General features: G+C 68.4%; 58 protein-coding genes, 1 tRNA gene and 3 pseudogenes (2 of these 62 only partly in view). 35 read left to right on the top strand and 27 right to left on the bottom strand.

The genetic code is table 11. The features are described 5' to 3' along the window. Positions 1–828, bottom strand: partial view of a PQQ-dependent sugar dehydrogenase gene (locus NC4_RS33235; RefSeq protein ID WP_067546674.1) — the 5' portion only. 261 nt of this gene lie to the left of the window's left edge; the window shows 828 of its 1,089 coding nt (coding positions 1–828); its start codon is at positions 826–828; the stop codon falls past the left edge of the window. Positions 829–931: 103 nt separating this feature from the next. On the opposite strand from NC4_RS33235, the gene NC4_RS33230 reads away from it, so the two are divergent. Continuing rightward, the gene (locus NC4_RS33230; protein ID WP_157555378.1) at positions 932–1,675 is read left to right on the top strand and encodes an LppU/SCO3897 family protein; all 744 of its coding nucleotides are present in this window, start codon (positions 932–934) and stop codon (positions 1,673–1,675) included. A 46-nt stretch (positions 1,676–1,721) separates the two neighbouring features. Here NC4_RS33230 and NC4_RS33225 read toward each other — a convergent pair whose 3' ends face one another. Further along, a complete protein-coding gene (locus NC4_RS33225; RefSeq protein ID WP_067546553.1) occupies positions 1,722–2,378 on the bottom strand; it encodes a class I SAM-dependent methyltransferase in 657 nt (218 codons plus the stop codon). A gap of 74 nt (positions 2,379–2,452) precedes the next feature. Here NC4_RS33225 and NC4_RS33220 point away from each other — a divergent pair, with 74 nt between their 5' ends. Continuing rightward, positions 2,453–3,568, top strand: a complete 1,116-nt coding sequence (locus tag NC4_RS33220) for an alcohol dehydrogenase catalytic domain-containing protein (protein ID WP_067546550.1) — start codon at positions 2,453–2,455, stop codon at positions 3,566–3,568. Positions 3,569–3,572: 4 nt separating this feature from the next. Here NC4_RS33220 and NC4_RS33215 read toward each other — a convergent pair whose 3' ends face one another. Then, positions 3,573–5,141, bottom strand: coding sequence for an esterase-like activity of phytase family protein (locus NC4_RS33215; RefSeq protein ID WP_084530007.1), 1,569 nt, complete (start codon positions 5,139–5,141; stop codon positions 3,573–3,575). Positions 5,142–5,390: 249 nt separating this feature from the next. On the opposite strand from NC4_RS33215, the gene NC4_RS33210 reads away from it, so the two are divergent. The 3 genes from NC4_RS33210 (at position 5,391) to NC4_RS33200 (ending at position 7,623) form a co-directional block, all read left to right on the top strand. Continuing rightward, complete coding sequence (locus NC4_RS33210) at positions 5,391–6,323, top strand: NAD(P)-dependent oxidoreductase (RefSeq protein WP_157555377.1); 933 nt, start codon at positions 5,391–5,393, stop codon at positions 6,321–6,323. Positions 6,324–6,391: 68 nt separating this feature from the next. After that, the gene (dapB, locus tag NC4_RS33205; protein WP_067546669.1) at positions 6,392–7,132 is read left to right on the top strand and encodes a 4-hydroxy-tetrahydrodipicolinate reductase; all 741 of its coding nucleotides are present in this window, start codon (positions 6,392–6,394) and stop codon (positions 7,130–7,132) included. Continuing rightward, a complete protein-coding gene (locus tag NC4_RS33200; protein ID WP_067546544.1) occupies positions 7,129–7,623 on the top strand; it encodes a hypothetical protein in 495 nt (164 codons plus the stop codon). The genes dapB and NC4_RS33200 overlap by 4 nt, the downstream gene beginning before the upstream one ends. Positions 7,624–7,752: 129 nt before the next feature. Here the strand turns inward: NC4_RS33200 and puuE are convergent, their stop codons facing one another. The 6 genes and pseudogenes from puuE to NC4_RS44245 form a co-directional block, all read right to left on the bottom strand. Then, entirely contained in the window at positions 7,753–8,673 is a 921-nt protein-coding gene (puuE, locus tag NC4_RS33195; RefSeq protein ID WP_067546542.1) for an allantoinase PuuE, read from the bottom strand. Continuing rightward, a complete protein-coding gene (gene alc, locus NC4_RS33190; protein WP_067546540.1) occupies positions 8,670–9,698 on the bottom strand; it encodes an allantoicase in 1,029 nt (342 codons plus the stop codon). The genes puuE and alc overlap by 4 nt, the downstream gene beginning before the upstream one ends. Then, a complete protein-coding gene (locus NC4_RS33185) occupies positions 9,695–10,909 on the bottom strand; it encodes a DUF6986 family protein (protein WP_067546537.1) in 1,215 nt (404 codons plus the stop codon). The genes alc and NC4_RS33185 overlap by 4 nt, the downstream gene beginning before the upstream one ends. Further along, a complete protein-coding gene (locus NC4_RS33180) occupies positions 10,906–11,652 on the bottom strand; it encodes an aspartate/glutamate racemase family protein (RefSeq protein ID WP_067546535.1) in 747 nt (248 codons plus the stop codon). The genes NC4_RS33185 and NC4_RS33180 overlap by 4 nt, the downstream gene beginning before the upstream one ends. A gap of 147 nt (positions 11,653–11,799) precedes the next feature. Beyond that, positions 11,800–12,534, bottom strand: coding sequence for a GntR family transcriptional regulator (locus NC4_RS41235; protein WP_067546666.1), 735 nt, complete (start codon positions 12,532–12,534; stop codon positions 11,800–11,802). 171 nt (positions 12,535–12,705) lie between these two features. Further along, a pseudogene (locus tag NC4_RS44245) lies at positions 12,706–12,921 on the bottom strand (MarR family transcriptional regulator); the annotation flags it as partial. 175 nt (positions 12,922–13,096) lie between these two features. Here NC4_RS44245 and NC4_RS33170 point away from each other — a divergent pair. Then, entirely contained in the window at positions 13,097–14,524 is a 1,428-nt protein-coding gene (locus NC4_RS33170) for a DHA2 family efflux MFS transporter permease subunit (RefSeq protein ID WP_084530006.1), read from the top strand. A 60-nt stretch (positions 14,525–14,584) separates the two neighbouring features. Here the strand turns inward: NC4_RS33170 and NC4_RS33165 are convergent, their stop codons facing one another. Next, positions 14,585–15,103 carry a hypothetical protein gene (locus tag NC4_RS33165; RefSeq protein ID WP_157555375.1) on the bottom strand — a complete coding sequence of 173 codons (519 nt, stop codon included), beginning with the start codon at positions 15,101–15,103 and terminating at the stop codon, positions 14,585–14,587. A 71-nt stretch (positions 15,104–15,174) separates the two neighbouring features. Here NC4_RS33165 and NC4_RS39590 point away from each other — a divergent pair. The 3 genes and pseudogenes from NC4_RS39590 to NC4_RS33155 all read left to right on the top strand — a co-directional run. Beyond that, a pseudogene (locus NC4_RS39590) lies at positions 15,175–15,288 on the top strand (flavodoxin family protein); the annotation flags it as partial. A gap of 32 nt (positions 15,289–15,320) precedes the next feature. Continuing rightward, positions 15,321–15,590, top strand: coding sequence for an ATP-binding protein (locus tag NC4_RS33160; protein ID WP_067546528.1), 270 nt, complete (start codon positions 15,321–15,323; stop codon positions 15,588–15,590). Next, positions 15,577–16,620, top strand: coding sequence for a DUF8320 family protein (locus NC4_RS33155; RefSeq protein WP_067546525.1), 1,044 nt, complete (start codon positions 15,577–15,579; stop codon positions 16,618–16,620). Before NC4_RS33160 ends, NC4_RS33155 begins: the two co-directional genes overlap by 14 nt. Before the next feature lie 48 nt (positions 16,621–16,668). Here NC4_RS33155 and NC4_RS33150 read toward each other — a convergent pair whose 3' ends face one another. Continuing rightward, positions 16,669–17,118: a hypothetical protein gene (locus tag NC4_RS33150; RefSeq protein ID WP_067546522.1), complete on the bottom strand. Its 450-nt coding sequence runs from the start codon at positions 17,116–17,118 to the stop codon at positions 16,669–16,671. A gap of 147 nt (positions 17,119–17,265) precedes the next feature. On the opposite strand from NC4_RS33150, the gene dapA reads away from it, so the two are divergent. Both dapA and NC4_RS33140 read left to right on the top strand, forming a co-directional pair. Further along, positions 17,266–18,174 carry a 4-hydroxy-tetrahydrodipicolinate synthase gene (dapA, locus tag NC4_RS33145; RefSeq protein WP_067546519.1) on the top strand — a complete coding sequence of 303 codons (909 nt, stop codon included), beginning with the start codon at positions 17,266–17,268 and terminating at the stop codon, positions 18,172–18,174. After that, positions 18,171–20,255: a ribonuclease J gene (locus tag NC4_RS33140; protein ID WP_067546516.1), complete on the top strand. Its 2,085-nt coding sequence runs from the start codon at positions 18,171–18,173 to the stop codon at positions 20,253–20,255. Before dapA ends, NC4_RS33140 begins: the two co-directional genes overlap by 4 nt. 152 nt (positions 20,256–20,407) lie before the next feature. On the opposite strand, the gene NC4_RS33135 is transcribed toward NC4_RS33140, so the two are convergent. Next, a complete protein-coding gene (locus tag NC4_RS33135; protein ID WP_067546513.1) occupies positions 20,408–20,965 on the bottom strand; it encodes a WKL family lipoprotein in 558 nt (185 codons plus the stop codon). A 36-nt stretch (positions 20,966–21,001) separates the two neighbouring features. Next, complete coding sequence (locus NC4_RS33130) at positions 21,002–21,388, bottom strand: DUF4189 domain-containing protein (protein ID WP_084530005.1); 387 nt, start codon at positions 21,386–21,388, stop codon at positions 21,002–21,004. Between the two features lie 120 nt (positions 21,389–21,508). On the opposite strand from NC4_RS33130, the gene NC4_RS33125 reads away from it, so the two are divergent. From NC4_RS33125 to NC4_RS39585, 4 genes are all read left to right on the top strand, one after another. Beyond that, complete coding sequence (locus NC4_RS33125; RefSeq protein ID WP_157555374.1) at positions 21,509–22,999, top strand: hypothetical protein; 1,491 nt, start codon at positions 21,509–21,511, stop codon at positions 22,997–22,999. A gap of 195 nt (positions 23,000–23,194) precedes the next feature. Continuing rightward, positions 23,195–25,783: a DNA translocase FtsK gene (locus NC4_RS33120; protein ID WP_067546507.1), complete on the top strand. Its 2,589-nt coding sequence runs from the start codon at positions 23,195–23,197 to the stop codon at positions 25,781–25,783. A gap of 108 nt (positions 25,784–25,891) precedes the next feature. Further along, positions 25,892–26,746 (top strand): helix-turn-helix domain-containing protein, encoded by an 855-nt coding sequence (locus NC4_RS33115; protein WP_157555373.1) that lies wholly within the window; start codon positions 25,892–25,894, stop codon positions 26,744–26,746. Between the two features lie 9 nt (positions 26,747–26,755). Further along, positions 26,756–27,148 carry a hypothetical protein gene (locus tag NC4_RS39585; protein ID WP_084530004.1) on the top strand — a complete coding sequence of 131 codons (393 nt, stop codon included), beginning with the start codon at positions 26,756–26,758 and terminating at the stop codon, positions 27,146–27,148. Here NC4_RS39585 and NC4_RS33110 read toward each other — a convergent pair. The 3 genes from NC4_RS33110 to NC4_RS33100 form a co-directional block, all read right to left on the bottom strand. Then, positions 27,127–27,203 (bottom strand) — tRNA-Arg (locus tag NC4_RS33110). The two genes, NC4_RS39585 and NC4_RS33110, sit on opposite strands and share 22 nt — an antisense overlap. Before the next feature lie 440 nt (positions 27,204–27,643). Continuing rightward, positions 27,644–28,042: a hypothetical protein gene (locus NC4_RS33105; protein ID WP_067546501.1), complete on the bottom strand. Its 399-nt coding sequence runs from the start codon at positions 28,040–28,042 to the stop codon at positions 27,644–27,646. A gap of 118 nt (positions 28,043–28,160) precedes the next feature. Then, the gene (locus NC4_RS33100; protein ID WP_067546655.1) at positions 28,161–28,901 is read right to left on the bottom strand and encodes a GbsR/MarR family transcriptional regulator; all 741 of its coding nucleotides are present in this window, start codon (positions 28,899–28,901) and stop codon (positions 28,161–28,163) included. 192 nt (positions 28,902–29,093) lie between these two features. On the opposite strand from NC4_RS33100, the gene NC4_RS33095 reads away from it, so the two are divergent. Next, a complete protein-coding gene (locus tag NC4_RS33095; protein WP_218021365.1) occupies positions 29,094–29,906 on the top strand; it encodes a serine hydrolase domain-containing protein in 813 nt (270 codons plus the stop codon). After that, positions 29,903–30,229 (top strand): hypothetical protein, encoded by a 327-nt coding sequence (locus NC4_RS44240; RefSeq protein ID WP_369690812.1) that lies wholly within the window; start codon positions 29,903–29,905, stop codon positions 30,227–30,229. The genes NC4_RS33095 and NC4_RS44240 overlap by 4 nt, the downstream gene beginning before the upstream one ends. Here NC4_RS44240 and NC4_RS33090 read toward each other — a convergent pair. Continuing rightward, a complete protein-coding gene (locus NC4_RS33090) occupies positions 30,219–31,730 on the bottom strand; it encodes an amidase (protein WP_067546498.1) in 1,512 nt (503 codons plus the stop codon). The two genes, NC4_RS44240 and NC4_RS33090, sit on opposite strands and share 11 nt — an antisense overlap. Before the next feature lie 82 nt (positions 31,731–31,812). Between NC4_RS33090 and NC4_RS33085 the strand changes: the two genes are divergently transcribed. The 11 genes and pseudogenes from NC4_RS33085 to NC4_RS33045 all read left to right on the top strand — a co-directional run bounded on the left by NC4_RS33085 (position 31,813) and on the right by NC4_RS33045 (position 41,532). Then, positions 31,813–32,439, top strand: coding sequence for a TetR/AcrR family transcriptional regulator (locus NC4_RS33085; protein WP_067546495.1), 627 nt, complete (start codon positions 31,813–31,815; stop codon positions 32,437–32,439). 50 nt (positions 32,440–32,489) lie between these two features. Beyond that, positions 32,490–32,744 carry an MOSC N-terminal beta barrel domain-containing protein gene (locus tag NC4_RS41945; RefSeq protein ID WP_218021364.1) on the top strand — a complete coding sequence of 85 codons (255 nt, stop codon included), beginning with the start codon at positions 32,490–32,492 and terminating at the stop codon, positions 32,742–32,744. A gap of 15 nt (positions 32,745–32,759) precedes the next feature. Continuing rightward, on the top strand, positions 32,760–33,296 hold the full coding sequence (locus tag NC4_RS33080) for an MOSC domain-containing protein (protein ID WP_218021363.1): 537 nt from the start codon (positions 32,760–32,762) through the stop codon (positions 33,294–33,296). 165 nt (positions 33,297–33,461) lie between these two features. Then, positions 33,462–34,916, top strand: coding sequence for a flavin-containing monooxygenase (locus NC4_RS33075; RefSeq protein ID WP_067546492.1), 1,455 nt, complete (start codon positions 33,462–33,464; stop codon positions 34,914–34,916). A 72-nt stretch (positions 34,917–34,988) separates the two neighbouring features. Next, positions 34,989–35,447, top strand: coding sequence for a hypothetical protein (locus NC4_RS40705; protein WP_157555372.1), 459 nt, complete (start codon positions 34,989–34,991; stop codon positions 35,445–35,447). Between the two features lie 96 nt (positions 35,448–35,543). Continuing rightward, complete coding sequence (gene efeU, locus NC4_RS33070) at positions 35,544–36,437, top strand: iron uptake transporter permease EfeU (RefSeq protein WP_067546489.1); 894 nt, start codon at positions 35,544–35,546, stop codon at positions 36,435–36,437. Positions 36,438–36,522: 85 nt separating this feature from the next. Next, positions 36,523–37,680: pseudogene (gene efeO, locus NC4_RS33065) on the top strand (iron uptake system protein EfeO). Positions 37,681–37,706: 26 nt separating this feature from the next. Beyond that, positions 37,707–38,996 (top strand): iron uptake transporter deferrochelatase/peroxidase subunit, encoded by a 1,290-nt coding sequence (gene efeB, locus NC4_RS33060; RefSeq protein WP_067546486.1) that lies wholly within the window; start codon positions 37,707–37,709, stop codon positions 38,994–38,996. A gap of 141 nt (positions 38,997–39,137) precedes the next feature. Continuing rightward, positions 39,138–39,803 carry a hemerythrin domain-containing protein gene (locus NC4_RS33055; RefSeq protein WP_084530003.1) on the top strand — a complete coding sequence of 222 codons (666 nt, stop codon included), beginning with the start codon at positions 39,138–39,140 and terminating at the stop codon, positions 39,801–39,803. Between the two features lie 82 nt (positions 39,804–39,885). Then, positions 39,886–40,668, top strand: coding sequence for a helix-turn-helix domain-containing protein (locus tag NC4_RS33050; RefSeq protein WP_084530002.1), 783 nt, complete (start codon positions 39,886–39,888; stop codon positions 40,666–40,668). Positions 40,669–40,734: 66 nt separating this feature from the next. Continuing rightward, the gene (locus tag NC4_RS33045) at positions 40,735–41,532 is read left to right on the top strand and encodes a class I SAM-dependent methyltransferase (RefSeq protein ID WP_067546481.1); all 798 of its coding nucleotides are present in this window, start codon (positions 40,735–40,737) and stop codon (positions 41,530–41,532) included. On the opposite strand, the gene NC4_RS33040 is transcribed toward NC4_RS33045, so the two are convergent. After that, a complete protein-coding gene (locus tag NC4_RS33040; RefSeq protein ID WP_067546478.1) occupies positions 41,526–42,179 on the bottom strand; it encodes a response regulator in 654 nt (217 codons plus the stop codon). The genes NC4_RS33045 and NC4_RS33040 overlap by 7 nt on opposite strands. Before the next feature lie 50 nt (positions 42,180–42,229). Then, positions 42,230–43,969 (bottom strand): sensor histidine kinase, encoded by a 1,740-nt coding sequence (locus NC4_RS33035; protein WP_067546475.1) that lies wholly within the window; start codon positions 43,967–43,969, stop codon positions 42,230–42,232. A 403-nt stretch (positions 43,970–44,372) separates the two neighbouring features. On the opposite strand from NC4_RS33035, the gene NC4_RS33030 reads away from it, so the two are divergent. Further along, entirely contained in the window at positions 44,373–45,425 is a 1,053-nt protein-coding gene (locus NC4_RS33030; protein ID WP_067546472.1) for an MASE1 domain-containing protein, read from the top strand. On the opposite strand, the gene NC4_RS33025 is transcribed toward NC4_RS33030, so the two are convergent. The 6 genes from NC4_RS33025 to NC4_RS33000 form a co-directional block, all read right to left on the bottom strand. Continuing rightward, complete coding sequence (locus NC4_RS33025; protein ID WP_067546469.1) at positions 45,422–46,276, bottom strand: GAF and ANTAR domain-containing protein; 855 nt, start codon at positions 46,274–46,276, stop codon at positions 45,422–45,424. The genes NC4_RS33030 and NC4_RS33025 overlap by 4 nt on opposite strands. 15 nt (positions 46,277–46,291) lie before the next feature. Continuing rightward, positions 46,292–46,996, bottom strand: a complete 705-nt coding sequence (locus tag NC4_RS33020) for a GAF and ANTAR domain-containing protein (RefSeq protein WP_157555371.1) — start codon at positions 46,994–46,996, stop codon at positions 46,292–46,294. Positions 46,997–47,170: 174 nt separating this feature from the next. Continuing rightward, a complete protein-coding gene (locus NC4_RS33015) occupies positions 47,171–48,052 on the bottom strand; it encodes a GAF domain-containing protein (RefSeq protein ID WP_067546463.1) in 882 nt (293 codons plus the stop codon). Between the two features lie 32 nt (positions 48,053–48,084). Further along, positions 48,085–49,914 carry a CheR family methyltransferase gene (locus NC4_RS33010; protein WP_245722101.1) on the bottom strand — a complete coding sequence of 610 codons (1,830 nt, stop codon included), beginning with the start codon at positions 49,912–49,914 and terminating at the stop codon, positions 48,085–48,087. Beyond that, positions 49,911–50,516 (bottom strand): chemotaxis protein CheB, encoded by a 606-nt coding sequence (locus NC4_RS33005; RefSeq protein WP_067546460.1) that lies wholly within the window; start codon positions 50,514–50,516, stop codon positions 49,911–49,913. The genes NC4_RS33010 and NC4_RS33005 overlap by 4 nt, the downstream gene beginning before the upstream one ends. A gap of 412 nt (positions 50,517–50,928) precedes the next feature. Next, a complete protein-coding gene (locus tag NC4_RS33000) occupies positions 50,929–51,123 on the bottom strand; it encodes a hypothetical protein (RefSeq protein ID WP_067546457.1) in 195 nt (64 codons plus the stop codon). A gap of 205 nt (positions 51,124–51,328) precedes the next feature. Here NC4_RS33000 and NC4_RS32995 point away from each other — a divergent pair, with 205 nt between their 5' ends. Then, positions 51,329–51,604, top strand: coding sequence for a hypothetical protein (locus NC4_RS32995; protein WP_157555370.1), 276 nt, complete (start codon positions 51,329–51,331; stop codon positions 51,602–51,604). A 33-nt stretch (positions 51,605–51,637) separates the two neighbouring features. On the opposite strand, the gene NC4_RS32990 is transcribed toward NC4_RS32995, so the two are convergent. Together NC4_RS32990 and NC4_RS32985 are read right to left on the bottom strand one after the other, a co-directional pair. Beyond that, on the bottom strand, positions 51,638–51,922 hold the full coding sequence (locus NC4_RS32990; RefSeq protein ID WP_067546452.1) for a YciI family protein: 285 nt from the start codon (positions 51,920–51,922) through the stop codon (positions 51,638–51,640). A gap of 37 nt (positions 51,923–51,959) precedes the next feature. Next, a complete protein-coding gene (locus tag NC4_RS32985) occupies positions 51,960–52,502 on the bottom strand; it encodes an amino-acid N-acetyltransferase (RefSeq protein WP_067546449.1) in 543 nt (180 codons plus the stop codon). Positions 52,503–52,621: 119 nt separating this feature from the next. On the opposite strand from NC4_RS32985, the gene pgsA reads away from it, so the two are divergent. From pgsA to pspM, 5 genes are all read left to right on the top strand, one after another. After that, positions 52,622–53,296, top strand: coding sequence for a CDP-diacylglycerol--glycerol-3-phosphate 3-phosphatidyltransferase (gene pgsA / locus NC4_RS32980; RefSeq protein ID WP_067546646.1), 675 nt, complete (start codon positions 52,622–52,624; stop codon positions 53,294–53,296). After that, positions 53,286–53,810, top strand: a complete 525-nt coding sequence (locus NC4_RS32975; protein ID WP_439957578.1) for a CinA family protein — start codon at positions 53,286–53,288, stop codon at positions 53,808–53,810. Before pgsA ends, NC4_RS32975 begins: the two co-directional genes overlap by 11 nt. 82 nt (positions 53,811–53,892) lie before the next feature. Next, a complete protein-coding gene (locus NC4_RS32970; protein WP_067546443.1) occupies positions 53,893–54,315 on the top strand; it encodes a helix-turn-helix domain-containing protein in 423 nt (140 codons plus the stop codon). 187 nt (positions 54,316–54,502) lie between these two features. After that, complete coding sequence (locus NC4_RS32965) at positions 54,503–55,321, top strand: PspA/IM30 family protein (protein ID WP_067546440.1); 819 nt, start codon at positions 54,503–54,505, stop codon at positions 55,319–55,321. Between the two features lie 28 nt (positions 55,322–55,349). Next, positions 55,350–56,046: the 5' portion of a phage shock envelope stress response protein PspM gene (pspM, locus tag NC4_RS43540; protein WP_245722100.1), read on the top strand. It continues 674 nt past the right edge of the window; the window shows 697 of its 1,371 coding nt (coding positions 1–697); the start codon lies at positions 55,350–55,352; the stop codon falls past the right edge of the window.

The raw sequence follows: 56,046 nt of genomic DNA, 5'->3' as shown, positions 1-56,046 counted from the left end.
GGTCGTCCATGTGACCAATGGATTCACGAAGCGCCCGCTGCGGGTGTCGCCGGTGCCCTCCACATCCGGCCAGCCGTAGTTGCGGCCCGGCTCGATGAGGTTGAGCTCGTCGAAGGCATTGCGCCCGAACTCGGCGGCGAACAACCGGCCCGCCGAATCCCACGCCAGCCCTTGCACATTGCGGTGCCCCAAGCTGTAGACCGGCGAGCCCGGGGTCGGATTGCCCGGAGCCGGTTCGCCTTCGGCGGTCAGGCGCATGATCTTGCCGTTCGGGCTGGCCGGATCCTGTGAGCGGGAGGTCTGCCCGGCATCACCCGTGCCGACGTAGAGCAGTCCGTCCGGCCCGAAGGCGATGCGCCCGCCGTCGTGGATTCCGGCCTTGGCAATGCCGTCGAAGATCACCTCGGGTGTGCTGTCGAGCCGGAATCGAACGATGCGATTGTCGGTTGGCGAGGTGAAATACGCGTAGACGTACCGGTCTTCGGCATACCGCGGGGAGACGGCCAAGCCGAGCAGGCCGCCCTCGCTCTGGGCGTCCACATCCGGCACCTGGTACACCTGCTCGGGTTCCGCGCCCGCCCGCACGCGCAGAATCGCGCCGGTATCGCGTTCGGCGACCAGCGCGCCGCCATCGGGCAGGAACGCCAAACCCCACGGCACATCGATCCCCTGCGCCACCTCCTCGCCCGCGTCCAGATCCGGTTCGCCGCTGGGCGAACTGGGTGCGGTGCTGGTGGCGGTCGGCGCGGACGGCTCCGCACCGCAGGACGCCACCGCGCCCAGGAGCAGCAGGACGGCGGCCGAGCGGCGAAGCGAGGCGAGGCGCATACCTCCATCCTGCGCGGAGATCGTCCGCGCGGGCACCACATTGCCCGTCTCTCCCGGGCTGCGCTAGCGTCGAAGGTGGGATCGGAAGTGGCAGGAGATTGTGGTGGGGTCTCACGACGTGTGGTGGCTGGCAGTGGGAACGGCGCTGCTGGTGCTGGCGGCGGTGGCCGGAGGCACGGCTGTCGCCAAGGAACGCCGCGTCCGATTCGACCCGAGCGGCCGGGCGGCGCGCGCCAGCCGGGTTCTGGCGGTGCTGGCCGTCGCGCTGGCGATTCCGGGCTGGGCGGGTGTGGCGGCGACAGTGGTGCCCGCCGTGCAGACGATGGCGGGCGATACCGTCGCGGGCTCCGCGGGCCCGACCTCACCCGGATTGGTGCAGGCCGGAATTCCGACCACCGCCCCCACGACGAAATCCGCTGCCCCCGACCCCATGTCGCTGCTGGTCCCCGGCGACTGCGTCGAAGTGCCGATGGACCCGACCGTCGACGCTTCGGGCGCGCCGACCTGGGAGCCCGGCGATCCGGCTCCGGCCGACTGCAACTCCCTGGACGCGAACTACCGTGTGCTGCAAACCGGCCCGCAAGCCTGCTCGGGAAACCTCTACAAACTCGAGACCAGCCGCCATGACAGATCCGGCAATCTCGTCTACCACCTGTGCCTGGCCTTCGACTGGCGCGTCGACTTCTGCTACGACACAAGCCAGATGGCCGAGCCGTTCAAAGTCGACTGCGCCACCCCGGGCCGCCACATCGTGCGCGTCACCGCGGTGCTGGAGAATACGGTCGACGGTGCGAAATGCCCGCGCGACGGCCAGGGGGCGGTCTGGGTCGTCTGGAACAAAGCGTGACCTGACGGTCTGCTTCCGCGGCACCGACGACCCGGGCGAATAGCGGCTACTTGCGGCGGCCGATGGTGATCATGTCCGGGACCAGCCAGGGCGGAATCGGTTGGCGGCGGATGGAGCGCTGGTCGACGACTTCGAAACCGGCGTCCTGCAACAGTTTCCGGGTCGCGCGGCCGGAAGGGGCGTGGGCGGGGAACAGGGGGCTGCTGGTCACCCGCTGGATGGCGGCGGCGGAGGCGGACGGGCGCATGGTCGCGATGGCCACCAGGCCCCCGGGCGTCAGGACGCGCTGGAATTCGCGTAGTGCCACCGGATGGTCGAAGAAGTGGAAGGCGGTGGTGCTCACGACCGCGTCCAGTTCGCCGTCCCCGATCGGCAGGTGCTCGGCGGCGGCGTGACGCCATTCGACGGTCTCGGATCGGCGGCGGGCCTGGGCCAGCATGCCGGGGGAGGCATCGATGCCGTAGATGATCTCCGGGCGCAGTTCGCGTTCGATGCGGGAGGTGAGAATGCCGGTGCCGCAGCCGATATCGGCGATCCGGCGGGATCCGGCGGCGCGCAGTTCGGCCACGACCTCGTTCTGCGGCGGGCGGTAGACCACCTGTTGCAGCGGGGCGGTGTCGTAGGCGCGGGCGACGCCGCTGAAGAACTGGGTGATGGTGTGGTTGAGGGCTCTGTTTCCGATGACGGCGGATGTGCTGTGCATGCGTGCTCCTATCCGTTACTCATCGAAGCAGAAACCCCGCTGTCTGGGAAGGCGCATCCGGTAGCGTCGGGCGCATGAGGATTCGTGGAGCTGTCCTGGAACGAATCGGGGCCCCGGCGCCCTACGTCGAGTCGCGCCCGATCGTGGTGGCCGACCTCGACCTGGGCCAACCCGGTCCCGGCGAGCTGCTGGTCCGCATCGAGGCGGCCGGGCTGTGCCATTCGGATCTGTCCGTGGTGGACGGCAATCGGGTCCGGCCGGTGCCCATGCTGCTCGGGCACGAGGCCGCCGGTCGGGTCGAGGCCGTCGGCGCGGGGGACAGCGATATCGCGGTCGGGCAGCGGGTGATCATGACCTTCCTGCCGCGCTGCGGGGAATGCGCGGGTTGCGCCACCGAGGGCCGCACCCCGTGCCTGCCCGGCAGTATGGCCAACAATGCGGGCGAACTGCTCGGCGGCGGCCGTCGCCTGCTGCGCGACGGCGCACCCGTGCACCACCATCTGGGCGTCTCCGGTTTCGCCACCCACGCCGTCGTCGACCGGCACTCGGTGGTCCCCGTCGATGACGACGTCCCGCCGGACGTAGCCGCCGTCCTCGGCTGCGCGGTCCTGACCGGCGGTGGCGCCCTGCTCAATTCGGCCAAACCGGCACCCGCCGACCGCATCATGGTCGTCGGCCTCGGCGGGGTCGGCATGGCCGCCGTCCTGGTGGCCGCCTCCCTGCGCGGGGGCACCGGCCGTGAGGTCATCGCCGTCGACACCGTCCCCGAAAAGCTCAAGCTGGCCATGGAACTCGGCGCGACCGCCGCCTACATGCCCAGCGATATCACCGACCAGAACATCCAGGCCGAGGTCGTGATCGAAGCCGCGGGCAATGTCCGCGCCTTCGAAACCGCGGTCTCGGCAACCGCTCCCGGCGGCACCACGGTCACCGTCGGCCTCCCGGCTCCCGACGCCCGCGCCAGCATTTCGCCTCTCGCCCTGGTGGCCCAGGGCCGCACCATTGTCGGCAGCTACCTCGGCTCCGCCGTCCCCGCCCGCGACATCCCCGAATTCGTCCGCCTCTGGCGCGCGGGCAAACTCCCCGTCGAACGCCTGGTCTCCGCCCGAATCCGCTTGGAGGACATCAACAAAGGCATGGACGAACTCGCCGCAGGCCACGCCCTCCGCCAAATCATCGTCTTCGACTGAGCGGTCAGCGCACGTCGATGCGGATGGTCTTCGTCTCGGTCTCGGCGGGGAGTTTGGCGGTGTCGACCAGGAGGATTTCGCCGGAGTCCTGGACGCCGTTGGGCAGGGTCTTGGGCTTCAGGCCGTACGGGGGCTGGTCGCCGGTGATTCCTTCGAGACCGAAGTCGCTGTCGTTGGCGATGTAGAGGGTCTTGCCGCCGTCGGTGGTGGCCACGCCTTCGATCTTGTCGTGGCCGAAGAACTTGCCGTCGGCGTTCAGGGCGGCGGCGAGACCGGCGAGGTCGAGGTTGGATTTCTTGGCGACGGGGGTGATTCCGGCCTTCTGGAGCGCCGCGACGCCGTCGGCGGTGGGGACCGGGCCCACATAGGTTTCCAGGGGCTTGCCGTCGACCTGCAGGCCGTTCTTCGGATCGTATTGGGCGCCGGGGACCTTCGCGTCGGGGCCGATATCGGTGGCGCCGGTGATGTCGATGGTCCACAGCTTCTTGTCGGCCTTGGGGGCCTTGCTGCCGTCACGCTCGTCGACCACGAAGGTGGTGTTGGTCAACGCGGTGATCTCCGATGCGCCGAGCTTGCTCTTCGGATTCTCGAGCGGGTAGGCGAATTCCTTGACGGCCTTGGTCTTCAGATCCACGGTGACGATGTGGGTCATCGGCACCTCACGCGCGGAGGACAGGCCCGGCGTGGTGAGACCGGACTGCATGATGCCCACCAGGGTGCTGCCGTCAGGGGTGACGGTGAGCCCTTCCATACCTTGGTTGGGGGTGCGCAGGGCGAGTTCGGCGGGTAGGCCGCGCCCGGGGGCCAGGCGCTCGAGTTCGGTGCCCTTGGCGTCGAAATGCACCAGGAACGGCCCGTATTCGTCGGAGACCCAGAAGGTGCCGTCGGCCAGCGCCACCAGGCCCTCGCTGTCAATACCGTGATCGGTGGGCGCGAGCTCCTTGCCGTCGAGACCGCGCATGGTCTCACCGGTCAGCGCCGAGGTGTCGACCAGGCCGTTGAACGGCTGCCCGGCCGGATTCTTCAGCGCGAGGGTGGATTCCACGACCGCCTTGTTGCCGACCAGCTTGATCTTGGCGATCTGCGGGGTGAAATCCGCTATCGGGGAGATCTTCTCGTTCTTGGCCTTGCCGTCCACATTCGGCCCGCGGTCGGTGAGCCCGTAGAACTCATCGGCCGAGCCGGGCACCGGCACGAACGCCGACCCGAACGCGCTGCCCTGCACCGTGACCCCGCCGAACTGGCCCAGCGGCGCGACATCGGTGGCGAACAGTCGCACCGCATCGGTCGTGGTGACGGTAATGCTGTCCGCGCCCGTGTACCCGGCCGCCGGGGTGTACACCAGCGACCCGTCGGTTCCGCGGCTCACCGCGCCGTGCCGCGGATCGGTGATCGCCACCACCGCGCTGCCACCGGCCTTGGCAACCAGGTCGTCCAGCGAGACGACCAGCGGCTGATCCTTGGTCGCGGCGAAATCGGCCCCCGCCTCGGAGGACGAACAGGCGGCGGTCGCGGCGGCGGCGCACACGGCTACGGCGACGAGCGCGCTTCGGGTACTACGGCGAATTCTCACCAGCGATGCCTACCGCCCTCTGTCGACGTCCAGTTGACCGGCAACTGAACAGTTTCCGTCGTCTGTGACCTCGCTCACCCGTGTGCGGTCGTGCGGGCGTGCCAGCTGATTGCTTACCTCGACGTTGGTATTTCCCAGAAAAGTGCGTACTTGCCGCTGGACGGCAGCGGTTCGACAGTAGTCGCCACGACGGCGACGCGATTCCGGCTCGCCGATCGCCTCACCGAATCCTCGTGAAACGGAGCAATTGTGCGCGATACCGAGTCCACGCCGGTCACCGTTCTGGGCCTCGGCTCGATGGGCCGCGCCCTGGCCGAGGCATTCCTGGCCGCCGGTCACCCCACCACCGTGTGGAATCGCACCCCGGCGAAGGCGGCCCCGCTGGTGGCCGCCGGTGCGAGACAGGCAGCCGACATCGAGCAGGCGGTGGCCGCGAGCCCCGTGGTGGTCTCGGTGCTGACGACCTTCTCCGCGACCCTGCAAGCCCTCGGTCCGGCCTCGGATGCGCTGGCGGGGCGCACCCTCATCACCCTCAACAGCGGCAACCCGACCGGGGCGCGCGCCATGGCCGACTGGGCCGCGGCCCGGGGAGCCCGGTTCCTCGGCGGTGCCATCAAGGATGTGCCGTCCGCCGTCGGCAAGCCCGGCACCCTGCTCTACTTCGGCGGCGACCGCACGGTCTTCGACGAGTACGAGCCGGTCCTGCGAATCCTCGGCGGCCACACCCTGCACCTGGGCCCGGAACCCGATCTTGCCGCCCTCTACGAATCCGCCGTCGGCGCAACCCTGCTGCCCGCCCTGCTCGGGTTCTTCGAAGGCGCGGCCATGCTGACCGCGCGCGGCATCAAGGCCGCTGAGATGGTCCCGTACTCAGTGAAGTGGCTGCAGATGATCGAATCCCTCCTCCCGCTCCTCGCCGAGGAGATCGACACCGCCGACTACACCCGCCTCGGCTCCTCGGTCGGCGTCTTCTACGAGGGCATCGCCAACGAGACGGCCGGTGGCGCCGACGCGGGCGTCGACCTGTCCTGGCACGAGCCGATGAACGACCTGCTACGACGCGCCATGGACGCGGGCTACGGCGACCACAGCATCACGGCGCTCATTGAACTGCTGCGTCGCCCGGTCCCGGCCCGCACCGGAGGTAGCGGGGCTCGATCGGCGGATTCGCCGACCCGATAGGCTCTGGGCGTATCCCTGCGGGGTGTCGAGTCGATCGCATGTGAGGAGACCAGGTGACCACGAACCGGATCAAGGTAGGTGTGCTCGGGGCGCGCGGCAAGGTCGGCCAGGCCATCTGCGCGGGCGTCGAGGCGGCCGCCGATCTGGAACTGGTGGCCCAGGTCGACAAGGACGACGCACTGGAGTTGTTCACCGAGACCGGCACCGAGGTGGTCGTCGATTTCACCCATCCCGATGTGGTGATGCCGAATCTGAAGTGGCTGGTGGAGAACGGCATTCACGCCGTGGTCGGCACCACCGGCTTCGACGCCGAACGGCTCGACCAGGTGCGCGGCTGGCTGGCGCAGAGCCCGGAGACCGGCGTGCTCATCGCCCCCAACTTCGCCATCGGTGCGGTGCTGTCCATGCGCTTCGCCGAACAGGCTGCGCGCTGGTTCGAATCGGTCGAGGTCATCGAGCTGCATCACCCCAACAAGGCCGACGCTCCGTCCGGCACCGCCTACCGCACCGCCGGTCTCATTGCCGCCGCCCGCGAGAAGGCGGGGGTGGGCCGCAGCCCCGATGCCACCTCCACCGAACTCGAGGGCGCGCGCGGCGCGGACGTCGACGGCGTGCGCGTGCACTCGGTCCGCCTGGCCGGTCTGGTCGCTCATCAGGAAGTCCTGTTCGGCACCCAGGGCGAGACCCTGACCATCCGCCACGACTCCATGGACCGCACCTCCTTCGTGCCCGGCGTCCTCCTCGGCGTCCGCAAGACCCCGCTGCGCCCCGGCCTGACCGTGGGCATCGACCCGCTGCTCGACCTGTGAGTACTCCCGCCGACGACACCGGCCGCCAGGTCGCCACCAAGGTCGCGTTCATCGCGTTCCTGGTCCTGGTGCTCGCCTTCTATTTCGTCCTGCTGGGCCGAATCGCCTTCGGCCTCATCGGCTCCGGCTCCATCCCCGCCGCGGTCATCAGCGTGGGCGTGCTCATCCTGCCGCTGGTCGGCGTGTGGGTGGTCGCCACCAGCGTGCGCGCCGCCTTCGCCCACCAGCACCTGGCCCGCCGCATGCACGCCGAGGGCCGCGAACTCGATATCTCCCACCTGCCCCGCCGCCCCTCGGGCCGCCTGGAACGCGAAGGCGCCGACCAGCTCTTCGAGCAGGTCAAGGCGGAATGGGAAGCCGAACCGGACAATTGGCGCACCTGCTACCGCGTGGCCCGCGCCTACGACTACGCCGGAGACCGCACCCGCGCCCGCGAAATGATGCGCCGCGCCGTAGACCTGGAACGCGCCGAACGCGCCGCCTCCCAGTGAAACGTCGTCGACCGGGAACTGGTGGCGGGAGCTACTCGCGAAACGCCGCCACCAGTTCCCGGTGATCATCTGTCCAGACGAGTGCGGCCCGGAATCTGGTGATTCCGGGCCGCTGTCGGTTGCGGGGGATTACGCCTGGGGCGGGTGCACGGTGCGCCAGTGGTCGGCGATATCGATGCGGCGCGCCAGCCAGACCTTGTCGTGGGACTGGACGTAGTCGAGGAAGCGCTCCAGCGACTTGGCGCGGCTGGGGCGGCCGATCAGGCGGCAGTGCAGGCCGACGGAGAGCATCTTCGGGGCGCCCGCGGCGCCTTCGGCGTAGAGGACGTCGAAGGCGTCGCGCAGGTGGGCGAAGAACTCGTCGCCATTGGCGAAACCGGCCGGGGAGGAGAACCGCATGTCATTGGTTTCCAGGGTGTAGGGCACCACCAGTTGGTCGTGCTCGCCCACCTTGACCCAGTACGGCAGATCGTCGGCGTAGGAGTCGGAGTCGTAGGCGAAACCGCCGTGCTCGACCACCAGTTCCCGGGTCTGCGGGGAGTCGCGGCCGGTGTACCAGCCGCGCGGCGGTTCACCGAACAGCTTGGTGATGATGGCGACCGCCTCGTCCATATGGGCGCGTTCGGTGGCCGGATCGACGGACTGGTAGGAGATCCAGCGCAGGCCGTGGCAGGCGATCTCGTGGCCGAGGCGCTTGAAGGCCGCCACCGCTTCCGGATTGCGCTCCAGGGCACGGGCGATGGCGAAGATGGTGAGCGGGATATCGCGCTCTTCGAACAGGCGCAGCACCCGCCACAGCCCGGCGCGGGAGCCGTACTCGTAGAGGGATTCCATGCTCATGTGGCGTTCCGGGAAGGCCGCCGCCGGAACGATATCCGAGAGGAAGGTCTCCGAGCCCTCGTCCCCGTCCAGGACGCTGTTCTCGCCGCCCTCCTCGTAGTTGAGGACGAACTGCACCGCGATATTGGCCTCGCCGGGCCACTGCGGATGCGGCGGGTTGGGGCCGTAGCCGACCATGTCCCGCGGATAGGTGAGATCGAAATTGCTCATGCCAGGTGGTCTTTCTGCTCGGCCTCGAGGCGGGTGCGCGCGGCGTCGGTCAGGGCGCCGAACAGGCGCAGCCGTGCCAGGCCGCCGTCGGGGAAGGCGTCCAGGCGGACCTCGACGACCGGCTCGTCGGAGGCGATGGGGAAGCGGTGGCGGGTGTCGGGCTGAATCGCGGTGCGCGCCAGCAGTTCCACCTCGCCACCGTCGGCGCGGATGCCGGTGAGCGCGGCCGCGCCGGGACTGTTGAACAGGAAGTAGGAGGTGTCGATCTCGGCCATGGTGAGCACGCCCTCCTCGGCGAGGCGCACCCGGACCCAGTCGTTGTCGCGGTCGCGGCGGCGCGCGGTCTCCCAGCCGTCGCCCATGACGCGGGCGCGGCCGGGCATGAGCACGTTCTGCGGATGCGAGAAGAAGCGGTTGGAGCAGTCGGCCACCAACCCGCCGTTCTCGATGGCGGCCAGGTCGAACGAACCCGAATTCAGCCACCGCAGTTCGGGTTTGGCGAAGCCGTGCACGCGCAGGCGGGCAATGCCGCCGTCGGGGAACATGCGCAGCCGCACATGGGTCCAGCGCTCGGGAGAGTCCACGGCGAACGGGTTCTGCGCATCGCCGGACACCTTGGCGCGTTCGACGATGGTGGTCCAGCCGTCCAGCTCGGCCAGTTCGGCGGGTGACGGATAGCCTTGCACCGCAATGGCTTCCACCGACACCTCCGGCGGATAGTTGCCCTTGAACCAGGCGGTGTCCACGACCACGCCGCGGATCACGCCGGGCACGCCCAGTCGGATGATGGCGGTGTCGCAGTCGTCGGCGGCGGGTGCGTCGCCCAGTTCGCCACGGCGGCGGCGGGTTTCCCAGCCGTCGTACACCTGGCCCTTGTGGCCGAAGGTGGCGGGGGAGTACGTGGAATCCTCCGGGCGGATGAGGTTCTCCTTCTCGGCGAAGGATTCGTCATTGGCCCAGACCACCGCACCACCGAGGGTGCGGACGGCCAGGTCGGGTAGCAGCGTGAAGTCGGCGTCGGTCATAGTGCCGGAATCTTCCTTTCTCGCAATTGATGCAATACCTCGACGGAGGCGGCCGGGGCGAGCGCGGTCACGGCATCGGGACCGAAAGCGCCGCAATCCAAGCCGCGCAGAACGACGGTGGCCAGGGCCTGGGCGGTGGCGGGTTCGTCCACCACGGCGCCGCCCTGGCGCTCCAGGTAGCGGCCGATGCGGGGCGCGGCCACACCCAGGGCGGTGCGGTAGAAGGTGAAATTGGCCAGCCAGCGGGTGACCAGATGGCCGGGGCCCATATCCCAGCCCTGGTAGTAGCCGCGCTCGAGGGAGCGGGTGACCAGGCGATTGTGGCGGACGACGGCGGCGCGCACCTCGTCGTCGCCGCCGAGGGGCAAGACCTGGGTGGAGCCGTCGCACACCCACACGCCGGTCTGTGCGGCGGCGGCCTGCATGACGGCCTTGGCGTGATCGGCGACCGGATGCTCCAGCGACTGGAACTGCGGTGCGATACCGCAGGCGGCGCTGTAGTCGTAAGTGCCGTAATGCAATCCGGTGCAGCGCCCGGCGGAGCGGTGAATAGCGCGCGCGACGGTGGCGGTGCCGTCGGCGGCGATGACGGCCTGCGGGCTCTCGATCTGCAATTCGAATCGCAGTGCGCCGGAAGGCAGTCCGTGCGCGGCCTCGATGGCCTCGCACAGCGCGACGGCGATATCCACCTGATCGAGGTGACGGATCTTGGGGAGGGTGAACACGAAACCGTCGGGCACCCCGCCCGCGCCCTCGAGCACCAGCTCCAGGGTGCGCACGGCCCGCGACCATTCCGCGGTGGTGAGGCCCTTGAGTCGGACGCCGCGCGAGAACACCTCGGCGGGAAGGGCTTTCAATGCCGCACCGGCGCGCAGCGCATCGCAGTCCTCCACCTCGTCGCCGCGGGTGCCGTAACCGTCCTCGAAGTCGAAGCGCAGATCCTGGATCGGCCGCCGCGCCAGCGTATCGAGCACCAGCTCGGCCACCTCGGCCCCGGCCAGCTCGATCAGCAGCTCCCGCTGCCCGCGCGCGAGTTCGATGGCCGCCGCACCCCATACCCCCGGCATATCCGCGGACGCGTCCGCCCCACTGATATACGCGGTGTGGATCGGCTGCCCCGGGCGCTCGCCCGGATAGTTCCGCGCCAGCTCCGCGTCGACCGCCGCGAGCTTGGCCCCGATTCCTGCCAGCACCTCTGGTGGCAGCGTCACGAACGAACCTCCGCATTCTCGATGGTGAATCCGGCCAGCGGGCCGGTGTATTTCTTGGGCAGTGGCCGGGCGAACTCGCCGCGCCCGGATTTGCGTAAACCCATGGTGACCAGTGACTGCACCGTCAGCGTGGCCGCCGCGACGCCGTCCACGACCGGCACCCCGACCACGCGGGTCAGGTATTCGCACAGATCGGCCATGCCCGCGCAGCCGAGCACGATGGCCTCGGAGCCGTCGGCGTGCACGGCTTCGCGGCAGGCGTCGGCGATGACGGTGCGCGCCTTGGGATCCTCGAGTTCCAGCACCGGAATCTCGCAGGAGTGAATGCCCAGGCAGAACCGCGTCATGCCGTAGCGTTCGGCCAGATCGGCGGCGCGTCCCTCGGTCCGCGACAGGGTGGTGACCACGCTGAATCCGCGCCCGAGATGGCTGGCCGCCTGATAGGCCGCCTCGGCCATGCCGATCACCGGTCCGCGCGCCAGCTCCCGTGCGGCGTCCAAGCCGGGATCGCCGAAGCAGGCGATCACATATCCGTCCGCGCCCTCGGCCTCACCGCGCGCGATCTCGGCGAGCAGCCCGGGCACCGCCAGCGCTTCGTCGTAATGGCTTTCGATGGAGACCGGCCCCATGGTGGGGGTGGCGCCTTCGATAATGGTCCCCGGTGCGGCGACCGCGCGGGCGGCCTGCGCCGCGAGCTCGGTCATGGCCGCCGTGGTGTTCGGATTGACGACTCGAATTCGCATGGACCTCACCGATTCTCGAAGACGGGGGCGTCGGCACCGGCGATCGCGGTTTCGGGCAAGTCGCACATCCGATCTCGTCAGGTCCCAAGGACGGGAGCACGGTCATCGCGACGCTATCGTGCGGGTGTTGCCCGGTTATTGCTGAAACTATATATCTTCCTGAACGGCCGAATCCGCAAAAAGTCCGGTATCGGTGGGCAGTCGCGACAGTACCCCGTTCAACCGCGAATGGTGCAGGTCGGTGGCAGCGAGCAGCCCCGCGGCATCGCGCGCCAGGAAGGCGGCGAGCTGCTTGCTGTGATCGGCGTGCAGCACCACCCGGTCGGCGGTGCTGACATGCACCATGGGCTGCACCGGTTCGGTGATGTTCCAGGCGTATTCGAGCATGTGCACCACGCGCGGCATGCCCGACGGGCGCACCAGTGCGAGATGGAAGTTGCGTGTCTCGCGGTGATAGGCGACCGCGTTCTCGGTCAGGATGGCCCGCTCCAGCCGCGCGTGGATCTCGCGGGCCAGCTCGTGGTCCTCCTCGGTGGCGTGGTGCACCGCGGCCGCCAGCGCCGCCGATTCCAGCCGCTCCCGCACCACATACAGTTCCCGCAGCTCGGCGGCCGTCAGCAGGGTCACCTGATATCCGAAGTTGGGCCGATGCGCGAGCAGCCCCTCGCCGATGAGCGTCTGCAGCGACTCCCGCACCGGGATGGCGCTCACCCCGAACTGCCGGGCCAGCTCACCCAGCGACAGCCCGGTGCCGGGCGGCAGATTGCCTTCCAGGATCAACCGCCGCAACTCGGTCAGGATCTCCTGTTGCGAGTACCCGCGCTTGGCGTCGACGGGCGGGGTCAGCTGGGGCAGGCGGGGTAGACGCGGTCGGGACGGCACCAGCCAACGGTAGCGGCCGTGAACTGGGCAAAGGCCGACGGGCCAGAGGTCGTCGGCGTCGTAGCCGATCGCCTTGAGCGAAAGCCGGTGCAGCGTTTCGCGTTCCGCGTCGGTGAGCCGTTCCAGCAGCACATCGGTGGCCGCCGCGATGCGGTCGTCGATCTCCTCGCGCAACTTGTTCCCGGCCTTGGTCATGGCGAGCCGGTACTTGCGCCGATCGTGCGGATCGCGGGTGCGGGTGACCAGTCCGGCCTTCTCCAGGCCGTCGATCAACCGCACCACTTCGCTGCGGTCGATGCCCATGGCATCGGCCATCTCCTGCTGCGAGATCTCACTGCGTTCGGCCAGGTAGGTCAGCATCCAGTGCTCGCGCAGCTGGGAGCCCATTTCGGCGTGCATGGCCTTGTGCAGCTTGCCGAGCACATACGTCGGATACCGCAGCAGTCCCCGCGGGTGGTACTCGCGTCCATCGGTCACTTGCTGATCCTACATATTGTTGAGTTCCTCAATCATTGTTAGTCTCTACAGTTGAGAAGCTCACGTACAACTGAAGGGAAGTCCGATGACGCAATCGCGTACGGACACAGCGCTTTCGGGGGCGGTCGCACCCGATGCTTCGGACAAGATCCCGAGATATGTCTGGCGCACCGCCGCCGCCGTCGTCGTCTTCGGCGCGGTCATGGGCATGCTCGATACGTCACTGGTCAATATCGGCCTGCACACCATGGGGGAGGACCTCGGCGCCTCGCTGGCGACCATGCAATGGGTGGCCAGCGCCTACCTGCTGGCGCTCGGCGTCTCGCTCACCGTGTGCGGTTGGCTGGGACGGCGTTTCGGCGTCGGGCGGCTGTGGCTGGCGGCGCTGGCCGCGTTCACCGTCACCTCGGCGCTGTGCGCGCTGGCGCCGACCGCGGGCTGGCTCATCGCGCTGCGGGTGCTGCAGGGGCTGGCCGCCGGGGTCATGATTCCGGCCGGTCAGACCATTCTCGGGCAGGCCGCCGGACCGCAGCGCATGGGCCGCGTCATGGGCGTGGTGGGTATCGCGGTGGTCGGCGCACCGGCCATCGGGCCGACCGTCGGCGGGGTGATGCTCGCCAACTGGAGCTGGGAATGGCTGTTCCTCATCAACATTCCGTTCGGGCTCGTCGGGATGGCGCTGGGGTTGCGCTATCTGCCGCTCGGCAAGGGCGCGCCGACCGGCAGCCTCGACCTCGCCGGGCTGGTGCTGGCGGGCGGGGGCGTGGCGGCCGTGGTCTACGGCCTGTCCGAGCTCGGCGTCGACCATGCGTCGGCGGTCGTCTCGGTCTGGTTGCCGATCCTGCTCGGACTGGCCGCGCTCGCCGGATTCATCGGGCGCAGTGTGCGTCGGGAGCGGCCGCTGCTGGATGTGCGCATGTTCGGCAACCGCGTCTTCGCCGCCGCCAATACCGCCGGATTCTTCGCGGGCGCATCGATGTTCAGCCTCATGGTGCTGCTGCCGCTGTACTTCCAGGTGCTGCACGGTGACGGCCTGATCCGCACCGGCGTCTCGCTCTTGGCCTACGGGCTGGGCGGCGTGGTCACGCTGCCGCTGGGCGGGCGGCTGGCGGATCGGTTCGGCGGCGGCCCCATCGCGGTCGGCGGCAATCTGGCGGTGTTCGCCACCGTCGCGCCCTTCGTCTTCCTGCCGGTCGACGCGAATACGATTGTGGTGCAGGTACTTCTGTTCGGCACGGGGGTCGCGACCGCGCTGGCGTCCCTGCCGCTCAGCGCGGCCGCCTATGCGGCGGTGCGGCCGGATCAGCTCCCGGATGCCGCCGCGTTCGTCAATATCCTGATGCGCGTCGGCGGTGCGGTGGGCGTGGACGTCCTGGCCGTGATCCTGTCCCGCGCAACGACTTCCGGCTGGGATCCGGTCTCCGGCTATCAGTGGTCGTTCGCCGCGGTCGCGCTCCTGTCGCTGGTGGCGTCGGCGGCGTCCACCGTGCTGCGCCGCCGCCAGCTCGGATAGCGCGGGCAGACGCGACGACCCGCCGGGCCGATGCCCGGCGGGTCGTCGTCGTTGTGCCGCTTACTTGGTGCGCGCGGTCAGATCGTCGAGCAGGATCATGACCTCGCCCTGCGTCTTGACCACATCCACCAGCCGGGTCTTCAGCCCGAGCAGGCGCGCGTCCTTGATGTCCTCGCCGACAGCGTGCTCCACATGCTGCCAATCGCCGCCGACCGTCACCTTGCCGATGAGCAGTTCGTGCTCCTCGGCGGTATTGCCGAGCCGGGCGTACACCCGGATCGAGGCGTGCGGCGACCGCACCCACAGGTTCAGCGCCGCCAATTGCCCGGCAATGGAGAAGGTTTCGCCCGACTTGGCGACCAACTCCACCTCGAGATCATCGCTCGCCTGCCGGATCAGCAGCACCAGCGCCCGATGATCGCGCCCCGTCTCCCCGCTGGCGAACGCGGCGAGCTCCTTGCCCGGCGCCCCCTCCGCGAAGGTGGTGAGATGCGTCCGGTCGGCCCCGGCCCCCGCCACTTCCCAGTTGTCCTTGTTCTCGAAGTCGTCGAGGAGCACCTTCGACGATGCGTCCGACATCTTCGGCCATCCCTTCACCACGCGCTGTCCGGACCGATCCGGTTCGCCCGCAACCCTATAGGCTCGACCGCGTGGCGAGACTGCTGATCATTCATCACACGCCCTCACCGCATACGCAGGAAATGTTCGAGGCGGTGGTGTCGGGCGCGACGGATACGGAGATCGAGGGTGTCGAGGTGGTGCGGCCAGCACCATTGCCGCCGCACTCACCGAAGCGGTGCGAAACAGCCTGCGCCACGGCGCGGTTCCCGGCCGCGAGGTGCGCCGCACCGTCACGGCCACCGTCAGCGCGGGCAGCATTCGCATCGTGTTCGCCGACGACGGCGCGGGTTTCGACCTCGCCGCCGTCTCGGCCGACCGGCTCGGCATCTCGATGAGCATTCTCGGCCGCATGCGCCAATTGGCGGGCGGCTCCGGGTTCGTCGAATCCCAGCCCGACGAGGGCACCACCGTGACCTTGGTCTGGGGTGGCGATGGCCTTCGCTGACACCCGCACGGCGGACCTGGATTCCCGCTTCGGGCTGCGCGATCTGCTGGGCCTGCGCGGTCGCTCGGCCTGGTTGTTCCTGCTCATTCTCGAAGCGACCATCGCGCTCTACATGATCCCGTACTTCGGTCCCGCGCCGCAGTGGGCGGCCCTGCTCGGCATGGCCCTCATGCTGAGCGCCGCCGCGGTCGTGGTCGCCATGCCGGTGGATCCGCTGCCGCTGCCGGTGGCGCTGTTCGCGGCCGCGGCCGGGCCGGTCGCCACCGCCCTCATGGTGGTCACCGCCACGACCGAGCGGGCGCACCACTCGGTCTGGTCCGCCTTCGCGTCGTCCTACGTCTTCGCGGTCCTGGTGCTGCGCGGCCGGGTCCGCACCGCCTGGGCCGGTGTGCTCGCGGTCGCCGGAGTCCTGGTCGCGGCCGGGCTGGACGCCCAGATCGACTCCAGCGCCATGATCGGCTCGCTGGTCCCCATCGGCACCGTGGCCGCCATCTCCGTCTTCGCCGCGGTCATGCGCCCCATGCAGCGATCGCTGCGCATCCTGCGCGAGGACGCCATGCTGCGCGCCGCCGCCGAGGCCACCATGGCCGCCGCCGACAGCGAGCGCACCCGTCAGCTCGCGCGGCTGGACCGCGTCGCCCGCGACATTCTCGAGCGCATCGCCGACGGCGCCGAACTCTCCGCCGCCGAGCGCGAGGAATGCCGCCTGCTGGAAGCCGAACTCCGCGACGGCCTGCGCGCACCGCAACTGGTCACCGACGAACTCAGCGACGCCGCCCGCGGGGCCCGCTCGCGCGGTGTCGAAGTGGTGCTGCTGGACGACGGCGGCTTCGCCGGAGTCCCCGAATGGGTGCGCAAACGCGTCATCGACGCCGCCACCCGCGAACTCGACGCCACCAATACCGGTTCGGTGACCGTCCGCGTGCTCCCGCTGGGCCGCCGGGTCCTCGCCACCGTCCTCGCGCACGCCCCCGATCAGGACCGCCGCACCGAGATCGACACCGACGGCAAAGTCACCGTGATGGACTGAGCGGGCCGGTTCCCGTTGTGCCGCAGGGGCTTACCGAACCCCTCGGGCTCAGGGAGTGTCGCAGCGGCCCGCGCCGCCGCGCTTCATCTGATCGCGCAGCGCGCTCTGCACCGTGGTCGACAGCCAGGAGTTGAGCGACATGCCGCTCTGCGCGGCGGCTTCCTCGGCGCGGGATTTGATCTGCTCGACCAGGCGCAGGGTGACCCGGCTGATATCGCCGGTCATCTCCTCGAAACTGGGGTGTTCGTCGCCGGTGGCGGTCTTGCGGACGTCGATATGGGCGTCGGTGCCGTCGACGGAGACGTGCACCGTGCGGTCGCCGACCGCGGTGGTGACCTCGGTGGCCAGCTCCGACAGTGCGGCCAGCAGTACGAGGCGGGCCGAGTTCTCGGTGGCCGCGGCCAGGGCGGCGGCGGTGGCCTGGGTCTTCTCATCGCCCAGGGCGGCGGCGGCAATGAGGTTTTCGCGTAGCTGGTCGGTGTACTTGTTGAGATCCATGACACCAGTGTGATGTCATCGCTGACGTCATTCAAGGAAAGTTTTGGCGTCATAGTGGGGCGAGTGAGGCAAATCGCCGTCGGGCCAGCGGTGGTTCGGGTATAAGGATGTAAATCCCGTTCAGGTGACCGGGTAGCCTTGCTGTCTATGACGAACGGTGAATCGACGCGAATTGAGCTGCACGCGTCCGGCACAGTAGGTGTCGCGATGGTGACTCCCTTTACGGCCGAAGGCAAGCTCGATGTCGATGCCGACGTCGGACTGGCCGCCCGCCTGGTCGACGGCGGCGTCGACCTGCTCGCCATCTCGGGAACCACCGGAGAGTCCCCGACCACCACCGAGTCGGAGAAGTTCGATCTGCTGCACGCCGTGGTCGACGCCGTGGGCGACCGCGCCACCGTCATCGCGGGCGCGGGCACCTACGACACCGCCCACAGCATCGAGCTGGCGCGCAATGCGCAGCGCGCCGGGGCGCACGGGCTGCTCGTCGTCACCCCGTACTACTCGCGGCCCTCCCAGGACGGGCTGCTCGCGCACTTCACCGCCATCGCGGACGCCACCGATCTGCCGGTGACCCTCTACGACATTCCGCCGCGCTCGGTGGTGCCCATTGCCTCCGACACCATTCGCCGTCTCGCCGAGCATCCCAACATCGTCGCGGTCAAGGACGCCAAGGGCGATCTGAACGCGGGCGCCGAGCTCATTGCCGAGACCGGACTGGCCTTCTACTCCGGTGACGATGTGCTCAACCTGCCGTGGCTGTCGCTGGGCGCCACCGGATTCATCAGCGTCATCGGACATCTGGTGCCCGATCGGCTGCGTGCGCTGCGCGAGGCCTACCTGGCCGGTGACGTGGCGCGGGCCCGCGAGATCAATGTCAGCATGATCCCGCTCAACCGCGCCATGGCCCGCCTCGGCGGGGTCGCCATGACCAAGGGCGCGCTGCGCCTGCTCGGCGTGGAGGTGGGCGAGCCACGGTTGCCACAACTCATGCCGACGACAGAACAACTCGACGAGCTCGCCGTTGACCTGCGAGCAGCCGGGGTGCTTGCATGACCGGCCCCGTGGGACGTCGGCCGCGCCGTACCGCCAGCCGCGCCGCGGGTGCACCCGCTCCGGTGGCCGCACGCCCGGAACCGGTTGCCGCGCAGCCGGAACAGACCAAGCCGGAAGCCGCCGCGCCGCAGGAGACTGCCGCCGAGCAGGGCGGCCGGTCGGGCCGCGGCCGCAATGGTACCGCGGGCCGATCCAGATCGGCGCAGGCCCAGAGCGCGCAGACCGAGAACGTGACGGAAACCAAGGCCGCACAGCCGGAAGCCGCTCCGGCCAAGGCGCGGCAGGAGGACTCCGGCCCGGGCCGGTCCCGTCAGTCCGATCGCGGGCGTCGCCCCGGCGGCCGGTCCCGGCAGTCCGGGCGCTCGGACCGCGGTGATCAGGCGGAGACCGAATCGCGGCGCGATCCGCACGCCATGGGCACCCCGCCCAAGGCCCCCAAGGGCGGCCTGCGGGTGTTCGCGCTCGGCGGCATCGGCGAAATCGGCCGCAATATGACCGTTTTCGAGTACGGCGGCAAGCTGCTCATCATCGACTGCGGTGTGCTGTTCCCCGAGGGCCAGCAGCCGGGCGTGGATCTGATCCTGCCCGATTTCGGTCCCATCGAGGACCGGATGGATGACATCGAAGCCGTCGTCCTCACCCACGGGCACGAGGACCACATCGGCGCCGTGCCGTTCCTCCTGCGGCTCAAGCGTGATATCCCGGTCATCGGCGCGAAGTTCACCCTCGCGCTGGTCGCCGCCAAGTGCCGCGAACATCGCTTGCAGCCCAAGCTGATCGAGGTCGTGGAGGGGCAGCGCACCCAGCACGGACCGTTCGACTGCGAGTACTTCGCCGTCAACCACTCGATTCCGGATGCCATCGCGGTCGCGGTGCGCACCCCGGCCGGGTTGGCGCTGCACACCGGCGATATCAAGCTCGACCAGCTACCGCTGGACGGCCGCCTCACCGACCTGGCCGGGTTCTCCCGCCTCGGTGACGAGGGCGTGGACCTGTTCCTGGTGGACTCCACCAATGCCGAGGTGCCCGGGTTCGTGACCCCCGAGCGCGAGATCGGCCCGGTGCTCGACAATGTGATCGGCAAGGCCAAGGGCCGGGTCATCGTGGCCTCCTTCGCCTCCCACGTGCATCGCATCCAGCAGGTGGTGGAGGTGGCCCAGCGCTACGACCGCCGCATCTGCTTCGTCGGCCGGTCCATGGTCCGCAATATGCAGATCGCGCAGGATCTCGGCTATCTGGATGTGCCGGACGGTCTGGTGGTCGATCTGGATCAGGCCGCGAATCTGCCGGTGCACAAGCTGGTGCTCATCTCCACCGGCTCGCAGGGCGAACCGCTCTCGGCGCTCTCGCGCATGGCGCGCGGCGATCACCGCCAGATCAATATTCGCGCCGACGATCTCGTGGTGCTGGCCTCCTCGCTCATCCCCGGCAATGAGAAGGCCGTCTTCGCCGTGGTGAACGGCCTGGCCCGGCTCGGCGCCACCGTGGTCACCCAGCAGAACGCGAAAGTCCATGTCTCCGGCCATGCTTCGGCCGGTGAACTGCTCTACCTCTACAACGCGGTGCGCCCCACCAATGCCATGCCGGTGCACGGCGAATGGCGCCACCTGCGCGCCAATGGCGCCCTGGCCGTGGCCACCGGCGTCCCCGAGGAGCGAGTCGTGCTGGCGGAGAACGGCGTCGTGGTCGACCTGGTCGACGGCATCGCCACCATCACCGGCCGCATGCGCGTCGGCCAGGTCTACGTCGACGGCCTCTCGGTCGGCGATGTCGGCGAATCCACCCTGTCCGATCGCCTGGTCCTCGGCGAAGGCGGCTTCATCTCCATTACCGTCGCCGTCGACTCCACCACCGGCAAGGCCGTCAGCGCACCGGAAGTCCACGGTCGCGGCTTCTCCGACGATCCGGAAGCCCTGGTCGACGCCCAGGAACTCGTCGAAGCCGAACTTCGCCGCCTGGTGGGCGAGGGTGTCACCGACACCCACCGCATCGCCCAGGGCGTGCGCCGCGTCGTCGGCCGCTGGGTGGCGGAGAAGTACCGCCGCCGCCCGATGATCGTCCCCACCGTCATCGGGGTCTGACGACCCGAAACATCAAGGGCAGCAAGTAGAGAGCGCCCGGCAGCAAGAGCTGCCGGGCGCTCTCGCTGTTGAAGCCGGTCTTCACCGCGCCCTGTACGCAATCGGCCCCGGCAGCGTCCGCTGCCGGGGCCGGAAAAGCTCACGCGTGCCGACTACTCCTGGCAGGCGGCCGAATCGAGCTTGGCGGTCTTGACGATATTGCAGGCGAAGGCGTGGTCGACCTTCCATTCGTTGCCGTCGGCGACGAAGGAGACCGAGCCGTTCTCGACCGGGGTGCCGCCGATGGTGATCTTGGCGTCGGCCTTCAGCTTGCCGTCGACGGGCTCGCCGACGCCGATGATCTCGACGGTGACGTCGTTCTTCTTGGCGGCGTCGACCAGTTTGGCGACCAATTGCGGGTCCTGGCCCGCGTTTTCGATCCAGTCGACCTTGGTCTTGGCGTCGATGGCGGGGTCGAACGCCTTGGTGATCTTGTCGTTCAGTTCCTGCACCGTCGGCTTGGGCAGGTTGGCGACCGCGGAGGTGGACGGCGCGCCGGTGATCTCGCCGCCGTCCTCCACCCCGCCCTCGAACTTGGGGGCGTCGGTGGCGGCGGCCGAGGTGGTGGCGGCGGTATTGGTGGTGCTCTCACTGGAGCTGCACGAGGCCATGGCGAAGGCCGAGGCGGCGATCGCCAGGGCGGCGGTCGCGCGGAAGATGGTGTGCTTCAACGAAATTCTCCCCTACGAAAGGTGCGTACTCGACAATCAGAGGTCGTAACCGGTGGTGCGGTTCCAGTGGTAGACGTAGGCGTCGGACCGGTTCCGGTTCAGCGCCTCCGCCCGCGCGGCCGACTTCGAGTACGCCGCACCGTAGGTGTAGAGCCCGGCTCGGTTGGAGAATGCGATCATACCGCAGCCGTTGGCGAAGCTGGCGACGATCTTGCAGTCGGAGAACGGGCATTCGCTCAGCGCGGCGTTCTTGGCGTTCTCGCGGCTGGGGGCGTCCCAGGAATAGCCGACGTGACCCGTGGAGGGGGACAGCGAGACGGCCCCCCAATTGTCGACATAAGCATTGGCCGGAGCCGCGGTGCCCACCAACAGGGAACCGGCGACCGCGACCATCGCGGCGGCTCCGGTGACGATCTTCTTCAAGGTATTGCCCTTCTCAACTTATAGGGTCCACGACCCGATGGACCGAGTGATCAAGCTACCGACCCGAATTGGCTGACGCCAACCGCACCCGGCGGCCACCGGCATCCGGTGGACTCGTTCATGATCGAATCCGGTCCTTATCGCCGACCGTGCGGTTCGCTTAACGGATCGCACCGTGCGCAGCGCCCGGATGTCCGGTTCCGGGTCGGCGATCTCGCGCTGACCGCGGCCTTCCGGGCCGGATACGAACAACTTCCGGACCCGGCCGCGCGCGCCTTCCGGCTGCTGGCCGTCGCGGATCTGCCGGATCTGCCGCTCGCGGCCACCGCGGCGGTGCTCGACACCATCGAGCCGGTGGCCGAGGACCTGTGTGAGGAGCTCGTCGATCGCGGCATGCTCGAGACCATCGGGCGCGGGCGCTACCACTATCACGACCTCATGCGCCTGTTCGCCATCGGCCGCTCGGGCGCCGACGCCGAGGTGGATGTGACCACGCGGCTGCTGGACTACTACCTGGCCACCATGAAAACGGTGCTGCGCGTGCGTCATCCGGGCCTGCACCTGCCGCTGGCGCCCACGGCGAATCCGGGCACGCGACTGGCCGATCTGGACGCCACCCTGGAGTTCCTCACCGCGGAGCGGCGCAATCTGGTCGCGCTGTACCGGATGGCCGCCGCGGGTACGGCGCGGCATCGCGCGCTGGCCGCCGATCTCGCCCTGGCGGTGGGGGAGACCATGCTGGCCGGTGACGCGACCGTCGATCTCGATAAGGCCCTCGAGGAGCTGATCCGCGCCGCCGAGGGCGACGGCAATGCGGTCGCGGCCCGCCGCGCCCGGCTGGCGCTGGTCTTCGCCCTGGTCGTGGAATTCAGCGCCCCCGAACGCGCCGCCGCCCACGTGCAGCGGCTGACGGCCGATGCCGATCCGGAGAACGAACCCTGGGTCGCGGCCACCACCAGTGTTTTCGCGGGCATCCTCGCCCTCTACGACCAGGACCCGCACCGTGCCGCCTGGCATTTCGCCACCGGCCTGCACCTCTACCGATGCGGCGCCAGCCCCGAAGGCGTGCGCATCGCCTATTCCTTCCTGGCCCAGGCTTATTCGGCCGCCGGTCGCAATCGCGAGGCCCTGGCCGCCGCTGCCCGCGCCGTCGTGGGCGACAGCCACCGCGGCACCCTCCTCAATGCCATGTGGGCCCTCACCGAGGCCGCCGGCGTGCTCTCCAGCGAAGGCGAGGACGAACTCGGCGCCCGCCTCTTCGACGCCGCCCTGCACGCCGCCCGCCGTGCCGGCAGCACCCGCTTCGAATCCGCCGTCCACGCCCGCGCCGCCCAGAACCACCTGGCCGCCGGCCGCCTCCGCGAAGCCGCCGACCACGCCGAACGCGCCGAACGAACCCGCGCCGGCCACATCGGCCTGGTCGGCACGCACAACCTCCTCGTCCGCTACACCGCCCTCCGCCGCCTCGGCCGCAATGTCGACGCCGACGAATGCTACCGAGCCGCCCTCACCCAGATCCCCGACTTCGAATCCACCCTCACCCGCTGGACCGCCATGATCCCCCCAACCCCGACCCCCAACCGCGAACTCCCTCTAGCCGCAGCTCACTAACCCGCGCTCGCCCGCTCAGAGGAGGTTTGGGGGCTGCCCCCAAGCCCTTCTTTCTTTCGGGGGTTTCGGGGGCTTGCCCCCCCGTATTTCCTTATGCCGACCGGCGGTCGGCGTTGTCATCACCACATGTCTGAAATGCGTGGGTCGAGTGTTGCGGATGGTCCGCATGGGGCAGTTGCGGCTAGCCTGAGGTACATGGCAGGTAAGTCCCGCGGTACCGCAGCATCACGGTCGCGAGCGGGATCGGCGCGGGGGCAGGCTCCTGCACGGTCCGGATCGCGCACTCCACGCACGGCCGCGGGAGGGCGGGGCGCGGGCGCGGGACGTCGGGCCGGGACGGCGCGCAAGGCGCCCGCGCGGCGTCCGGCGCCGCGGCGGAAGTCGAATACCGCGCCGCTGGCCGTGGTGACCCGGACCGTGAGCAGCGGCTGGAACATGCTGGCGCGCGGGCTCGGGGCGAGCACGCGGGCGATCAGCCGGGCGGGGGATATCGAGCACGGGCATCGGCGCGACGGGATCGCGCTGGCCCTGGTGGCTTTCGCCTTCGTGATCGCGGCGGCGGTCTGGTTGTCGGCGGGCGGTCCGGTCGGGGGCTGGGTGGACACCGCCATTCGCGCGATCTCCGGATCCGCGTCGGCCGGGCTGCCTTTCGTGGCGGTGGCCATTGCCGTGATCCTCATGCGCACCGAGCCGGATCCGGAGATCCGCCCGCGCCTGGTGCTCGGCGGCCTGCTGGCCGGGCTGCCGATTCTGGGCCTGTGGCATCTGGCCGCGGGCGCGCCGACCGATGCGCACGGCCGCGCGCACGCCGCCGGATTCGTCGGTTATGTCATGGGCGGCCCGCTGCGCGACGGGCTGAGCGCCTGGCTGGCCGTGCCTTTGCTGCTGCTGGCCATCGTGTTCGGCATTCTGCTGCTCACCGGCACCAAGGTGCGCGAGGTCCCCGAGCGCATGCGTGAGATCTTCGGCACCGCCAGTGGCGGCGACGAGTACGAGAGCTACTCCGACGGCCTCTACGATCCGGCCAATTACGATGCCGACGGCTTCCCGCTGCACCGCCCCGAGGTGCGCCGCAAACGCGGCCGCAACCCCTCCGACAACTACCCGGCCGACGAGTTCCCGGATTCGGACGCGGCCACCGAAATCCTCGGCGAGCCGCCGCTGCAGGACGCCAAGGAAATCGCCAAGGAGCCGCCGAAACCCAAGCCGCGCAAGCCCGCTCCCAAGGTCGTCGACCAGACCCCGCCGCCGCCCGAACCGCAGCAACTCGAGTTCGTGGCCGACCGCGAGGTCGACGGCGACTATCAGCTACCCCCGCTGAGCCTGCTCACCGACGGCGATCCGCCCAAGAAGCGCAGCGCTGCCAATGAATCCATGATCGAGGCCATTACCGAGGTCCTCGTCCAGTTCAAGATCGACGCGGCGGTCACCGGTTTCGTGCGCGGCCCGACGGTCACCCGCTACGAGGTCGAGCTCGGCCCCGGCGTGAAGGTCGAGAAGATCACCGCCCTGGCCCGCAATATCGCCTACGCGGTGGCCACCGAGAACGTGCGCCTGCTCGCCCCCATCCCGGGCAAATCGGCCGTCGGCATCGAGGTCCCGAATGCCGACCGCGAATTGGTGCGCCTGGCCGACGTGCTGAGGGCCCCGTCGGTGCGCAACGACCACCATCCGCTGCTCATCGGCCTGGGCAAGAACATCGAGGGCGAGTTCGTCTGCGCCAATCTGGCCAAGATGCCGCACCTGCTGGTGGCCGGTTCCACCGGCTCCGGCAAGTCGAGTTTCGTGAATTCCATGCTGGTCTCGCTGCTGCAGCGCGCCACCCCCGATGAGGTCCGCATGATCCTCGTCGACCCCAAGATGGTGGAACTCACGCCCTACGAAGGCATTCCGCATCTCATCACCCCCATTATCACCCAGCCCAAGAAGGCCGCTGCCGCCCTGGCCTGGCTGGTGGAGGAGATGGAGCAGCGCTATCAGGACATGCAGGCCAACAAGGTCCGCCATATCGACGACTTCAACCGCAAGGTCAAGTCCGGCCAGATCACCGCACCGCTCGGCAGCGAACGCGTCTACCGCCCCTACCCCTACATCCTCGCTATCGTCGACGAGCTCGCCGACCTCATGATGACCGCTCCCCGCGATGTCGAGGACGCCATCGTCCGCATCACCCAGAAGGCCCGCGCCGCAGGCATTCACCTGGTCTTGGCCACCCAGCGCCCGTCCGTCGACGTCGTCACGGGCCTGATCAAGACCAATGTCCCCTCCCGCCTGGCGTTCGCGACCTCCTCGCTGACCGACTCCCGAGTCATCCTCGACCAGCCCGGCGCCGAGAAACTCATCGGCATGGGCGACGGCCTGTTCCTCCCGATGGGCGCGAACAAACCGACCCGCCTGCAAGGCGCCTTCATCTCCGACGAGGAAATCCACGGCGTAGTCGAATTCACCAAGGAACAAAAGGAACCCGACTACCAGGAGGGCGTCACCGCCGCGAAGGCAGGCGACAAGAAGGACATCGACGCCGACATAGGCGACGACCTCGACCTCCTCCTACAAGCCACCGAACTGGTAGTAACCTCCCAATTCGGCTCCACCTCCATGCTCCAACGCAAACTCCGCGTCGGCTTCGCCAAAGCAGGCCGCCTCATGGACCTCATGGAAACCCGAGGCGTAGTAGGCCCCAGCGAGGGCTCCAAAGCCCGAGACGTCCTCATCAAACCCGACGAACTAGACGCCCTCCTCTGGACCATCCGAGGCGGCGAACCCCCCACCCCCACCGACTGATCCGCGGAGCAGGTACTGGTGCTGGTCGCTTCTCGCGATTCGCCTGCACCAGTACCTGCTCTCGTGATGGGCACGGGGTGGGGGATGGGCTGTGGTTAGGCTGGTCGGGTGAGCGTCGGTCGGTTGCTGGAGGTCCGGGGCGCGTTTCAGGTGTCGGCCGAGCACGTCGTGCACGGTTCGCCCGGGCCGTTCCGGGGGCTCGGGGTGCGGCGGGTGTTCGGATTCGATGTCCTCGAGCCGGAACCGGTACAGCGCAGGAAGATTCCCGGCGGCACCGTGAAGATCGTGTTCGCGCTCGACGGGACCGTGAATGGGGTCAGCGCCGGGCCGTCGGCGCTGGTGATCGGGATGCACGATCGCGGCGGGATCGCTACGCATGCGGGCCGGATGTGCAGTGCGCAAGTGCAATTGGGCCCGATGGCCGCGCGCCGGATGCTCGGGATTCCATTGTCGGAGTTCCGCAACGACATCGTGAATCTGGAGGATCTGTTCGGCTCTTCGGCCCGCCGGTTCGTCGAGCGGCTGGCCGAGACGCCGGGATGGGACGAACGGTTCGCGCTCATCGCCGACTATCTCCGGAGTCGGTGCGCAGAAGACGATCTCGACCCGGTGGTCGCGGCCACCGTGGACCGCCTGCGTGCCACCCACGGTGCCGTGCCGATCACCGCCCTCGCCGCCGACTCCGGTTGGAGCCGCCGCCATTTGTCCCGCCGCTTTACCGACCAGATCGGGTTGTCACCGAAAACGTATGCGTCACTGACGCGTTTCTCCGCCGCTCTCGCATGGCTGACCGATGACCCGGACCCCGCACCCGATTACGGTTATCTCGCCGACCGGCTCGGCTACTTCGACCAGTCCCACCTCACTCGGGATTTCCAGCGATTCGCCGGTGCGCCCCCGGGCCGCCTGCTCCACCAGGCCATGTCCCATTCCTCCAATACAGCGTCTGGCCTGCGCCCATAGCCTTCTCGAATGCTCGCCACCCCGTCCCCCGTCCACATCGCCGCGATCGGCATAGCCATCCACGCGATCAATCACCTGATCGTCCCCCTGATCCCGCCGATCGGCTGGAACGTCGGCACCATCTACCACCTGATCAGCGCTCCGATCTACGCCGCCCTGATCCCCCCGATCCTGAACGGCCGCAACTGGGCCCGGATCACGATCACCGTTCTCCTGGCCTGCCAATTCGCAGGCCGCTTCGTAGTCTGGGCGCTGTTCCCCGAAACCGGCGCCCATCTCGCCCTCATCGCAGGCTGGACGATCTCGATCGTCGTACTCGCACTGCTGTGGATTCCGCGTTCGTCGCGCCGTCACTTCCGTTCCACGGAGTCGGCCGATAGTGGTATGCCCGGGAGGAATTGAACCTCCGACCTCTTCGTTCGTAGCAAAGCGCTCTGTCCTACTGAGCTACGGGCATTCGATCCCCGCACGGATGTCGCCATTGACATCTACTCGGCGCTGAGGTGCGCGGGGGAAGTTGGGAATATGTCGTCGTCTGGGTTGCGCGGTATCCGGGCGCCTGTTCGGGCGTCGGCATCGACGGCCAACTCGGCGGTGAGGTGCACCGGCTGGGCGGGTACTCGCGGAAATGAGAGGAGGGTCGCTCCGGGCGGTTGGCACGGGAGCGACCCTCTACAGGTCTGGAATGCTCGAGGCCCGTTAGAGGCGGCTCCGTACGCCGCGGCAGATGAGGCGGTTGCGATCGAATGAGGCCGAATACCGCGTCAACATGTTCACTGAGCCGCCTTTCCTGTGGGTCGGGTCGAGGGGGTGAGACCATGCTAGCGGCGGGGTTCTCCTGGCGTAAAACGATTTTCGACCAGGCCCGGAGGACCCCGGCGCGTGCCGGTGGCCCGATCACGCGGCGGCGAGCGCCGCGGTGATCTTGCCGACCATGGCCGCCACCACGGGCGTGGTCTCGCCCTGCTGCGGCTGCGCGGCCGCCTCGACGGCGACGAGCACGGTCTTGCGGAAGTTCTCCGACTCCGCCGGATCCTGCTGTGCGAGCAGGTTCACGGCCGCGGTCAAGGCGGGCAGCACCCGGTCGGCGAGCTCGGCGACGGACTTGCCCTTCAGGTCGATGTCATTGGTCTTGGCGGCGAGCACGTGCCCGACCGGACCGGTCGCCGACATCAGGGCGATGGAGCCGTTCGAGATGTTCTTGTGCGGTGCGCCGGTCGCGGCGATGAGGGCGACGGCGCCGTAGGCGGCGGTGCGGACGGTGCTCTTGTCCTGGGCGGTCAGGGTGATGGACATGGTGTGTACTCCTGCGATTCCGTTCCGGTCTCGACCGGTCCGGTCGAGCGATATACACACTGTCGCCGTCCGCGCTGACAGCGCCCTGACAGCGCGCTGACGCCGCCGCGGACAGGTATCAGCCGTCCGTATCACCGGTTTCGGCCGTCGTGCCGGTGGCGTCGACCTGGCGCCAATGCTGCGCCGAGCGGGCCAGATCGTCGGAGACATGGTGCAGGAATCGGCTCATCTTCTCGAGCCGGGCGCCCGCCGGGGTGGCGGCGCCCAGTCGTTGCGCACTCGTCCGGCAGGCGGCGGCGATCCGGGTATTGATGCGGGCGCTGGCCATGATGGATTGGAACCAGACATCGTCGTCCACGACATAGCGATCCACGCGCCGGTGCGGGTCGCGTTCACGCTTGATGATCTCGATCGCCTCCAGATAGCCGACGGCTTTGGAAACGGAGGCGGGGCTGACGCGTAACCGGCGCACGAGTTCTGCGGAGGTGAGGCTGCCGCTGTCGGTGGTGAGCAGCGCGGCGAGCACGCGGGCCATCATGCGGGGGAGCCCGGTTTGCACGAACAGCTCCGTATTGTGCGCCGCCACCCCGTGCACGAGCCGCGGATCGCGCCCGCCCAGCTCGGCCCTGCCCGGCCTCGGACGCGGCTCTGTCGTGGTGCGCTGCACAGTATTTCGCATGCTCGCCCGGTGAGCTCGATCGGCGTGGTAGTCACCCGGCCCGCCATTGCGGACGACCTCGCGGGTCACGGTCGAGGTGGGCCGCCCGATACGGCGGCCGATCGCGGCGTAGGTCAGCCCCTCGCGCAGCCCCGCGGCGATACGCCGCCGATCCTGCTGGGTCAACCGTTCTCCAGGCATCCGCATCTCCACTTTCTCGCAGCCGGAACAGCTTGTGCAACAAGAGCATTGCATTAGCGCGCAGCATCACGCAACGATATTCGCCTATTTATCAGCAGGTTTGGTCGTTGCTTCAGTAGAAGTTGATTGATGGCATCGTGGATGCAACGTAGTTCTTGTCGTGTCGGAAGAGTTCAGAGCAAAGGAACCGATATGACCCATACCGATATTCAGCAAGCCCTCGACTGGGCGGTGGCCGAAGGCGGCATCCCCGGAATCGTCGCCCACGTCCGGAATGGCGACGACACCTGGTTCGGCGCCGTGGGCGTGGCCGATCTGAAGACCGGCGTCCCACGCCGACCCGGTGAACATGCTCAGATCGGCAGCGGCGGCAAGGCGTGCATCGCCGCCGTGCTCCTGAGCCTCGAGGCCGAGGACAGACTCGACATCGACGATCCGGTGAACAAGTGGCTGCCCGGCGTCCTGGATGTCAATGGCTACGACGGCGACAAGATCACCATCCGCCATCTGCTCAGCAATACCGCGGGCCTGTTCGCCACCGGCTTGGCCCCCGAACTGACCAACCGTTACGCCACCCGCGCCGCCTTCGTCGAGCATCATGCCGACGAGTTCACCACCGCGGATCTCTTCGCTCTCACGGTCTCCCAGCCGCCTGTCGCCGCCCCCGGCGAACGCTTCGTCTACGCCAACGGCGGCTTCTACGTAGCCGAAGCCATGATCGAAAAGATCACCGGCAACACCTTCGCCGAGGAGGTGGAACAGCGGGTCTTCCGCCCCCTGGGCCTGGCCGACACCTACGTGCGCGCCCCCGAGGACGTCGGCTACCGCGACCCCCACCCCCGCGCCTACGCCGAACAGTTCTTCAAGGACGGCGTCGACACCGCCGCCATCACCTCCGAGAACTGGGAAGCCGCCCTGGAAGATCCGGGCCTGGACCCCCTCGACGTCACCGAGTTCAACACCTCCTGGACCCCGGCAATATCGTCTCCACCACCGGCGACATGATCCGCCTGGTCGGCGCCCTGGCCAACGGCACCCTCCTGCCCTTGGCTCAGCACCATGAAATGTGGACCACCGTCCCCACGGCAGGCGCCAACTGGCTACCCCACACCCGATACGGCCTGGGCCTCTTCGAATTCGACAAACCAGCCCGCACCGGCCAACCCCTCCGCGGCGTGGGCGGCAGCTACTGGGGCACCATGTTCTTCACGGTCACCACCGCCGACGGCGCCCACACCATCTCCGTCCACACCAACACCGAATTCCGATCCTGGGAAGTACTCAGCAGAATCTACGAAGCCGGTTTCGGCGTCGACCTCAGCGTGTAGCCGCACCCACGGTCCGATCGCCGAGTTCGGCGGGATGGCGGTCGAACCACGGCTGAGCGGTTTCGATTTCGGCAGCCAGTTGTAGGAGCAGGTATTCGCTGCCGGGAGGTCCTACGAACTGGGTGCCGAGCGGGAGGTCGGTGGCGGTCCAGTGGGTGGGGACGGTCATGGCGGGGCGGCCGGTGATATTGGCCAGCTGGGTGAAGGGGACCGCGGCGAGGTTGGCGGTGACGAGGTCGACGTAGAAATCGGTGCGCGACAGCAGCTTTCCCGCACCGATCCGGAGCAGGGGAGGGAGCAGGGTCGATGCGATGGCCGGGGTGCGGTGCTGTCCTATGCGGAGTGGGGGTTCGGCGAGGGTGGGGGTGAGAAGGAGGTCGTAGGTGGTGTGGAAATCGGCGAGGGCCCGGGTGTGGAGGTTCCAGCGGGCATGGGCCGCAATGAGTTCGGGAGCGGCCACGGCGCGGCCGACCGTGGCGAGGACCTGGGTGTCGATATCGAAATCCGTTGTGGGAGAGCCACTCACCGCGCAGGCGTGGGCCAGTTCGGCCGCGGCGGCGGCGCTCCATACGGTCATGAAGTCGAGGGCCATCTGCTTGCCGTCGATGGCCGGGGCCGCGGGTTCGACGATGTGGCCCAGCGATTCCAGGAGGCGGGCGGCATTCTCGACCGCGCGCACGGCTCCGGGGTCCACCGGGGTGCCCATGGGGGATTCGTGAGTGAAGCCGATACGTAGTCGACGCGGCGGCTCGGTGACGGCGTCGAGGAAGGGGCGGTCGGGACGGGCGACCGCGTACGGGGCGCCGGGATCCGGTGGGCTCAGGATGTCGAGCATCAGGGCGGTGTCTCGAACACTTTGGGAGACAACGCCTTCCGTGACCGCGCCGAAGAGCGAGTCCCCGTACAGCGGGCCGCTCGAGATGAGACCTCGGCCCGCCTTGAGGCCGAACAGTCCCGTGCTGCCCGCCGGGATGCGAATCGAGCCGCCGCCGTCGCTGGCCCCCGCCACGGGCACGATGCCCGCGGCGACCGCCGCCGCCGAACCGCCCGAGGAGCCGCCCGGCGTGCGATCGGTATCCCATGGATTGCGGGTGGCGCCGAAGGCTCGGGTCTCGGTAATGGCCTTGCTGCCGAATTCCGGGGTCGTGGTCTTGCCGAATATCACCAATCCGGCTGCCAGCCAACGGTCCACGGCAATGCTGTTGCGTTGCGCGGGCACCGTGCGCAGCGGTCCGGTGCCCGCGGAGGTCGGGTATCCGGCGAAGTCCTGCACGAGATCCTTGAGCAGGAACGGCACGCCCGCGAGCGGACCGTCGCCGGGCTGACGCGCGAGCTTCTCGCCGACCTCGGTCATCAGCAGGCTCACCGCATTGAGCACCGGATCGACCGCACCGCATCGCGCGAGGGCCAGCGCGAGCAGCTCGCTCGGGTCCACCTGCTTGTCCGCCACCAGCGCGGCCAATCCCACCGCATCGTGGGCGCGGTACTCGTCGAATCTCATGGTCGTCTCCTCAATCCTGGACCGCACCCAGAATAGCCGTACCGGTCGGGTACGTAACCACTCGGTTCGGTAAAATTTCCGCATGAGCCGACCGGATAAAGTCTGTGCGGTGAGCGAACGGGCGGCGGTGAGCGAGAAGAAGGTCGACGGCCGCGCGCTGCGTTTTCAACATCGCCGTCCCGAACTCCTCGCAGCCGCCACCGAATACATCCTCGACAACGGCACCCACGATCTGGCCCTGCGCCCCGTCGCGCAGGCCCTCGGCGTCAGCCACGCCACCCTGATCAGGCACTTCGCCACTAAAGAGGCCCTCCTCAACGAAGTCCTCGAGCACATTCGCACCGACTTCGAACAACGCCTCCTCGCCGAGGCCACCCGCCGCGGCGATTCCCCCGCCGACCTCCTGCGCGCCGCCTGGCAACACCTCTGCCGCCCCCGCGAACAACGCCAATTCCTCATCCTGTTCGAACTGGTCGCCACCACCGCCCGCACCCCCGACCACCCCGCCGCCCGCCTGGTCACCGACTGGCTCACCGTCATCGAGCGCGAACTCGTCCGCTTCGACTGGCCCCCCGAAACTGTCTCCCGCACAGCGACTTTCATCCTCGCCCAGGTCCGTGGCCTGCAACTCGACCTGCTCACCACCGGCGACCGCCACCGTGTGGAGGAAGCCTTCGAGGCGACGATCGACTTTCTCCTGGCCGGGTAGCCCGCCGCACCCCGCCGCCGGTTCTGATCGTTTCGGTTAGGGTGGCGAAGGTGGCTACCGTATCCGCGTTGACATGTTATCCGATCAAGGGCTGCGCGGGCGGTCCGCTCACGGCAGCCCGGATTCTGCCGACCGGCGTGGCCGACGACCGGGCATTCATGTTCGTCCGGCCCGACGGGTTGTTCCGTACGCAGCGCAGCACGCCGCGCCTGTCGGTCATTCGGCCGGAGTTGGCCGAGGACGGTCAGAAGCTCATGTTGTCGGCGAACGAATTCGATTCCACCACAATCGATGTGCTGGGGTAGGGGCCGCGGCTGACGGTGTCGGTGCATGGTGTGTGGGAGGGCGGCGCGGTCGATCAGGGCGATGAGGCCGCCAGGTGGGCGAGCGATCTGCTCGGCGAAGACGTTCGCCTCGTGCGTATTCCGCCGGATCATCACCGCTCCATCGACGACCGGCACGGGGATATCACCTTCACCGATTCGACGCCGCTGCACCTGACTTCGGTGTCCTCGCTCGACGACCTCAATGCCAGAATTCTGGAGAAGGGCGCGAATCCCGTTCCGATTGAGCGATTCCGGCCCAATATTGTCATGACCGGCTGGCCGATTCCCTACCACGAGGACGGCATTCGAGATTTCACCCTCGGCACCGCCCGCCTGCGCTGGGTCAAACCCGATGTGCGCTGCAATGTCACCATGGTGGATCAGCCGACCGGTGTCCGCTCCGGCCCGGAACCGCTACGCACCCTGGCCGATTACCGCCACGACCCCGAGGGTGGCGTCACCTTCGGCATCAAGGTCGCGGTGACCACACCGGGCGCCATCACCGTCGGCGACGAGATCACCGTGCACTGACGACGAGATCACCGTGCACTGACATCGAACCGGCGAGTGCGCCGGTTCGGCTGTTCGACGCCGAGGTCGTCGGCGGCATCGCGTCGCGGACGTTGACATACCTGCCGGTTCGAAATACCGTCAGTATTCGAATACTGGCGGTATCCAACAAGGAGGTTGGGCGGCATGCGGGAACCGCGCATTGTGATCATCGGGGCTGGGGTTTCCGGTATTGCCAGTGCTATTACCTTGCAGCGCAACGGGTTCCATGACTTCGTGATCCTGGAGAAGGGGTCCGACGTCGGTGGGGTGTGGCATTGGAACCGCTACCCGGGCCTGACCTGTGATGTGCCGTCGCAGCTGTATCAGTTCGGGTTCGCGCCGAAACCGGACTGGTCGCATGTGTTCGCGCCGGGGCCGGAGATCCAGCAGTATCTGGCCGATGTGGTGGACCGGTTCGGGCTGCGGCCGCACCTCCGCGTGAATGCCGAGGTGGTGGCCGCCGAATTCACCGGCGGCGGCTGGCGGGTGCGGACCGGCGACGGCACGGTGTACGAGGCCGACTTCGTCATCGCGGTCACCGGCGTGCTGCATCATCCGGCCACGCCCGATATCCCCGGCCTGGACGAATTCGACGGTCGGGTGCTGCACACCGCGCGCTGGGACGACGACGCGGTCACCGACGGCCGCCGGATCGCCGTGATCGGCACCGGATCGACCGGCGTGCAGGTGGTTTCGGCGCTACAGCCGAAGGCGGAGCGGATCACCCATTTCGTGCGCAGCCCGCAGTGGGTCATCTGGGCGCCCATGTGGCTGCCGCAGCCGGGTGCGGTCGGCGCGGTGCTGGATCGGCTGCCGCGGCTCAATCGGGCGCTCTACCAGGCAAGTATGGCCGGGGCGAAGCTGTTCACCGATGTCGTCACCCGGCCCAGCTGGCGGCGGCGCGCGGTACAGGAATACGCCCGGCTGAGCCTGCGCGCCCAGGTGCGCGATGCGGATATGCGCGCCCGGCTCACCCCCGACTATCAGCCGCTGTGCAAGCGACAGGTGTTGTCCGGCAGCTACTATCGCGCCCTGCGCGCCCGCAATGCCGAACTGGTCACCACCGGCATCGAGGCCGTGACCCCGACCGGAATCCGCACCACCGACGGCCGCCATCACGAGGTCGACCTGATCGTGTTCGCCACCGGCTTCCAGGCGCACAACTACATGCGCCCGATGAATCTGACCGGCCGCGACGGTATTTCGATCGACGATGCCTGGGCGAAAGGCCCGCGTGCCTACCGTATGACCGCCATCCCGGGTTTCCCCAACCTGTTCACCGTGCTGGGCCCCAACTCGCCCACCGGCTCCATCCCGCTGCATCACGCCGCGGAGGTCACCGCCCGTTACAGCACCGCGTGGATCACCCGCTGGCGCGCAGGCGAATTCGACACCGTCGAGGTCACCGAGGCCGCCACCGACCGCTTCGAGAACGACGTCGCCGAGGCCCTGACCCCGACCGTCTGGAACACCGGCTGCAACTCCTGGTACTTCACCGAGGGCGGCAGCATCGACCTGCTTCCCTTCGACCGCCGCACCATGGAGGACATGCTCGCCGACCCCGACGACCGCGATTTCCATCTGCGCGTCGTGGGATAGTCTTTCGCCTGTCGAATTTTCTCGTCCATTTCGGTTTTGTTTTCTTCCCGTCGAACGGAAGGACGGTCCCGAATGAGATCAGCGAAATGCAGCAGCGGCGCGGCCCTGGCCGCATTACTGACGGCGACCGCGGTCGCGGTGAGCGCGTGCGGCGGCTCGGACAAGGATTCGGACCCCGAGACGACACCGTCACCCACCGCGAGCGCGACGAGTACCACCGGGGCGGTCGCGCCGCCCGCGAATCCTTCACGGCCCGTTCCGCCCGGGCAAACCACCCCTAAAGTGCAGCCACCCGCCTCGATCAAGCCGTCCCCGACCGCCGAACCAAAGGCCGGTGAGGCGTGCCCATATGACGCCACGACCTTGGGCCAATGGCAGTGGACGGGCGCGAAATGGGTCTGCGTACCCGTGGTCGCGCCCGGAGGTACCGAACAGCCGGGCGGCGGTATGGGTGGCGGACAGCCCGATGGCGGCGGTATGGGTGGCGGGCAACCCGACGACGGAGGCGTGGGCGGCGGCCAGCCCGAGTAGCCACGACTGTGGCGTTGTATTCTGACCGATGCAAAGTAGAAGGGCAGGCTTACCTACCCAATTTTCGCCGTACGGTGAAGGACGGAACGAGGTGGTGTGGGCGTGTCTCTCGCTCTGTCTTCCCCCACGGTGGCGACGCAGCTGGTCGGCAGTGGTCTGATCGGTCTCCGGGAGGGCCTGGAAACCGGGATCGTGGTCATGATCCTGGCGGCCTTCCTGGTGAAATCCGATAATCGCGCGGGCCTGAAATGGCTGTGGCTGGGCGTCGGGGTCGCGGTGGCCATGGTGTTCGCGGTGTTCGCGGGCATTCACTACGGCACCTCGACCATCAGCGGGCTCGCCGCCGAAGCCGTGGCCGGGATCGCTTCGCTCGTCGCGGTGTGCATCGTGACCGGCATGGTGCTGTGGATGCGCGGTGCGGCCTCGCACATTTCGGCCGATTTGAAGCGCGGGATGGCAGGGGCCCTGGAAATGGGCGGTCTCGCGGTGGCGGCGCTGTCGTTCCTGGCGGTGGGCCGTGAGGGCCTGGAGACCGCATTGCTCATGGTCGGTTACGCGGAGAACACCTCGGGCAGCAGCTGGCCGTTGATCGGGTTGCTGCTGGGCATTCTGGCGGCGGTGGCCGTGACGATCGCGCTGTACTACGGCGCGGTCCGCATCGATCTGTCGAAATTCTTCACCTATACCGGCGCGATCCTGGTGGTCGTCGCCGCGGGCATCCTGGCCTACGGCGTGCGCGCATTGCAGACCGTCGGCTGGCTCTGGGGCCGGGCCGACCTGGCCTTCGACTTCAGCGCCTACTATGACCAATCCTCTTGGTACGGAACGACCTTGGGCGGCCTGTTCAATATCCGCCCCGATCCGACGGTGCTGCAGGTGATCGCCTGGACGGTCTATCTGGCCGTGGTGCTGACGCTGTTCCTGCGCCCCCGCCGCCCGGCGGCCGTCAATTCTCCCGCCGTCGCGGCGGATCAGTCTCCGGCATCGTGATCGCCGGTAGGTGAAAGGAAATACAGTGAATCCGAACTGGTCGCGCCGGGCGTTCGCCGCCGTGGGTCTGCTGGCGTCGGTGCCCATGGTCCTGACGGCCTGCACGGCCAAGTCCGAGTCCGGCGTCGGCGATATCGCGGTGACCTCGACCGATTCCGTCTGCGAGCTCGGCTCGGACAAGGTGTCGACGGGCACGGTGACCTTCAATGTCGCCAACAACGGCTCCAAGGTCACCGAGTTCTACGTCTTCGGCAAGAACAATCGGGTGCTGGGCGAGGTCGAGAACATCGGTCCGGGCGTCACCGGCAAACTGGTCGTCGAGATCACCGAGCCCGGCACCTACGAGACCGCCTGCAAACCGGGCATGGTGGGCAATGGCATTCGCCAGAACCTCGAGGTCACCGGCGAGAACAAGGCCAAGACCGATGTCCCCGCCGATGTGGAGCAGGCCAAGGCGCGCTACCTGGATTACGTGCGCGGTCAGCTCGACGGCCTGGTCGCACAGACCACCACCTTCACCGCCGCCGTCAAATCCGGTGACCTGGCCGCCGCTCGCGCCCAGTTCGGTCTGACCCGCACCTTCTGGGAGCGCGTCGAACCGGTCGCCGAATCCTTCGCCGACCTCGATCCGGCCGTGGACATGCGCTGGGACGACACCGAGGACGGCAAGCAGGAATTCACCGGATTCCATCGCCTCGAGCGTTACCTGTGGCCGCCGCAGCAGAGTCAGATCGGCGAGAAGGGTGACAACATCACCCAGTCCGATTTCGACAATGCCAAGACCGCCGACACCAAGGAAGCCATTGCCGCCACCGCCGACCGCCTGCTGGCCGATGTGACCACGCTGCGCGACGAGGTGGCCAAGCCGGACTTCGCCTTCGAGACCCAGTCCTTCGTGAAGGGCCCGCAGGCGCTGGTCGACGAGATCGCCGCGACCAAGGTCGGCGGTGAGGAGGACCGCTACTCGCGCACCGATCTGTGAGACTTCGCCGCCAATATCGACGGTTCGGAAACCCTCATCGCCGAACTGCAGCCCATGATCGGCGCCAAGGACGCGGCGCTCATGGACAAGATCACCGCCCAGTTCCAGGCGGTGCGCGACGGCATCAACCAGTTCCGCAGCGGCGACGGCTTCGCCTCCTACGACACCGTCACCGCGCAGCAGCGGAAAGACCTGTCGGACAAGATCGATGCGCTGTCCGCGAGCCTGAGCCTGGTCCCCGACCTGGTTCTCGGCCAGTAGACACATCCCGGATAGAAGGACCCGTCATGACCGACGAACCCGCAGCCGTCGCCGATAGCCCGCGACCACGCAGAATGTCTCGCCGCGCCCTGCTGGGCGGCGCGGCCGTGGGTGCCGGAGTCGTGGCGGGCGCCGCCGCCAGCGCCACCTTCGTCGATGCGGCGCAGAGCCGTGAGACCACCCCCGACCGCATCGTGCCCTTCCGCGGCGCCAGGCAGGCGGGCATCACCACCGCCGTGCAGGACCGGCTGCATTTCGCGTCCTTCGATGTCATCACCAACTCTCGCGCCGAGCTCATGGACCTGCTGCAGCGCTGGACGTTGGCCGCGGAGCGCATGACGCGTGGGCAGGAGACCGTCGAGGGCGGCGCCGTCGGCCGCGGCAAACTGCTGCCGCCGCCGGATACCGGTGAGGCGCTGGGGCTTTCGCCAGCCTCGCTGACCCTGACCATCGGCTTCGGTCCGGGCCTGTTCGGTCCCAGCGCCGCCGCGCCCGCCCAGGGCGACCGGTTCGGGCTGGCCAAATATCGCCCGGCCGGGCTGGAGGAGCTGCCCGCCTTCGCCAAGGACGCCATCGAGGGCTCCCGCAGCTACGGCGATATCTGTGTGCAGGCCTGCGCCGACGATCCGCAGGTCGCGGTGCACGCCATTCGCAATCTGGCCCGCATGGGCTTCGGCGTGGTCAGCGTGCGCTGGTCGCAGCTGGGTTTCGGCCGCACCTCCAGCACCACCCGCGGCCAGCAGACGCCGCGGAACATGTTCGGGTTCAAGGACGGCACCCGCAATCTGACCGCCGATCAGACCGACCTGCTGGACAAGTGGGTGTGGGTCGCGCCCGAGGACAATCCGGCCGAGGCCCAATGGCTCACCGGCTGCAGCTATCTCGTGGCCCGCCGGATCCGGATGGATATCGAGCCCTGGGACCGCGCCTCGCTCTCGGAACAGGAAACGATCATCGGGCGCACCAAGGGCGAGGGCGCGCCACTGGGGCAGAGCAAGGAATTCGACGAGCCCGACTTCCGGATCACCTCCGGCGGCACCCCGGTCATCGATACCACCGCCCACGTCCGCCTCGCCCACCCCGACAATCTCGACGGCGTGCAATTGCTGCGCCGCGGGTACAACTTCACCGACGGCTTCGACGGTTTCGGCCATCTCGACGCGGGATTGTTCTTCCTCGCCTACTGCCGCAATGCACACAAGCAGTTCGTTCCCATGCAGCGCGCCCTGGCCGCCACCGACGCCATGATGGAGTACATCGTCCACACTGGAACCGCCCTCTACGCCTGCCCGCCCGGGCTCGGCGACGGCGAATGATGGGGTCAGCGCCTGTTCGAGTCCTGACCGGTTAACACCCTGCCGTGAGCTCGGCGGTGATTCGTCTGTGACGGTCGTGCCGTCGAAACGTGTCACCATCTCGAACTGCTATCTCAGAGCAATCGACAGGAGTGTGGAACGGTGACGACGGTGGACGGCAAGCGGGGGCCCGCGATCGGGCAGATGGCGGTGATCCACCGGACCTTCCGGCGGGAGTTCGCGACCGCGCCCGCGCTGGTGCGGGCCTTGCAGCCGGGCGACAGCGCCCGTATCGAGCTGGTGACCGAGCATCTGCGCAATGTGCTGGACGGGTTGCACATTCACCACACCGGCGAGGACGAGATCCTGTGGCCGCTGCTGGAGCAGCGCGCGCCGGAGGAGGCCGCGCGGGTGAAGCTGATGGTCGACCAGCACGAGCGGGTCGATCAGCTGGTCGGGCAGCTGACCGCGCTGCTGCCGCAGCTGGCCGCCGACCCGGCCGCCTATCGCGAGGACACCGCGGCCAAGCTGGAGGAGCTGGGCGCCGAACTCGAGACGCACATGACCGACGAGGAGGCGGACCTGCTGCCGCTGGTCGCCCGCCATGTCACGGCCGAGGAATGGGCGCAGCTCGGCAAGCACGGCCTGGCCCGCACCGATAAGAGCCGCCGCCTGCTCACATTGAGCAACATCCTCGACACCGCCACCCCCGAAGAACGGCAGCTGTTCCTGGCCGAACTGCCCGCACCGGTCAAGGTGATGTGGAAGCTGTTCGGCAAACGGCAACTGGCCCGGGCCCGTACGAGCCTGTACGGCGTCGCGGCCTGATCGGACCGCGCAACCCCGCCATCGTCTCGGTCGCAGCGCCTACTATCGAAGGCACGCACTCGAATCGGGGGATGACGGCGCCATGCCCGTATCGCGCCGAGCAGGTCATATCGCTCCTCCCGCGGCACTGCGCGCGGCGGGGGTGAGCGACTGCTGCATCGGGGTCGACCGGACAGTGTCCACGCCGCTGCTGGTGCCGCCCCATCCCTCGGTGCTGCTGTGCCTGCTGCTCGGCGACTATCCCGATATTCCAGCAGCTTTCGTCTCCGGCGTCGGCTGTGCCCACCATATCCCGGCGGCGCCGCACGACCGCATGTCCTGGCTGGGTGTACGGGTGGCTCCGCTCACGGCCTACCGGGTCCTGGATATGCCGCTGCGCGAGGTGGACCACGAATACATCGATCTCACCGACATATTCGGCGCGCAAGGCCGTCGCCTGACCGAACGCGTCCGCGAGGCCGGGGATCTCACCGGCTGCGCGTCGATCATGCATCGATTCCTGTTGTCCCGCATGGATATCGGCCACGAACCCGCCGCCGAGGTGCGCTACGTCCTGGAGCAGCTGCGCGCGACCGGAGGCCGCGCGCGCATCGGCGAGCTCGCGGCGGAGATCGGCTGGACCAACCAGCATCTGGTGCGCCGCTTCAACCAGCAGGTCGGGCGTCCCCCGAAAACCTTCGCCCGCCTGGTGCGGCTGCGTGCCGCGGCGGCGCTGGCGCGCGGCGGGAGCCGCGACTGGAGCCGGATCGCCGCCCGCGCGGGCTATGCCGATCAGGCGCACATGTGCCGGGACGTCCGCGAATTCGCCGGTACGACACCGGCGCGACTGTTCGGCCGTCCGGCCCCGTGCGCCTGTATGGGGTGAAATTCGTTCAATACAGCCGCGCCTCCACCGTGAACCATGGGTGTCGACACGGGGAGGACATGTCTGATGACTACGGATATCTACAGCGGGGGCCCACTGGGACACGCCATCAAGGGCGAGGACGATCGGCTGCGCCTGCTCGAGCAAACCCACGACCCGGTGACCGCCGAGCTACTCGACCGCCTGCCGATTCGTCCCGACTGGCACTGCCTGGACATCGGCGCGGGCGCGGGCAGTATCGCCCGTCTGCTCGCCGACCGCTGCCCGGACGGCCAGGTGACCGCGGCCGATATCGACACCCGATTCCTGACCGGTGACCGCGGCGACCGCCTGCGAGTCCTGCGCTGCGATATCCGCTCGCACGACTTCCCCAAGGCCACCTTCGATTTCGTCCGCATCCGCATGCTGCTGATGCATCTGGACGACCGCGAACGGCTGCTGCGGCGCATTCTGAACTGGCTGCGGCCCGGCGGCTGGATCCTGATCTCGGAGCTGGACATCCTGCCGGGCGCCTATGCCCCGGACCGCATCTGGCGGCTCGCGGTGACCGAATGCGCCGACATCATGGAGAATTTCGGCACCGATGCCCGCTGGGCCTCCCGCGGCCTGGTCCCGGCCTTGAGCGCGGCGGATTTCACCGACCTCGGATTGTCCTGGTGGACAGCCACGGTCGGGGACGGCGGCGCGGCGGAGGACTTCTGGCTCGCCAATATCGCCCGCATCGCCGATCTCATCGACGAGCGTTGCCGTCTGACGCGGCACGAGCTGGACCAGATGGCGACGCGTTTCGCCGATCCGACTTTCGCCCAGCCCGCCCACCTACTGGTCTCGGCGTGGGGCCGCCGCCCGGCCGGAATTCACTGATCCACCGGATGTGACCGCCCCGCACGGAGCTTCGATGCGAGCAGGGCGGCCTGGGTGCGGTGTTCCACGCCCAGCTTGGCCAGCAGCCGGGATACGTGATTCTTGACGGTCTTCTCGGTCAGGAACAGGGTCGCGGCGATCTGACGGTTGGTCAGGCCGTCGCCGAGCAGGTCGAAGACGCCGCGTTCGCGTTCGGTGAGCCCGGCCAGCAGGCCGCCCGGTTTGGTGCTGCGCCGCAGCTGCTGAATGAGCGTGGCGGCGGCCCGGTTGTCGAGCATGGACTGCCCCGCCGCGACATCCTTGATGGCCTTGACCAATTCGGCGCCGCGAATGTCCTTGACCACATAGCCGTCGGCCCCGGCCAGCAGGGCGTCGAGGATGCCCCGCTCGTCGGTGAAGGAGGTCAGCATGAGGCAGCGCAGATCGTCCAGCCCGGAGAGCAGCTCGCGGCACAGTTCGATGCCATTGCCGTCGGGCAGCCGGATGTCCAGCACGGCGATATCGGGATGCATTGCCGGAATGGCGGTCAGGGCACGAGCGACGGTGTCGGCCTGGCCGATCACGGTGAGATCCGGGTCCGCCTCGATCAGATCGATGAGTCCCCGGCGCACGATCTCATGATCGTCGACGACGAAAACCGTGGTCATGGCCGAATCCGATCGCCCGGAACAGGTGCCGCTCCAGCATAAACCGTGGATCAGGGCAGTGGTACGACCCAGCGCAGGTGCGTGCCGCCGCCATCGCCGGGACCGAGGGTGAAGCTGCCGCCGCGCCGCCGGGCACGGGTGTCGAGGTTGGCCAATCCGCTGCGCCGCCCGGCATTCTCCGGTATCCCGACGCCGTCGTCGATCACCTCGACGACGACCTCGTCGGCGACGGTCAGACCGACGGTGACCGTCCCGGCGTGGGCATGGCGCACCACATTGCTCAGCGATTCCCGCAGCGCGGCTTCCACATCGTCGGTGCGCGAGGTCGGCAGGATCGACAGCGGGCCGGAAACCTGGATGGTGGTGCGGATTGTGGTCTCGGCGGTCATCTCGGCGACGATATCGTGCAGGCGCTGGTGCAGCCGCGGCCGTGCGATCGCCGGGCCGTGCAGATCGAAGATGGACTCCCGGATGTCAAGCACGATCGACTGCAGATCGTCCAGGGTTTGGCTCAGCCGATCCCGGATCTCGGGGGAGCGAATGCGCTGCGCGGTGCCCTGCAACACCATGGCCGTGGCGAACATGCGCTGAATGACGCGATCGTGCAGGCTCCGGGCGATCCGATCGCGCTCGTACAGGACGTCGAGTTCCCGCATGCGGGACTGGGTGTCGGCCAATCGCAGTGCGAGGGCGGCCTGTCCGGCGAACACCGTCATCATGGCGATGGCGGAGTCGTCGAATTCCGGGGCGCCCGGCGCGCGGAGTACGGCCAGCACGCCCAGCATGGATCGCCGGGCCTGCAACGGCAGCAACATGACCGGTCCGGGCATATCGTGCAGATCGGGAATCGGGTTGTCCGCCGAGCCGTCGGTGACCATGGACTGCGCCGTGCGGAACACCATTCCGGTGGGTGAGCCCTCCAGCGGGATGCGCCGCGAAATGAGCTCCGCCGCAGGGGTTCCCGCGCCCGTCGCCACGATCAGCTCGCTCACCTCGTCATCGGGCATCTCCACATCCTCGGGCAGCGCCAGGAAGGTGCACATGGCGTCGGTGAGCCGCAGCGCGCAATCGGCGATGAGGTCGAGCACCTCGGCCGGATCCCCGCCGCCGAGCAGTTCGGTCGCGACATCGCGAATGGATTCCAGCCACAGCTGCCGTTCCCGGGACTGTTCGTAGAGCCGCGAATTCTCCACCGCGATACCCGCCGCCGCGGCCAGCGCCCGCACCACGACCTCGTCGTCCTCGGTGAATTCCTGCCCGTTCGCCTTCTCGGTCAGATACAGGCTGCCGAAGACCTCCTCGCGCACCTTCACCGGAACCCCGAGGAAACTGTGCATGGGCTGATGGTGCTTCGGGAATCCGATCGAGGCCGGGTGCAGCGAAAGATCGGTCAGCCGCAGCGGTTTCGGCTCTTCGATGAGCAGTCCGAGCACACCGCCGCCGCGCGGCAGCGCGCCGATCAGCACGCGGGCGTGGTCGTCGACCCCCTCATACACGAAGGCGGACAGACTGTTGCCGTCGCCGCGGGTCTCGCGCACCCCCAGCGCGCCGTAGCGGGCATCGACGAGTTCGATGGCCGTGTGCACGATCGATCGCAGGGTGTCGTCGAGATCCAGGCCCGCGGTGACCACCAGCATGGCGCCGATCAGCCGATCCATTCGATCGTGCACATCCACGACCTGCGCGATCCGGTCCTGCACCTCCGCGAGCAGTTCGCGCAGCCGCCACTGTGACAGCGCCTCGGTCATGGGCGTCTGATCGCCGTCGCGCTGCGCGTGGCCGCCTGACATGCGGCGATTGTCCCATGGTCCGGGGCCGGTGGACGCGGGACGCGGTCAGGGCAATGCCGAATTGCGTTATACACCATAAATATTCACCTCCGATCGATTCGCCCCGCGGTCATCCCTGGTATACCCGCGCGCCGCGGCACGACACGGCGGGCCCGGATCTCCCCCCCGTCGTATCCCGGCGGTCAGGACGAACAGACCGGGTCCGACGTCCCCGGCGCTCAGGTCCTCGGACTCTCGTTGCGGCTCCGGCGCCAAGGCATTCTCTTATACAGCTCACCGGCATGGGATCCGACCCGGGCAGGGGAGTGGAGCGACCCGTCACGAGATGGACTCCCGGTAGGTGGTGCCAGGTAGCCTCGACCCCGTTCTGCGGTGGCATCCCGCAGGAGGCGATCGGGTACCCGTGCAACCGGACCTCCCGTGGCGGGTTTGCTCGTATTGTTTTCACGTATCCGTTCGTCGGCGTATCCTCTCCGCACTGTGGATTCCGGGGGTCGCCGCCGCGTACTTCGCGGCGGCCCAGATCGGCCTGCAGCTGGCGCTGGTCGGTCACCAGGTGACGCCGCTGTGGCCGCCGACCGGTATCGCGCTGGCCTGCCTGCTGCTGCGCGGTCCGTGGATCTGGCCGGGAATCACGCTGGGCGCCTTCGCGACCAATCTCCTGCTCGGGCCAAGCCCGCTCGCGGTCGTGGTGATCGCGCTCGGCAATACCGCCGCACCCGTGTGCGCGTATCTGCTGGTCCGGCGGGCGGGCTTCCGGGATCGGATCGACCGGTTCCGGGATGCGCTCATCCTGGTGTTCCTCGGCGCACTGGGCGGCATGCTGATCAGCGCCACGGTCGGCACCGTGACCCGCGCGGTCGCGATCGGTTCCTGGCAGGACGCCTGGGCGACCTGGTGGGTGTGGTGGACCGGAGACGCCATGGGCGTCCTGACGATCACGCCGCTGCTGCTCCTCGTCCGGCGTGCGCGGATATCCAAGTCGATCGATCTGTTTCGTGCGGCCGAGGCCGCCGCGCTGGTCGTCGGCACTCTGCTGGCCGTGGCCTTGCCCGCGCTCAGCACCACCCAGCTGTCGTACGTGGCGGTCTTCCCCTTCCTGATCTGGGCCGGTGTGCGCTTCCATCTGGCGGGTGCGGTGCCCTGCGCCGTGCTGGCGTCGTTCGCCGCGACCTTCGCGGCCTCGCGGAATCTGCCCGTGTTCGCGGACCTCGGCCTGACCGCGAGAATGGTCAACCTGCAACTGTTCAATGCGACCGTGATCCTCACCGCGCTGCTGCACGCCACCGTCATCGCACAGCGCGACCGGGCCAGCCGAGCCGTCGACGAAGCCTGCGGCCAACTCGCCCGGGCATTGTCGGCACTCGACGAGCGTGGTGCGGTGAACGAGAGCACGATTCGGATCGTGAACCGTTTCCTGTCGAGCCGCCCTCGCCCCGAGGACCGCCCTGGCTAGTCACACTCCGGACGGTCCGGCGTCTCCGGCCGGGGCGCCGGGCGGCCGGACCTGGAGTCGCGTGGGCGCCGGGGTCGTCCATGCGAATCGTGAGAGTGCGGGCGCACAGCCGCGCCCGGGTGCGCCTGGAGTTCGAAATGCACCGGTGCGGGTTCGCTTCCGGTGACCGCGCGGATCAGCTCGGCGGCGGCGTCCGAGGTGGCGATGCCGCGCAGGCGGGCGGCGTGACTCAGGGTGGCGCGGGCGTCCTCGATGGAGCAGCGCCGTTGCGCCGCCAGGATTCCCAGCGCTTGGTCGATTGCCGATCGGGCGGTCAGGTCCGCCATCAGCCGGGTGGTTGCCGCCGATCGGCGGGCGGCGGCGAGCACCGACGCGAGCAGTGCGCCCGCGTGCGTGCCGATCAGATCGATCATGGGGTGGATCGGTGGTGCGAACGCGTGCGATCGGCGGGAGTACAGCGTCAGCGCGCCGATGGGCCCGCCCTCGCCCGCCAATGGGCGCGAGTGGACGGATCGGTAACCGAGGCGGAGCATTCCAGCGGGATACTCGCCCCACCGTCGCTCACTCCCGAGATCGGGAACAATGACGATCCGGTCGTTCCGCAGCGCCTCCGAGCACGGCCCGCACGGCGCGTCGCCGGGCAGCTCGCCGAACGGCGGTTCGGGAGCGGTCGTCGTGCAAACCCCGGCCGCACCCGCGAGGGTGACCCGGGCCAATGGGTGTCCGGGTATCGCGCGGGTGGCGAAATCCGTTATGGCGCGCCGCGATTCGCCGATATCGCCGGTCGACAGCACTGCCGCGGTGAGCTCGGCCAAGGCGATCGCGAAGCTGTCGGGTACGACCTGCCGCACGCTGTGCCCCCCGCCTCAGTTCCACGCGCCGGATCCGGGCGAGACGACAGCGGAGCCCGGGAACGAGCGCACCACCTCCGCCGCCAGCACAGCGAGTTTCACATTGCGGCGCTGGGATTCGGCGCGCAGCATCGCGAACGCCTGTGCGCGGTCACACAGATCGCGGGCCATGAGGCCACCCAGCGCCTGATCGATCACCGTCCGGGTGGTCAGTGCCCGGCGGAGCTGATCGGCTGCCTCGGCCGTACGCAGGGCTTCCAGCCGAGCCGCCAGGATCGCGCCGAGATGCGCCGCGAGCAGGCGAACCGAAGGCGAGGTCGAGTCGTCGAAGGCGTACGGGCGCGCGGCGTACAGGCACAGCGCTCCGAAGGGTTTCGACTCCGCGGTCAACGGCTCGGCGTGCAGGGAGCGAATACCGTGCGCGAGTGCCACGGCGGAGTAGTCGGCCCAGCGGTTCTCGGCGGCGATATCGGGTGTCGCCACCGGTCGCGCCCGGGCCATCGACTCCAGCCCGGGACCGGACCGCACGCGCAGTTCCGCGCGCGTCACGACGGCCGCCTCGTTCGTCGCCGCGGCGTGCAGCCGACCGCCCTGCGCCACCACGACACTCGCCATCGGCTGTCCGGGCACGATTCTCGACACGATGACGGTACTGGCCCGCAATCCCGCCCCGAGTTCGCCATCCATCAGCAACCGTGCCGTCAGATCGGCCAGGCCCATCGTGAATTCCGATGGTGTGCACCGCCATTCGGTTCCTGTCGGTTCATCGGCCACGGCGCCCCCTTCATCGCGGTATGCGTGCCTCGATTGTCGCCTCGAGCCGGGGTGCCCGGATAGGGGATATGGACTCAGGCCGGACGGTCTGTGTACCCGGATCGATTGGCCCGAGGTCTTTCACAACCGGCATGTGCCATCCATGACCTGGCGAGCGATCCGCGTCAGCGGCACGTTCTCGGCGAAGGCCCGGACCCGCAGCAGGACCAGCGCCGTGTCCGGATCGCAGGAGCGCTGCACCGATACCGCGCCCACCGCCTGATGCACCTCGGTGAGGAAATCGGCGTCGTCGAACAGGGCGCTGTCGAAGACCTGCGTCGACGGCCCGACCGGCGCGAGCAGGACCACATTGGCCAGCGCGTCGGCGATCCGATCGGCGAGAGTCACGAGATCGGCTCCCAGCCCGGCGTCCGGAGAGAACGCGCACAGCGCGCCGATGCGCCGGGTATCGGCCAGCAAGGCGACGGCCACCAGCGTCTGTACGCCGAGACCCAGGACGGCGGAACCGTATTGGGGCCAGCGCGCGGCCAGCGCGGGTCCGGACACCACCATTCCGTCCAGTCCGGCGGCGACATCGCGGGCCGGGCCGCTGCCGACAACGGCTTCGAGATCATATGCCGCGCGCGCCGTGGAATCGGAGCATACGACGAGCAGTTCGTGCAGATCGTCGTCGAACAAGGTGATCGTCGCGCTGCCCATGCACAGCTGTTCGGCGACCGCGGTCATGAAGCCCGGTCGCCGACCCGATCCATTGTCGTCGGCCCAGCGCCGCAGCCGGTCCGCGTAGGACAGGTGCAGTTCCGCGCAGGCGCGATGACGCTGTTCGATTCTGCGGTGCAATGCGGCCATGCGCTGGCGGAACGGTCGCATCGACTCCGGCGGCCGATCGGCTTGTCGCTCGTACTTCTCGGCGAGTGCTCCGGCTCGGGCTGCGCGCTGTACCTCGCGCTGGTATTCGCGAAGTTCGATTGTGATGAGGTCACGGGAATCCGTCGACGACACTGGAAAAGCGTATGGCCGTCGTCACCGGTGCGTCAATTCCCCTGCGTCACAGGCATTGACGGTGCTGTTTCCTCCATGAGGAGCACCACGCCCTCGCGCAGGCCGTCCAGCGGCGAACAGACCACGGCGCACACGATCGAACGGCCGATGCGATTGACCGCGGGAATATCCACCGGGCCCGAGCGTCGCCCGGTCTTGAGACATTGCGCTATGGCGTCGCGCAGATCGTCGGTGGGCAGCCCGAAATCCAGTGCGAAGAAGAATTGCCGGTTGACCTCGTCGGAGCGCAGCCCCCACAGCTCCTCCGCCCCGCGATTCCAGCTGCGCACCCGCAGATCATCGTCCAGCACGACGACCCCCGCCGCGATACTGGACAGAATGCTCTCCAGGAACGTGCGGGCCTCGTCCAGCTCGTTGCTGCGAATGCGCAGCTCCTCGTTCATGGTTTCGAGTTCCTCATTACCGGATTGCAGTTCTTCGTTGGTGGTTTCGAGTTCCTCGTTGGTGGATTGCAGTTCCTCGTAGGCGGTTTCGAGCTCCTCCCGCTTGACCTTCAGCTCCTGCGACAGGCGGGTGGTGACGGTCGTGTCGACGAAGCTCACCATGACGCCGACGGCCATATTGTCGACCGTCCAGAGCGGTTGGATCTGGACGTCGAAGTACTGGATCTCGTCCGGGCCCTGCCGCCGTTCCACGGCGGAGAGCCGGATGGTGCGCCGCTCGCCGAGGGCCTGCTCGATGACCGACCGCAATTCCACCGGCCGGTAGGAGATCTCCAGATCGCTCAGCGGCCTGCCGATATCGTGGGCGTTCAGGCCGAAGACATTCCGCATCTGATTGTTGGCGACGGTCACCTTGCCGTCGGAATCGACGCCGATCATGGCGAACGGCGCCGTCTCGAGCGCGAGATCGCTCAACTGGCGCTTCTTCACGAAGCCCTGCACCTCCTGGCCGAGCCCCACATCCAGACGGGGTGCGTTCCCCTGATGGAGCGCGACCGCCTCACCGGCGCGCCGCCGGAAGACGCGCTGGCGCATATTGGCGACCTCGAAGCGTTCACCATCGGACAACAGCATCTCGGCCTTGCCGAGGAACAGGAATCCGCCTTGGCGCAGCGCGAAATGGAACCTGTCGAGTATCTGCGACTGGGCCTCGACATTGAAGTACATGAGCGTATTGCGGCAGATCAGCAGATCGAGCCGGGAGATCGGCGCGTCGCGGGTGATGTCGTGGCGGCCGAAGATCACCCGGCGGCGCAGATCGGACCGGAAGACGAATTTATCGCCATTGGGCTCGAAGTACCGCCCGCGCAGCTCCGGCGACAGCGGTTCCAGCGCCTTCGCGGTGTACAGCCCGGTCCGGGCGTCGCGCAGCGCTTCCTCGTCGACATCGGTGCCGTATATCTTGACCCGTTTGGCGCACTCCTCGATGCCGAGCACCTCGGCGAACGCGATGGCCAGCGAGTACGCCTCCTCGCCGCTGGAGCAGCTCGCGCTCCAGATCCGGATCTCGCTGGCGGGATCGAGGCTGGTCACGAGTTCCGGCACGATCTCGCGCTGCAGATACTGCCAGGCGTCGACATCGCGGAAGAAGCTGGTGACATTGATCAGAATGGTGTTGAACAGGCTCCGGAACTCGTCGGCATTGCTTTCCAAGAAGTCCCGGTAGTCGAGATAGTCGGCAATCCGGACCTCCTGCATGCGCTTACGGATGCGCCGGGCCAGGGAGGACCGTTTGTAGCCGGTGAAATCGAATCCGCGCGAATCGCGGATGAAGATCAGCAGATCCTCCAGCTCGTCCACGAGCTCGTCGGCCGGTTTGGACGGCTCGTCCAGCGGCATCGGATCGGCGGGGTTCGTCACGCGTTGCTCCCCTCCACCAGTCCGCTGATGACCTCCGCGATTTGGTCGAGCGGCAGCACGAAGTCCACCGCACCGGTTTTCACTGCCGCCTCCGGCATGCCGCTGAACTCCGCCTCCTCTGGATCCTGCACGATCACCGTCCCGCCTCGGGATTTGACCGCGCCGACGCCCATTGCGCCGTCGCTGCCGGACCCGGTCAGCACACAGGCGATGGCCCGCGGGCCGTACGCCCCAGCCATCGACTCGAACAACAGATCCGCCGAAGGGCGCACGAAATGTACGAGTTCGGAACTTGACAGCGTGAACTCACCGTTCGGTCCGACCAGCAGATGGTAGTTCGGCGGCGCGATGTACACGGTTCCGGGTTCGGCCTGCGTGTCGGCTTGGGCCAGCACGACGGGAAGCCGCGAGCGACGCCCCAGGACATCGGCGATGACCGTCTCGTGCCGCGGATCCAGATGCTGAACGACAACCACCGGAACCGGGAACACCGCCGGTAGACGTCCCAGCACCCGGCTCAAGGCGGTAATGCCTCCGGCGGATGAGGCGATCGCGACCACGCCGTAACTCTCGGCCGGGGGGAGTCGGCGGGAGTCGTTCATCGCAATAGCCTATCCCGGTTGGGCGGCGGTGCGCCGGTCGGTTCAGCCGTGCGATCGTGGCTGCTGGGACCGCTCAGCAATTGCTACGACGCAGGTATTTTCGCGCCGGGGCCGGTGCAGCGCCGGAGGGGAGCCGGCCGCGCGCGGCGCACCGGTACCCTCCGTCGCCGACCGCCTGAATGCCGTGGCGAGCGACGCGGCGCAGATCGATGGAATCGCGGCGAAAACCACGGTGACCTCCAAGTCCGGGACACGGTGAAGCGGGGAGCCGCGCTTCGGGACTCGGGGGAACTCTGTCGATCACTATACCCCGGTCGAGGGCTCGTCTCCATGTCCCGACAGCGGTCGGCGCGTTCGGATTCGCGACGAGATTGCCTGAGCGCCAACAATTCCCGGCATTTCAGGTGGGTTGTCAAGCGGTGCCGGAGTCAACCGGAGTAACCGCTCCGGGGACATTGTCACGCCGCAGGCCGGACCGTACCGCGCGGCAGCGCTGCAGAGTACAGGCCAAGTCCTCGCGCAACTGCTGGTTGGTGAACGCGAGTTCGGAACTGACCGCGAGCAATCGCGCGGTCGAGGCGATCAGGACGCGGCTGCGTCCCAGCACGAAGTTTCGGTCCGGGCCCGGTGCGGAAGACTCCCGGCGGGTTCGTTGGCTGTCACGATCGAACCGCACGAGTTGGTGATTCCCGGTGTGCGGGCCCCGAAACCCGCCGACCCGGTCGGAGGCCGCGGTCCCGCCGTGACCGGGTCCTTGGTCCCGGGCCCTCGGCCTCTATCCCGCGGACGTGCGTGGGGTGGACCGTGAGGTCATGGCACTGTCCACGGCTGATGGCCGCCGTACTCGCGACACCCTGATGCACGCGCAGGAGGCGGCCGCAGATGCGGCACTGCGGGTCGATGCCGCACGAGTGGTATTGGGGATCGCCATGGAAAGGCTGTCGCAGGCACGGCTCGCGACGGAACGGGCGCGTGATCGGATCGCCGAGCTGCGGGTCGTTCACGAGCAGTTGCTGGCCGTGGGGTTAGGTTGCCGCGCGGCCGATTCGATGCCGGAGCCTGCGAAATCGCGTGCACAACAACAGTAATCGGTGAGTTCGGGCCGATCGGGCGGCGGGTCCTCAGGAGGCGAAGGCGCCCATCACCGGCAGCCATTCGGCGACCCGGCGAGCCTCGACCAGGCCCTTGCGCTGGAACGGATCCTGATCGAGCAGCGCGTGCACGGCCTCGGCACTCTCGGCCCGGAACAGGATGAGCGCGCCCAGGCCATCGGTGTACGGGCCGCTGGTCAGGACGATGCCCTGGTCGACCAGGCCATTGAGGAACGCCCGATGCTCCGGACGGTGCTCGGCGCGGGCCTCGACGGTGGCCTCGGTGTAGGTGTAGTGGACGGCGAAGATCGGCACTGATGGCTCTTTCCGGTCGATGGAACTTGCTGAAGATTCAGAGCGTCAACAGCATTCGGGTATTCCCGAGGGTGTTGGGCTTGACGTAGCTGAGGTCGAGGAATTCGGCGACGCCGGTGTCGTAGGAGCGGCACATCTCGGCGTAGACCTCGGCGGTGACCGGGGTGCCGTCGATTTCCACGAAGCCGTGGCGGGCGAAGAAATCCACCTCGAAAGTGAGCACGAACAGCCGCTTCAGCTGCAATTCCTTCGCGACCGAGATCAACTGCTCGACCAGCAGCCGCCCGGCCCCGGTGCCCTTGACATCCGGGTGCACCGCCACCGTGCGCACCTCGCCGAGATCGGCCCACAGCACGTGCAGCGCCCCGCAGCCGACGATCTGCCCGTCCTTCTCCGCCACCCAGAATTCCTGGACCGCCTCGTACAGCGTGACCAGGTTCTTCTCCAGCAGGATCCGCCCGGCGTAGATATCGATGAGGTGCTTGATCGCGGGCACGTCCGAGGTTCGCGCTCGGCGGACGACCGGCTGGGTAGCCGTCGTTCCGTCGATCGAACCACTGTGGGGTGCCCGTGTTGTCATGGGGTGCACAGTAGTCGGCCCCCATACCGATAGGCTTGGGGTGTGTCGCACATCCAGCTCCCCCGCATACAGGAATGGTCCGGAAACCATGGCCGGTTTGGCGGCCGGTGGGGGCGCTGGTGACGGTGCAGCGTGACGAACTGGAGGGCCGCTGGGCCGACGCCGGGCCGCAACGGCCCGGATTGACGGCGGTACCGCAGCCCGCGGGCGTGGTCGAGACCGCGGCCGTGCCCTTGATGAACATCGCCAATGTGCTCACCATCGCGCGCATCGCGATCGTGCCGCTGTTCCTGGCGGCCCTGTTCGCCGGTGACGGGCACGAACCCGGCTGGCGTTGGGCGGCGGCCGCGCTGTTCGGCGTCGCCGCCATTACCGACCGCATCGACGGGCAGCTGGCCCGGAAGTACGGCCTCGTCACCGATTTCGGCAAGCTCGCCGATCCCATCGCGGACAAGGCGCTCATCGGCGCCGCGCTCATCGGGCTGTCCATGCTCGGGGATCTGCCCTGGTGGATGACCCTGGTGATCGTGGCCCGCGAACTCGGCGTGACCCTGCTGCGGCTGGCGGTGGTGCGCCGCGGCGTCATTCCGGCCGGGCGCGGCGGCAAGCTCAAGACGCTGGTGCAGTCGGTGGCGATCGCGGTGCTGTTGCTGCCGTTGTCCGGGGGATTCGCCACCGCCGGAATGGCATTGATGTATGTGGCCGTGGTGCTCACCGTGGTGACCGGCCTCGACTACGTGGTGCAGGCGACGCGGTTGTGGTTCGGTTCGCCCGGCGGCAGTCGTGCGGCCTGATGTGCGCGTCGCCCCGCCCGGGTCGCCCGACCCACTGACCGCGCTCGCGCCCGCCGCCGATCTGGTGGCGGCCCTGCGCGCCGCGGGCCAGACCGTCGCGACCGCGGAATCGCTGACCGCCGGACTCCTCGCCGCCACCATCGCGGGAATTCCGGGCGCCAGCACCGTGTTGCGCGGGGGACTGATCGTCTACGCGACCGATCTCAAACACGCTCTCGCCGGTGTGAGCACCGACACGCTCCTAGCGGACGGTCCCGTCGCCGCGAGCACGGCGGAGCAGCTGGCCGTCGGCGCCCGCACCCGCTGCGGAGCCGACTGGGGAGTCGGGCTCACCGGTGTCGCCGGGCCCGATCCGCAGGACGGTCGCGAGGTCGGCACGGTCTTCCTCGGTATCTCCGGTCCGGAGGGCACCGAGGTCGTCCGGTTGAAGTTGTCGGGAGACCGGTGGACGATCAGGGTGGGCTCGGTCCGCGCCGCGGTCACCGAACTCGTCCGCAGCATTGCGGGCGGGTGATGGGGGCCGGGAACGCGCGGCCGACGCCGGACGTTGTCCAGTCAGACGCTGGGTCCGGCGAGACGAGTGTGAGGAGAACGAGATGACGCTGCTGCGAGAAGCCATCGGGGAAAGCCTGCGGCGCGCTCGGGTCGCCCAGAGCCGGACGTTGCGTGAGGTCTCCACCTCGGCACGGGTGAGCCTGGGGTACCTGTCGGAGGTGGAGCGCGGGCGCAAGGAGGCCTCCAGCGAGCTGCTGGCCGCCATCTGCCAGGCCCTGGATCTGCCGCTGGCGCAGGTGCTCTTCGATGTCGGCGCGGCCATGGCCGAGGCCGACAAGGCCGCCGCCAAGCAGCCGGAGCCGGTGGGTGTGGGTGCGCCGAGCGCGCCCGCGGCCGTGCCGAGCGCCCAGCTGTCGGCGGCCGGTGCGAAGGTCACGCCGCGCGGTGGGGACGGTGTTTTCGGTCCGCGAATCGTCATTCCGGCGCCGAAGTCGGACCGGCTGGTGCTGGTCGCGGCCAAGTGATCGCTGTGCGCTGGAGCCGAAAGGGATAAATTCTCTGTAGGCTCCGTGCCGGAGGCGTCGTGCAGTCGCGGGGGTTCCCTCCGTGGCTGCCGATGCAGTGGATGGACAGGGACAACCGGGTGCGTGACGGTCGCGCACTATGTCGCGCTACCGAGTGCGGCACGTCATATGGAGGCGGGATCAATCGATGGCTAATCCGTTCGTGAAGGCCTGGAAGTACATGATGGCCCTCTTCGATTCCAAGATCGAGGAGCATGCGGATCCGAAGGTCCAGATCCAGCAGGCCATCGAGGAAGCCCAGCGCCAGCATCAGGCCCTGTCGCAGCAGGCCGCGTCGGTGATCGGCAACCAGCGCCAGCTGGAGATGAAGCTGAACCGGCAGCTCGACGAGGTCGAGAAGTTGAACGCCAATGCGCGCCAAGCGGTCATGCTCGCCGATCAGGCGGCGGGCGCGGGCGATACCGAGAAGACGATCCAGTACACCAATGCCGCCGAGGCGTTCGCCGCGCAGCTGGTCACCGCCGAACAGGCCGTCGAGGATCTGAAGGTGCTGCACGATCAGTCGCTGCAGGCCGCCGCCCAGGCCAAGAAGGCCGTCGAGCAGAACGCCATGCTGTTGCAGCAGAAGGTCGCCGAGCGCACCAAGCTGCTGTCCCAGCTGGAGCAGGCCAAGATGCAGGAGCAGGTCTCGGCCTCGCTACAGCAGATGGACTCCACCCTCTCGGCCCCCGGCACCACCCCCAGCCTGGACGCGGTGCGCGAGAAGATCGAGCGCCGCTACGCCAATGCCCTCGGCGCCGCCGAACTGGCGGGCAACTCCGTCCAGGGCCGCATGATGGAAGTCCAGCAGGCCTCCATCCAGATGGCGGGCCACAACCGCCTCGAGCAGATCCGCGCCTCCATGCGCGGCGACGCCCTCCCCTCCGGCGGCCAGCAGCAGTCCATCCCCACCCAGCCCGCCCAGCCCCAGCCCCAGATGAACAAGGGCCAAACCGCCCAGCAGTAGCGCTCAGGGCACGAAAGGCAAGAAACCGATGGGGAGTTCGCGGGCCGAGCACAATCCCGCAACCTCCCCTGCCCGTTTCCGCCGCCCCCGCGTCGCCGCCCCGGCACTGACCACCCTGTTCCCCTCACCCTTCGGCCGCACCTCGCGCGAACAGCCCCCCACCGAGGTCCCCGAACCCGATTCGACACCGATCAATCCGGCACACCAGCCCGCCGCCCCTGAATTCGACCACGGCGCCCCGCACCCCGGCATGCGGCACTACGCCCCGGACAACGGCGATACCCGCGATGCGGCCACGATTCCCAGGCAGCCATACACGCAGCCACAGCCAGCGGACGGCACCGGATTCCGTACCGGCGCTGAGGCATTCACCCATCCAGACCAGGCATACCAAGGTGGCGCGGCCCAGCCTAGGTGGCAGACCGGCGATGATGCGGGCACCTCCGCGGGAGCTTCGACGGGGCGGAATGGCCGGACTGGGATGCGGGGCGGGTTCGACGACAGCGGGGCCGGTCGTGCGGCGGACAAGGGCAAGGGGCGCGGTGGTCGGCGAGGTCGGCGGGAGAAGGCCGCCGAGGTCGTGCGGGAGGCGTTGGCGCCGACCGGGTTCGAGCCGGAGGAGTTGGCGCAGCGACTGCCGGAGACTTTGCGGGGGATGGGGGAGCAGGCGCTGGCCTCGGTGTGGAAGTGGGCCGATCCGCGGGAGCGGGAGCTGCGCAAGCGGC

Origin of the sequence: Nocardia crassostreae (genome assembly GCF_001613405.1) — a bacterium.
In the GTDB taxonomy this organism is placed as follows: domain Bacteria; phylum Actinomycetota; class Actinomycetes; order Mycobacteriales; family Mycobacteriaceae; genus Nocardia; species Nocardia crassostreae.
Note: the sequence above shows the minus strand (reverse complement) of the source record. Positions and strands in the feature narration are given on the sequence as shown.

Bases quoted from the DNA above. Each gene is read 5' to 3' on its own strand.
- NC4_RS33225 (WP_067546553.1), bottom strand. From the start codon at position 2,378: ATGCACAGCACATCCGCCGTCATCGGAAACAGAGCCCTCAACCACACC.
- NC4_RS33220 (WP_067546550.1), top strand. From the start codon at position 2,453: ATGAGGATTCGTGGAGCTGTCCTGGAACGAATCGGGGCCCCGGCGCCC.
- puuE (WP_067546542.1), bottom strand. From the start codon at position 8,673: ATGAGCAATTTCGATCTCACCTATCCGCGGGACATGGTCGGCTACGGC.
- alc (WP_067546540.1), bottom strand. From the start codon at position 9,698: ATGACCGACGCCGACTTCACGCTGCTACCCGACCTGGCCGTCCGCACC.
- NC4_RS33180 (WP_067546535.1), bottom strand. From the start codon at position 11,652: ATGCGAATTCGAGTCGTCAATCCGAACACCACGGCGGCCATGACCGAG.
- NC4_RS33170 (WP_084530006.1), top strand. From the start codon at position 13,097: ATGACGCAATCGCGTACGGACACAGCGCTTTCGGGGGCGGTCGCACCC.
- NC4_RS33165 (WP_157555375.1), bottom strand. From the start codon at position 15,103: ATGTCGGACGCATCGTCGAAGGTGCTCCTCGACGACTTCGAGAACAAG.
- NC4_RS33155 (WP_067546525.1), top strand. From the start codon at position 15,577: ATGGCCTTCGCTGACACCCGCACGGCGGACCTGGATTCCCGCTTCGGG.
- NC4_RS33150 (WP_067546522.1), bottom strand. From the start codon at position 17,118: ATGGATCTCAACAAGTACACCGACCAGCTACGCGAAAACCTCATTGCC.
- dapA (WP_067546519.1), top strand. From the start codon at position 17,266: ATGACGAACGGTGAATCGACGCGAATTGAGCTGCACGCGTCCGGCACA.
- NC4_RS33140 (WP_067546516.1), top strand. From the start codon at position 18,171: ATGACCGGCCCCGTGGGACGTCGGCCGCGCCGTACCGCCAGCCGCGCC.
- NC4_RS33125 (WP_157555374.1), top strand. From the start codon at position 21,509: ATGATCGAATCCGGTCCTTATCGCCGACCGTGCGGTTCGCTTAACGGA.
- NC4_RS33120 (WP_067546507.1), top strand. From the start codon at position 23,195: ATGGCAGGTAAGTCCCGCGGTACCGCAGCATCACGGTCGCGAGCGGGA.
- NC4_RS39585 (WP_084530004.1), top strand. From the start codon at position 26,756: ATGCTCGCCACCCCGTCCCCCGTCCACATCGCCGCGATCGGCATAGCC.
- NC4_RS33105 (WP_067546501.1), bottom strand. From the start codon at position 28,042: ATGTCCATCACCCTGACCGCCCAGGACAAGAGCACCGTCCGCACCGCC.
- NC4_RS33100 (WP_067546655.1), bottom strand. From the start codon at position 28,901: ATGCCTGGAGAACGGTTGACCCAGCAGGATCGGCGGCGTATCGCCGCG.
- NC4_RS33095 (WP_218021365.1), top strand. From the start codon at position 29,094: ATGACCCATACCGATATTCAGCAAGCCCTCGACTGGGCGGTGGCCGAA.
- NC4_RS44240 (WP_369690812.1), top strand. From the start codon at position 29,903: ATGATCCGCCTGGTCGGCGCCCTGGCCAACGGCACCCTCCTGCCCTTG.
- NC4_RS33090 (WP_067546498.1), bottom strand. From the start codon at position 31,730: ATGAGATTCGACGAGTACCGCGCCCACGATGCGGTGGGATTGGCCGCG.
- NC4_RS33085 (WP_067546495.1), top strand. From the start codon at position 31,813: ATGAGCCGACCGGATAAAGTCTGTGCGGTGAGCGAACGGGCGGCGGTG.
- NC4_RS33075 (WP_067546492.1), top strand. From the start codon at position 33,462: ATGCGGGAACCGCGCATTGTGATCATCGGGGCTGGGGTTTCCGGTATT.
- NC4_RS40705 (WP_157555372.1), top strand. From the start codon at position 34,989: ATGAGATCAGCGAAATGCAGCAGCGGCGCGGCCCTGGCCGCATTACTG.
- efeB (WP_067546486.1), top strand. From the start codon at position 37,707: ATGACCGACGAACCCGCAGCCGTCGCCGATAGCCCGCGACCACGCAGA.
- NC4_RS33050 (WP_084530002.1), top strand. From the start codon at position 39,886: ATGCCCGTATCGCGCCGAGCAGGTCATATCGCTCCTCCCGCGGCACTG.
- NC4_RS33045 (WP_067546481.1), top strand. From the start codon at position 40,735: ATGACTACGGATATCTACAGCGGGGGCCCACTGGGACACGCCATCAAG.
- NC4_RS33040 (WP_067546478.1), bottom strand. From the start codon at position 42,179: ATGACCACGGTTTTCGTCGTCGACGATCATGAGATCGTGCGCCGGGGA.
- NC4_RS33035 (WP_067546475.1), bottom strand. From the start codon at position 43,969: ATGTCAGGCGGCCACGCGCAGCGCGACGGCGATCAGACGCCCATGACC.
- NC4_RS33020 (WP_157555371.1), bottom strand. From the start codon at position 46,996: ATGGGCCTGGCCGATCTGACGGCACGGTTGCTGATGGATGGCGAACTC.
- NC4_RS33005 (WP_067546460.1), bottom strand. From the start codon at position 50,516: ATGAACGACTCCCGCCGACTCCCCCCGGCCGAGAGTTACGGCGTGGTC.
- NC4_RS32995 (WP_157555370.1), top strand. From the start codon at position 51,329: ATGGCACTGTCCACGGCTGATGGCCGCCGTACTCGCGACACCCTGATG.
- NC4_RS32985 (WP_067546449.1), bottom strand. From the start codon at position 52,502: ATGACAACACGGGCACCCCACAGTGGTTCGATCGACGGAACGACGGCT.
- NC4_RS32970 (WP_067546443.1), top strand. From the start codon at position 53,893: ATGACGCTGCTGCGAGAAGCCATCGGGGAAAGCCTGCGGCGCGCTCGG.
- NC4_RS32965 (WP_067546440.1), top strand. From the start codon at position 54,503: ATGGCTAATCCGTTCGTGAAGGCCTGGAAGTACATGATGGCCCTCTTC.